We start from the raw sequence: 56,178 nt of genomic DNA, 5'->3' as shown, positions 1-56,178 counted from the left end.
TCATGCGGCGGGGCCGCGAATTCTCCATCATGCTCGGCACCAACGAGTTGATGAACAGCCGCCTCAGCGGGTCTGAAGCTGCGCTCGCCACACTGGCCGTCAGGAAAATTGAAGCGGTCGCGAAGCCGCATGTGCTGATCGGCGGATTGGGCATGGGCTTTACGCTTCGGGCAGCGCTCGCCGCATTGGGAGCTAATGCGCGGATCGTCGTGGCCGAACTTGTACCAGCCATGGTTGCCTGGGCGAGGGGACCGATGGCGGAGATCTTCGGCGACAGCCTCGGCGATCGGCGCTTGAGCATTCGGGAGACCGATGTCGCCGACGTGATCCGGTCGCATCCGCGAACCTTCGATGCGATCCTGCTTGATGTCGACAATGGCCCGGAGGGGTTAACGCGGAAGGCCAATGATGCGCTGTATAGTTCCGCCGGATTGCAAGCGGCGCATGCGTCGTTGCGGCCTCGCGGCGTGCTCGCGGTCTGGTCTTCCGGCCCCAATCCGTCCTTCACGAAACGTCTGCGCGCGGCCGGTTTCGAGGTCAACGAGGTCGCCGTGCGCGCCACCGGAAGAGGCCGCGGCGCGCGCCATGTGATCTGGGTTGCAACGAAGGTATAGGTTTTGCGTTTGTAGCCCGGATGTAGCGAAGCGAAATCCGGGGGCAGTCGATCCGCGTGTGAAACTGTCCCGGATTGCGCTGCGCTCCATCCGGGCTACGGGAGCGCCTCAAAACATGGTATTGCCGTTCGCCGGGTTTTCCGGAATCGGCTGCGCGACGTCCCAGTGCTCGACGATCTTGCCGTTCTCGAGCTTGAAGATGTCGACGATCGCGGTGCCCCTTGTGCCGGGCTCGCGCACGGCATGAACGTGCAGGATCACGTGGTCGCCGTCGACGAATGAGCGCTTGATCTCGCTATGCGAGTTCGGGAACTTGTCGCGCAGGAAGGCGATGAACTTGCGGAAGCCTTCGGAGCCGTCGGCGGCGTTGGGATTGTGCTGCACATAGCGGTCGCCGACATAGGCCAGCGCGGCGTCGGCGTCCTTCTGGTTCAGCCCTTTCTCGTAGAAGGCCAATACGGCTTTCCGGTTGGCTTCCTGCTGAGCCTCGCTCGATGCCGCACTGGCCGCAGGGGCTGCGAGCGCAAGGAGGATGGCGGCGGCAATCGCCGTCCGCGGGCGGAACAAGGCATTCATCTGAAGGCTCCCGGTAACCGATGGTGCGCGTCGCACGCAGCGCCTTGTATAAGCTCCGCGCTTCCGGCCCGGAAGAACGCACCTTGACGTCACATGGTTACCCCTCGGAAACCCCTGTCCGGAATTCACCTCCTGCGAATCGCCGTGAGGTCACGCCGCCTTCGCCGCCGCGCCATGTGCGTGCTTGTCGATCGCGTCGATGATCTGCGGCCACATCGGGATCGGCAGCGCGTGGCCCATGCCTTCGATCATCAGGAGCTTTGCGCCTGGTATCGAGGCGGCGGTGTCCTTGCCGCCTTCGGGGCGCACCAACGGATCGACGGTGCCGTGGATCACCAAAGTCGGCGCCTTAACGCTGCGCAGGCGTTCCTTGCGGCTGCCGGAGGCCAGCACCGCGCGGAGCTGGCGGCCGACGCCGGCCGGGTTGAGCCCGCGCTCATAGGTGCGCGCCGCGCGCGCCGGGTCGAGCGCTTCGTCTTCCGGGAACGAGCCAACGCGCAGGATCTTCCAGGTCTGGGCGAAGCGCGCGAAATACTCCTCCTTGGTCGCCGGCGGTGGCGCCATCAGAACAGCGGCCGCCTCGCGGGTCGGCCCCGGCACTTTTGGATTGCCAGTGGTCGACATGATCGAGGTCAGTGATCGCACGCGCTCGGGAAACGAGATCGCGATCTCCTGCGCGATCATGCCGCCCATCGAGGCGCCGATGATGTGCGCCGACTTGATACCGAGTGTATCCATCAGCCCGACCGTGTCCCTGGCCATGTCGATCAGGCGGTAGGGCGCCGCGACCGGGATCTTCAGGAAGCGCAGCTTGAGCAGTTCAAGCGCGGTCAGCCGCTTGCCACCGGTCATGTGCGAGGATTTGCCGATGTCGCGGTTGTCGAAGCGGATGACGCGGAAGCCGCGTGCGGCAAGCTGCCGGCAGAATTCGTCGTCCCAATGGATCATCTGGGCGCCGAGGCCCATGATCAGCAGCAGCGGTTCTCCGGTCGCATCACCGAAGATCTCGTAGCAGATGTCGATGCCGTTGGCCCGGGTGATTTGCGGCAACTGATGGGCGAGCGTGGTCACTGGCTGTCCCCTGATCGTATCGCGGTCAGACCTCTATGCCACGGTTTGACGCAGCGCAGAAGGCTTTCGATCGCGCTGCTAACAGCACGCAGTTGACCGATCAGCGACAACGGTGTGGTATGCGCAAAACAAAGCGGAAGCGCGACAAGCGCTCGAAAGTTGGTTTGGAGGAGCGCCGAAATGGCCGACAAGGGCAACGACCCTGCCGTGATCTGGCAGACGATGATTGGCGAGATGGAGAAGGGTTTCAACGCCTTTGCCAACAAGGCGATGGCATCGCCGGAATTCTCCAAGGCGATGAATCAGGCCGGCGGCATCGCGGCGGGCGCCCAAAGGCAGATGTCCGAGCTGATGGAGAAATATCTGCTCGCGATGAATCTGCCGAGCCGCGCGCAGCTCGTCGGCATGGCCGAGCGCCTGCAATCCATCGAGGGCCAGCTCAACGAGATCAAGGCGCTCTTGCAGCAGGTGCATCACAATTCGCTGGCGCCCGACGACAGCTACGGCGCAACGGCGCGCCCGCCGCGCACCAAGCGTCCGCCATCCGAGGGAGAGCCAAAATGAATGCTCCCACAGGGTTTGATTTCGTATCGATCTCGGAACGCGTGCAGTCCGAGGTGCAGCGCGCGATCCAGCGCAGCATCAAGGGCGTCGAGTATTTCTCGACCACCGGCCCGTCGCTCGGCTCGACGCCGAAGGACGTGCTGCATTCGCGCGGCACCATGAACCTCTATCACTACCGGCCGCTCGCGAGCGAAGTCTATCGCGTACCGGTCCTGATCGTGATGGCCACCACCAATCGCGGCTACATCCTCGACATGGTGCCGGGCCAGAGCTTCATCGAATTCCTGCTCAAGCACGGCTACGACGTCTATATGCTGGACTGGACCGCGCCGAAGCCCGAGGAGAAGTCGCTTCGCATGGAGGACTACGTCCTCGACTTCATCCCGGAGTCGGTGCGCCGGGTGCAGCAGGATTCCGGCGAGAAGGACATCTCCGTCGTCGGCTATTGCTTCGGCGGCGTATTGGCGCTGCTGTACGGCTCGATCTTCCACGATGGGCCGATGAAGAACCTGATCTGCTTTACCACGCCGATCGACTTCCGCGAGATGACGCTGTTCTCGAATTTCTCCGATCGCCGTTATTTCGACGTCGACGGCCTGATCGACAGCGTCGGCAACATGCCGCCCGAACTGATCCTGCAGTCCTTCGAGATGCTGCGTCCGGCCTCGCGCGCGGCAAGCCAGATACAGCTCTGGGACAACATCTGGAACGACGAGTTCGTGAAGTCCTACCGGATGTTCGACCGCTGGGCGACCGACACGCTGCCGCTAGCCGGCGAATACTTCCGCGCCATCACCAAGGACCTGATGTGGGACAATAAGCTCTACAACGACACCATGACGGTCGGCGGGCGCGAAGCGAAGCTTGCCAACATCAAGGTGCCGATCCTGCATGCGGTTGCCGAGCACGACCACATCGTGCCTTATGACGCGGCAAAACATCTGATCACCAAGATCGGCTCCGAGGACAAGGAGGAGGTGATGCTGAAAGGCGGTCACGTCAGCCTCGTCGCCGGCGCCAATGCCATCAAGCGGCTGTGGCCGAAACTGGACTCCTGGTTGGGCAAGAGATCGACATAAGAGATCAACATGAGTGAACAACGTTCCTATCCGCGTCACGTCAAGACCGACGCCGGCGACATCGAATTCCGTCTGATGACGCGGGCCGATGAGGCCGCGGTCCTCGACTTCGCGCAGAAGCTGCCGACGCATGACCTGCTGTTCCTGCCGCGCAACATCAGCCAGCCCAAGGTGCTGTCGGCCTGGGTCAACGAGATCGAGCGCGGCGACATCACGAGCCTGCTCGCGATCAAGGACGGCACGGTGGTCGGTTGCGGCACGCTGGTGCGCGACCCGCATTCCTGGTCACCCCATGTCGGCGAGATCCGGATGGTGGTGTCGCTTGATGTCCGTGGGCAGGGCGTCGGGCGGGCACTGTCGCAGGAGACCTTCGCCATCGCGCTCGGCGCAGGGCTCGAGAAGTTCTCGGTGCAGATGACGGTCGACCAGCGGGCGGCGATCGCGCTGTTCGAAGGCCTCGGTTTCAAGGCCGAGGCCCTGCTGCGCGACCATGTCCGGGACGCCGACGGCAAGAAGCACGATATCGTCGTGCTCGGCCATAATGTGGCGCTGGTCCGGGCACAGATGGAGGCTTATGGCCTGCCGGACGCGGTTCAGTAGTAATTAGGCACCGTTTATCGCCGGTTCCGCAGGCGACCTGCCGGACTTTTACGCTACTCACGGATTCGTGATATCGCGCTGCAGCATTGATGTTGCGGCGCACCATTAACTATGGCACAACACACCTGCCCCGGGCCAATCCGGACGGGGTGAGCCCATAGCTCAAACCTGAGGATGGAGAGACCCCAATGACCACCGAAACCAATTCCGTGCTTGATAGCGTCAAGGAAGCCTTCGCGCCCGTCACCGAGGCGTTCACCAAGCTCCAGAACCTGGAAGTTCCGGAAGCCGCCCGTGAGTTCGTGAAGAAGCAGGCCGAGACCGCCAAGACTCGCGCTGCCGATGCGTATGCCGGCTCCGAGAAGGTCACCGCCGTGATCGAATCCGCTGTCGCCGGTTCGGTTTCCGAGGCCGCCAAGATCAGCCGCAACATCCAGCAGGCGATCTACCAGGACGCTGAGGCGTTCTTCTCCGGCATCGACAAGCTCGCGTCCGCCAAGTCGCTGAGCGAAGCCGCCCAGATCCAGTCGGACCTGGTCCGTGCGCGTGGCGAAGTGCTCGTCTCGCGGGCGAAGGCCACCACCGAGTATCTCGGCAAGCTCGTCGCCGACGGTGCGAAGTCCGCGCAGGACAACTTCGCCAAGATCTACGGCAAGACCGCCTGATCGCGCTGATCCGACCAACTGCCCATTTCGAAGGCCCGCTTAGGCGGGCCTTCTTTTTGTCGGACGTTTCCATACATCGTGGTCGTCGCGCTCGCCGTCATTGCGAGGAGCGAATGCGACGAAGCAATCCATTTCTCCACGCGTTGCGGCACGGATTGCTTCGCTTCGCTCGCAATGACAGCTAACCTCCTGCCGACGCAAGAGCCCTCGCGAGCATCATGACCCTTCCCGCCGCCCTCATCGCAACTCCAGCTGACGCCGAACGCGCGGCCGAATTGCGTCGCGTGAAGTGGCTGGCGACGGGGGTGCTTGCGGCAACCTTTGCGATCTTCATCGCCTCCAAGGCCATGCTCTCGGTGCACCCCGTCTTCGGCTTCATCGCAGCCTTCGCGGAGGCCGCGACCATCGGGGGGCTTGCCGACTGGTACGCCGTCGTCGCGCTGTTCAAGCGGCCGCTCGGCCTGCCGATCCCGCACACCGCGATCATCCAGAGCAACCAGGAACGCATCGCCGAGAAGCTCGGCGAATTCATCGAGAAGAACTTCCTCGAGGCGGGGCCGGTCGAGGCCAAGCTGCGCGAGATCGATTTCGGCGCCTTCATCGCCGACTGGCTGCGCGACCGCAAGCGGGCGGAGGATCTTTCGCGCTTCGTCTTGCGCATGCTGCCGGAGGCGTTCGCGGCGACCGAGACCTCGGGCCTGATGCAGTTCATCACCCGCCGCGTCACCACCCAGATTCAGTCGATCGATGTTGCGCCGCTTGCCGCCGGCGCGCTGCGCGGTTTTGTGCAGGACGGCAAACACGAGGGCCTGCTCGACGACATCCTGCGCGTCATGCATCAGACGCTGACGCACCCGGAAACCATGGCCGTGATCCGCGACAAGGTCCGCGCCGAGATGCCGACGCTGCTCAAGCTCTATCGCGCCGACAAATTCGTGGTGAACCGCATCATCGCCTCCGCCACAAAATTCTTCGAGGAGGTGCGCAACGATCCCAAGCATCCGTTCCGCGGCGAGTTCGACCGCATGTTGCTCTCCTTCGTGGATCGGCTCGGCAGCGACCGCGCCTTTGCCGATCGCATCGAGGGCCTGAAGCGCGACCTCCTGGCGCGGCCGGAGCTCGCCAATCTCGGACGCACCATCTGGGCCAATGTGAAGGACTTCATCGAGCGCAGCGCGTCCGGCGAGTCGCAGGTGCTGCAGCATCAGCTTGCACGGATGTTCGTCGAGGCCGGCGAGGCGCTGGCGGGCGACGCCGAGCTGCGCGGCGAGATCAATCAGGGACTCGTTGCGATCCTGCGCACCGTCGTCGCCGAGCAGAAGAGCGGCGTCTCGACCTTCATCGCCGACCAGATGAAGGCATGGGACATGGAGCAACTGATCTCCCTGATCGAGGTCAATGTCGGCAAGGACCTGCAATACATCCGCTTCAATGGCTCGCTGATCGGCGGGCTTGCCGGGCTTGCGCTTTACACGCTGGAATACGCATTGCGGCTGTTGTGACCAATTAGGCACGTCGGCGTTTTTAGTTGTGGCAAGTGTGATGTGGGCCGCTTGCAAGAAAGTAATCGCTTCCCTAGCTTTTCACGACAGATTGTTGCGTTGCCGAACGATTCCGTCAGGTTTTGCGTCAACCCACTGACCCATGGCCGGCTGCCGAGACGTAAGGGGCCGACTGAAACAGGAGCTTGAATGTCCGTTGCTGCGCAGACGCTTCGCCCGCCGTCCAGGACGCTGATGTTTCTGGAAGGCCGCGCCATCCACGAACTCGGTGCCTTCCTCGGCGCACTGCCACTGCTGAGCCTCGCGCCACGCGGCGATGGGCATCCGGTGCTGGTGCTGCCTGGGCTCGTGGCTTCCGACATGTCCACGCGCCCGCTGCGCAGCTTCCTCAAGACCAAGGGCTACGCCGTCAGCGGCTGGCGTCAGGGCCGCAATCTCGGTCTGCGCCCCGGCGTGCAGCATGCGATGGTCGACCTGTTGCAGGAGATGAGCGACACGCACGGCCGCAAGGTCTCGCTCGTCGGCTGGAGCCTCGGCGGTCTCTATGCGCGCCAGCTCGCCAAGATGATGCCGGAGCGCGTGCGCCAGGTGATCACGCTCGGCAGCCCGTTCGCCTCGAGCCCGAAGGCGACCAACGCCTGGCGCGTCTATGAGATGGCGAGTGGCCGCAGGGCCGAGGAAGAGGATGCGCGCTTCGGCGGTTCGCTCGCGGGTGCACCGCCGGTGCCGACCACGGCGATCTTCAGCCGCACCGACGGCATCTGCGCCTGGCAGGGTTGCCGCGAGCAGGAATCATCGATGTCCGAAAGCATCGAGGTCGAGAGCAGCCATTGCGGCATGGGCCATCATCCGGCGGTGGTCTACGCGGTCGCCGATCGCCTCGCGCAGGCGGAAGGCGAATGGGCCCCGTTCGACCGCGGCGGCTGGCGCAGCATGATCTATCCGGATCCGAATCGCTGATTACCGTCCGGTTGCGGGCCGCGCTGCTGCGGCTGCGGCCTCATGGTTCGAGATGCGCGGCGTTGCCGCGCTCCTCACCATGAGGGTTAAGACCTCATCCTGAGGAGCGGCGCTTGCGCCGCGTCTCGAAGGATGCAGCCCGCTGTCGCCCACGCGTCCGCATTGTCGTGAATCGGAAAAACGCGGTATGCCTTGAGCATGCCGCAGCCGCTTGACCGCATCGTCGACCAGTTGAAGCGCGAGCCGTCGCGCACGGGCTCCATCGTCATCACCGTGTTCGGCGATGCCATCGTGCCGCGCGGCGGCTCGGTGTGGCTCGGCACGCTGCTCGAATTCTTCAAGTCGCTCGATATTGACGGCAGCGTGGTGCGCACCGCGATGTCGCGGCTCGCCGCCGACGGCTGGCTGGAGCGCAACAAGGTCGGCCGCAACAGTTTCTATCGGCTGAACGCGAAGGGGCGGCAGACCTTCGATACCGCAACCAAGCACATCTACGATCCGCCGCCGTCGGACTGGACCGGCCGCTTCGAGCTCCTGCTGATCGGCAATGCCGAGGACCGCGACGTCTCGCGCGACGCGCTGAAGAATGCCGGCTTCGGCAGCCCGCTGCCCGGCGTCTGGGTCGCGCCATCGGGCGTGCCGATCCCCGGTGAAGCCACGCGTGCGATCCGCCTCGAAGTCTCCGCGGAGGACGACGCCGGCAGGCGTTTGCTCAGCGAGAGCTGGCCGCTTGATCGCACCGCGGACGCCTATCTGAAATTCATGAAGACGTTCGAGCCGCTGCGCGGCTGGATCGGCCGTGGCGAGGCGCTGAGCGATGCCGACGCCTTCACCGCACGGATCCTGCTGATCCACCACTACCGCCGCGTCGTGCTGCGCGACCCGCTGCTGCCGGCGCCGCTCCTGCCGACGGATTGGCCGGGCAGGGCGGCGCGACAGCTCTGCGGCGAAATCTATCGGGGGCTACTTTCGTCGTCGGAACAATGGCTTGACCAGCACGCGACCAACGAGGACGGGCCTTTACCGAAGCCCAACGGGGCCGTCGCACGCCGGTTCGAGGGGGTGTAAATGTGTTACAGAAATATCTTGCATATGGAAATTTTTGTTATATATTGACCTCAACAACATCCGGGGAGGTCGGCCATGTACACGCAGGCGCTCAACACATCCGACGGCGATGATCGAGGGTTGGAAGATGCCGCCCGTGCCGCGCAGTTCCAGGCACGCATCGATATCGACGAGCGCATCGAGCCGAATGACTGGATGCCCGCGGCCTATCGCAAGACGCTGACCCGGCAGATTTCCCAGCACGCTCATTCCGAAATCGTCGGCATGCTGCCCGAGGGCAACTGGATCACCCGTGCCCCGTCGCTGCGCCGCAAGGCTGCACTGCTCGCCAAGGTGCAGGACGAATGTGGCCACGGCCTCTATCTCTATGCCGCCGCCGAGACGCTCGGCTCCTCACGCGAGGAGCTCGTCGACGCGATGCTGTCCGGCAAGGCAAAGTATTCCTCGATCTTCAACTATCCGACGCTGACCTGGGCCGACATCGGCACCATCGGCTGGCTGGTCGACGGCGCCGCGATCATGAATCAGATCCCGCTGTGCCGCTGCTCCTATGGCCCCTATGCGCGCGCGATGATCCGCGTCTGCAAGGAGGAATCGTTCCACCAGCGCCAGGGTTTCGAGATCATGGTGACGCTGTGCCGCGGCACCGATGAGCAGAAGGCGATGGCGCAGAACGCGCTCGATCGCTGGTGGTGGCCGGTGCTGATGATGTTCGGCCCGCCGGACAAGGTGAGCCAGCACAGCGACACCTCGACGAAGTGGAAGATCAAGCGCTTCTCCAATGACGAGCTGCGCCAGAAATTCGTCGACGCCACGGTGCCGCAGGCGCAGTTCCTGGGGCTGACCATTCCCGATCCCGGCATGAAGCAGAACGCGAGCGGCAATTGGGAATACAGCCCGATCGACTGGACGGAGTTCAACCAGGTTCTCGCCGGCAACGGCCCTTGCAACCGCGACCGTCTCGCCGCGCGCCGCAAGGCGCATGAGGAGGGCGCCTGGGTGCGCGAGGCCGCCGCGGCCTATGCCGAGAAGCGCAGGAATCGCCAGCTCGCGCAAGCCGCCGAATAGAGGAGCGCCGCCATGGCCACGCCGAACACACCGCTCTGGGAAGTCTTCATCCGCAGCCGCAACGGCCTCGCGCACAAACATGTCGGTTCGCTGCATGCGACCGACGCCACGCTGGCGCTGCAGGCCGCGCGCGACATCTACACCCGCCGTGGCGAGGGCCTGTCGATCTGGGTGGTGCCGTCGAACGCGATCACCGCGTCCGATCCGTCCGAGAAGGGCATGATGTTCGAGCCGGCAGAGTCGAAGATCTACCGGCACCCGACGTTTTACGACGTGCCTGACGAAGTCGGGCATATGTGACTTTGCCTTCGCCGCGTCATTGCGAGCGAAGCGAAGCAATCCATCGGACCGCAAAGCAAGTGTGGATTGCTTCGTCGCTCCGCTCCTCGCAATGACGGAAACTAGCGAGTTGATCAAATGGCCGCTGCCAACATCAAGGTCTCCGAAACGCCGCTGGTGCTTTACGTGCTGCGCCGCGCCGATGATGCGCTGATCCTGGGCCATCGGCTCTCCGAATGGTGCGGCCATGCGCCGGCGCTCGAAGAGGACATGGCGCTCGCCAATATGGGCCTCGACCTGCTCGGCCAGGCACGCGAGCTCTACACCTACGCCGCCAAGGTCGAAGGCAACGGCAATGACGAGGACACGTTCGCGTATTTGCGCGACGTTCGCCAGTATCGCAATCTCCTGCTGCTGGAGCAGCCGAACGGGGATTTCGCCCGCACCATGGTGCGGCAGTTCTTCTACGCGGCGTTTGCCGATCTGTACTGGCGCGCGATGATGAAGTCTTCGGATCCGACGCTGGCCGCGATCGCGGCGAAGTCGGAGAAGGAGAGCGCCTACCATTTGCGGCATTCATCCGAGTGGATCGTCCGGCTCGGTGACGGCACCGAAGAGAGCCATCGCCGCACGCAATCCGCGATCGACGATCTCTGGGCCTATACCGGCGAGATGTTCGCCGTCGACGACAGCGAGCGCGGCCTGATCGATACCGGCATCGCGATCGATCCGGCGTCGTTGCAACCGCAATGGCTCAAGACGGTCGCTGATGTCGTGAGCGAGGCGACGCTGGCGCTGCCGAACAACAACTGGATGCAGCAGGGCGGCCGCAGTGGCCGGCACAGCGAGCATCTTGGCCATCTCCTCAGCGAGCTACAGTCGCTGCAGCGGACCTTTCCGGGGGCGACATGGTGACGGCTATGATCAGCGATGCCGATTTGCGCCGGCGCGCCTGGAGCGCGGCCGCGCAGGTGGTCGATCCCGAAATCCCGGTGCTGACGATCGAAGATCTCGGCGTGCTGCGCGACGTCGCAGTGCAGGACGGCCAGGTCGAGGTCGCGATCACGCCGACCTATTCCGGCTGCCCCGCGATGAATATGATCGCGCTCGAGATCGAGCTCGCGCTGGAGCGGGAGGGGATCCAACGCCCCAAGATCCGCACCGTGCTGTCGCCGGCCTGGACCACCGACTGGATGAGCGAGGATGGCCGCCGCAAGCTGAAGGCGTACGGCATCGCGCCGCCGGAGCCGGGCTCGTCCCGCCGCGCACTGTTCGGCGCGCAGCAGGTGGCGTGTCCGCAATGCGGCTCCGCCAACACCGAGCTCCTGTCGGAATTCGGTTCGACCTCCTGCAAGGCGCTGTGGCGTTGCAAGAGCTGCCGTGAACCCTTCGATTACTTTAAGTGTCACTGACCATGTACGACGCTATCCAAACAAGCACACCGTCATTGCGAGCGAAGCGAAGCAATCCATGCCTCCGCGTGACGAGAGATGGATTGTTTCGTCGCTCCGCTCCTCGCAATGACGGCGGGAGATAGCTGATGTCCCTCACCCCGCGCTTTCACCGTCTGGCCGTTCACGATCTGCGCCGCGAGGCGCCGGATGCGGTCTCAATGACCTTTACGATCCCGAAGGATCTGGAAGACGACTACAATTTTGCGCCGGGCCAGTATCTGACGCTGCGCACGACGATGGACGGCGAGGAGATCCGCCGGTCCTATTCGATCTGCTCCGGCCCCGACGATGGCGAGCTGCGCATCGCCGTGAAGAAGGTTGACGGTGGTGCATTCTCGAGCTGGGCGGCCGACGAACTGAAGGCCGGCGACGAACTCGATGTGATGACGCCGACCGGCCGCTTCGGCATCGCGCACGCGCCCGACCAGGCGCGGGTCTATGCCGGCTTTGCCGCCGGCAGCGGCATCACGCCGATCCTCTCGATCGTCAAGGGCGTGCTGGCGCGCGAGCCGGACAGCCGCTTCTTCCTGTTCTACGGCAACCGCTCGACCGAGGGCATGCTGTTCCTTGAGGAGCTGGAGGAATTGAAAGATCGCTTCATGCAGCGGCTTTCGCTCTTTCACGTGATCTCCGGTGAGGAGCAGGACATTCCGATCCTGCACGGACGGCTCGATGGCGAGAAGGTGAGGGTGCTGCTGCGCTCGCTGGCGCCGGCCGCGAGCATCGATCATGTCTTCATCTGCGGCCCGGCCGGGATGAGCGAGACGATCGAGGCGACCTGCCGCGAGATCGGCATTGCCGAGGAGCGCATCCATGTCGAGCGCTTCGTCTCCGAATTCGGCGGCAAGCCGCGGCCGAAGGCGGTGGTGCCCGTGGGCACGCCGCCGAAGGCGCTGGCCTCCCTGATCATCGACGGCAAGCGCCGCGAGGTGCCGGTGGCGGATGGCGAGTCGATCCTCGACGCCGCGCTGCGCGCCGGCATGGACCTGCCCTTCGCCTGCAAGGGCGGCATGTGCTCAACCTGCCGCGCCAAGCTGGTCGAGGGCGATGCCGAGATGGAGCTGAACTATTCGCTGGAGCCGTGGGAGCTGAAGGCTGGGTTCATCCTCACCTGCCAGGCCAAGCCGTGCTCCGAGAAGGTCGTGGTCGACTACGACCACGTCTAGTTCACTCTATGCGTTGACACCTCTGGTGCCGCGCCCAAGACTGACATTGAAACCAAGAGGCCCCGCGCAACGGGTCCGGTGACAGGGAGTTTGATGTGAACGTCAAGGCCACGCTATCGCCCGAGGACATGGCCCGCGCCTGCGCGGACGCGATGTGGAAGGAAGACGACGCCAGTAAGGGCGTCGGCATGGAGATCGTCGAGATCAAGCCCGGGCTCGCGGTGATGGCGATGACGGTGCAGCCGCACATGGTCAACGGCCAGCGCATCTGCCACGGCGGCTATATCTTCACGCTCGCGGATTCCGCCTTCGCCTTCGCCTGCAACAGCCACAATCACCGCGCGGTCGCGGCCCAAGGCAACATCACCTTCATCCGGCCCGGCAAGCTCGGCGATCGTCTGGTCGCAACAGCGCGCGAGGTCACCCGCAATGGCCGCTCCGGCATCTACGACGTGCGCGTCACCGCAGGCGATGCCGTGATCGCCGAGTTCCGCGGTCATTCGCGGGTGATACCGGGCACCTGGCTGCCGGTGGCCGAGACCGACAACAAATAAACTGATTCAGAGGAAACGCCGCGATGGCTTCGCCCAAGCTCAACGTCAAGGACAGTGGTTACCGCGCCGAGCTCGATGACGCCGAGCGCGCCTCGCGCGACGAGATCATGCCGCTCCAGACCAGGCGGCTTGCCTGGTCGCTCAAGCACGCCTACGACAATGTCGCACACTACCGGAAGGCGTTCGATGCGGCTGGCGTGCATCCATCGGATTTCAAGCAGCTCTCCGATCTCGCCAAATTCCCCTTCACGGTGAAGACGGACCTCCGCGACAACTACCCGTTCAACATGTTCGCCGTTCCGCGCGAAAAACTGGTCCGCGTCCATGCCTCGTCGGGCACGACCGGCAAGCCGATCGTGGTCGGCTACACCAGGGGCGATATCGACGTCTGGGCGGACGTGATGGCGCGCTCGATCCGCGCGGCCGGCGGCCGCTCCGGCATGATCATGCACAATGCCTACGGCTATGGCCTGTTCACCGGCGGCCTCGGGGCGCACTACGGCGCGGAGCGGCTCGGCTGCACCGTTGTTCCCATCTCCGGCGGCATGACCGAGCGGCAGGTGCAGCTCATCAACGACTTCCGGCCCGACATCATCACGGTGACGCCGAGCTACATGCTCGCGATCCTCGACGAGTTCAAAAGGCAGGGGCTCGACCCGCGCCAATCGTCGTTGAAGTTCGGCATCTTTGGCGCCGAGCCTTGGACCAATGCGATGCGCGTCGAGATCGAGCAGGCCTTCGACATGGACGCGACCGACATCTACGGTCTGTCAGAGGTGATCGGCCCCGGCGTTGCGCAGGAATGCGTGGAGACCAAGGACGGCCTGCACATCTGGGAGGACCATTTCTATCCGGAGGTGATCGATCCGCAGACTGGCAAGGTTCTGCCGGATGGCGAGAAGGGCGAGCTGGTGTTCACCTCGCTCACCAAGGAAGCCTTTCCGATCATCCGCTATCGCACCCGCGACCTGACGCGGCTGTTGCCCGGCACCGCACGCCCCGGCATGCGTCGGATGGAGAAGGTCACCGGGCGCTCGGACGACATGATCATCCTGCGCGGGGTCAACGTGTTCCCGACCCAGATCGAGGAGGCGCTGCTCGCGACCGACTGGTGCGGCGGCCATTTCATCATCGAGCTGACCCGCGAAGGCCGCATGGACGAGATGACGGTGCTGGCCGAAGCCCGCCCCGAAAGCTGGGACGGCACCGGGCTCCTCGCGCATGCCGAGAAGGTCTCGGCCTTCATCAAGAACACGATCGGCATCACGGCCCGCGTCAAGGCCGTCGCTCCTGACACGCTTGAGCGTTCGCTCGGCAAGGCGAAACGTGTTTACGACAAGCGGCCGAAAGGGTAACTCCTGCTTTCCAAGAGAAAGCAGGACTGCCCTCGATGCCGGTTTCCCCCAAGCCTGAAGCGCGCTCGGTTGCGGTCGACGCCCGCTGCGTGCGCTTGCTGGCGAAGGCCGAGAATGCGGCGGCGGTGGCGCCGGTCGTCGAGACGCATACGCTGTCGCGCGGCGCCGATGACCTGCTCATCGAGGTCAAGGCGGCCGCGGTCAACCCATCCGATGTCAAGGCCGCGACCGGGCTGATGCCCTATGCGGTGTTTCCGCGCACCTCGGGGCGCGACTACGCCGGCGTCGTGATCGACGGTCCAACGAACTGGATCGGGCGCGAGGTGTTCGGCTCATCCGGCGATCTCGGCATTCGCCGCGACGGCAGCCACGCCACCCATCTCGTGGTCGAGCGTGACGCGGTGGTGGAGAAGCCCGGCGGCATCTCGTGGGAGGAGGCGGCTGGCATTGGCGTGCCGTTCGTCACCGCGATGGAAGGCCTGCGCCGCGCCGGACTGCCGAATCCGGGCGAGACCGTTCTGGTAATGGGCGTCAACGGCAAGGTCGGCCAGGCCGCGGTGCAGATCGCGAGCTGGCACGGCGCGCGGGTGATCGGCGTGGTGCGCAAGCGCGAGCCCTATGAGGGCGACAGCAATTCGCCGGTTGAGGTGATCGATGCGTCGACGACCGATGTCGCAACGCGCGTGCGCGAATTGACCGGCGGCAAGGGCGCCGACATCGTCTACAACACCGTCGGCGACCCCTACTTCCAGGCCGCGCACAAGTCGCTGGCATTGCGCGGCCGCCAGATTCTGATCGCGGCAGTCGAGCGCATCGTGCAGTTCAACATTCTCGAATTCTATCGCGGCCAGCACACTTATGTCGGCATCGACACGCTCGCGCTGTCGTCGATTGCGACTGGGGAGGTGCTGCGCGAATTGGGGCCGGGCTTCGCCAGCGGGCATCTCAAGCCGTTTCCGATCAGGGCCGCCGCGGTCTTTCCGCTCGAAGAGGCCAAGGCCGCCTTCGTCGCAGTCGCGGGTTCGTCGCGCGACCGCGTGATCCTGCGGCCGTGACTATGGATGCGTCATCGCGGGTCTCGCCTCCGGCGAGCCCGATGATAAACTCCGCGACGAAGCAATCCATGTCTCCATTTGTGGCGCGATGGATTGCTTCATGGAGCCTGTCATCCGGCGGCGCTTCGCGCCGACCGGTTGGCTTGCAATGACGAGAACCCTTAAGGACTTTTCATGGATACCGCCACCATCGTCATCCTCGCCGCCTTTGTGATCGGCCTGATCTATGGTTCGGTCGGGCTACTCAGCGGCTTTTGCATGATGAGCAGCCTGCGCGGCTGGTGGACGCAGGGCGACGGGCGGCTGGTGCGCACCTATGCGCTCGCCATGGGGGTTGCGATCGCGGCCTCGCAGCTGCTCACGGCGGCGGGGCTCGTCGATCTCGGCAAGTCGATCTATCTGCAGCCGTCGTTCTCGGCGCCGGTCATGTTCCTCGGCGGCCTCCTGTTCGGCTACGGCATGGTGCTGTCGAACGGCTGCGGCTCGCGCGCGCTGGTGCTGCTCGGGCGCGGCAATCTCCGCTCCTTCGTGGTCGTGATCGTGCTCGGCATCGTCGCGGAGATGGCGCTGAGGGGCCTGATCGCGCCGGTCAGGATCGCGATGGTGCAAGCCTCGCAAGCGACGGCCGCGACCAACTCCCTGCCGGCATTGCTCGCCGGCATCGGCCTCGGCGCCGCGTCGGCGCGGATGGTTGCGGCCTCGGTGCTCTCTGCCGCGCTGATCATCTTCGCCTTTGCGCACGCGCCGTTCCGGAAATCGTTCGGCCAGATCGTGGCCGGCCTGGTCGTCGGCCTGCTCGTGGCCGGCGGCTGGTATGCGACCGGCTACCTCGGCGCCGACGATTTCAATCCGATCCCGGTGACCTCGCTCACCTTCATCGCGCCGATCGCGGACGCGCTGCAATATGTGATGCTGTCGACCGGATCGACGTTGAACTTCGGCATCGTCACCGTGTTCGGCGTGTTCGCCGGCAGCCTCGTCACGGCGCTCGCCACCGGCCGCTTCCAGCTCGAAGGCTATCAATCGCCGCGCCACATGCTGCGCTCCGCCGGCGGCGCCGCACTGATGGGCGCCGGCGGTGTGATGGCGTTTGGCTGCTCGGTCGGGCAAGGCTTGACCGGATTGTCGACGCTGTCGCTGTCATCGTTCGTCGCGGTCGCCGGCATCCTGCTCGGCACCGCCGCCGGCCTTCGCGGTGCGCTCCGCGTCCGGCCGCTGGCTGCTACATAGCTCTTTGTCTTGACGCGTTTTCTTCACGCGAACCGGAATCCACTTCGCTCGAAAACGCTATGGCCTCACGCGCGCGACGGCGCGTCCGCGAGCGTGCTCAGCGCAATCCCGCCGACGATCAAGGCCGCGGCGAGCGCCAGCGACAGATCGACCGGCTCGCCGAGCAGCAGCGCCGCACAGAGGATGCCGACGACCGGCGTCGCGGTTGTGCCGAGCGAGGTCGTCAAAGCTGGCAGGCTCTTGTTGACCATCGACATCGCCCAATAGGCCAGCGTCGTTCCGATGCAGCCGGCGTAGAGGAACAGCAGCGCGAGCTGCGGCGACCACGCCACGTCGGGCACGCCCTCCGAGATCAGCGCCATCGACGTCAGCACGATCGTGGCGACGAGTACCTGCCACAGCAGGAGCTGCAACGGGGTCGCGATCCAGCGGTGCGAGCGGATGTAGATGATGTTGGCCGCCCAGCAAATCGCGGCGAGGATGATCATGCCGGCGCCAATGATAGCGTCGAGATTGCTCCAGTCGAGCGACGCCGGGTTGAGGATCACGCAGAGGCCGAGCAGCCCGGTCGCGACGCCCGTGAGCTTCAGCCGGCCGAGCCGCTCCGTCCGCGCGGCGCTCGCGCCCAGCGCGACCCAGAGCGGCGTGGTGTAGCCGAGCACGATGCCCTTGCTTGCCGGGAGATAGCGCAATCCCGCGGCGGCCAGCGTCGAGAACAGCGTCATGTGCAACAGCGCCACGCTGAGCACGACCGGGACGTCGGCGAGCCGGGGGACGATCAGGTTGCCGCTCGAGCGCAGGATCACCAGCAGGGCGGCCAGCGCGACCCAGCTTCGGATTGTCGCCGTCCATAGCGGCGGCACGGCCTGCACCAGCGTTTTGGTCACCGGCCAATTGGTGCCCCACGCCAGCACCACGATGATGAACAGGATGGCGGCTTTGGCGGGCGACAGGCGGTCGTTCACGGCAATGTCCTTGAAGGCGGCAGGACCTGTGAATAAGATCAATCTGGCTCTATCAAAAGAGCCAGATTAATTAGATCAAGGGTACCAGATTGATCCTCGCAGAACTGGTCGCATTGAACCGATGGGATGAAGCGGGGCTGGCCGCGCAACTGACGCACCAGCTCCGCGAGCTGATCGCGAGCGGCCGCATCAAGCGCGGCGCGGTGCTACCGTCGAGCCGCCATCTCGCGGTCGAGCTCGACGTGTCACGCAACACGGTCACGCACGCCTACGAGCAGCTCGCGGCCGAAGGCTATCTGCGCGTCGCCGCGCGGCGGCGTCCGGTCGTCATTGACGATATCGAGGAGCGGCTTGCCGGAGCCACGCCCGTGCCGCGGCGCGAGGCCACCCGCAAGCCGCAGCTTGCGCCCTGGGCGCTGCGGCTTGAGGACGTCGGTTGGCCGATGTCATATCAGGCGGAATTCCGTCCGCTCCGTGCCGGGCTTGCGGACGCACGCGAATTTCCGCACGAGATCTGGGCGCGCTGCCTGCGGCGCAGCGCGCTGCGCCGCCGCTTCAATGACCAGACGCTCGTCAACCGGCCGAGCCTGCGCCAGGCCCTGTGCGACTACCTCGAGACGGGCCGCGGCGTGCGCGCGGAAGCGAACCAGATATTGATCCTGCCGACCGCGCAGGCGGCGTTGACGCTCGTCACAGCGACCACGATCACGCCCGGTGATACGGTCTGGACCGAGGACCCCGGATATCCCGGCGCCGCCGCGGCCTTTCGCGCCGCCGGTGCCAAGGTCGTCGGTATCAGGCTCGATCAATGGGGGATGACGCGCGCGCGCCAGACACGGGCGCCCAAGCTGATTTTCGCGACGCCCTCGCACCAGCATCCGACCGGCCGCGTGATGCCGGTGGCGCGCCGCACCGAGCTGCTGGCCGCCGCCGAGCCGGGCAAGACCTGGATCGTCGAGGACGATTATGACGGCGAGTTTCATTATGACAGCCGGCCGATGCCGGCGCTGCAGGGGCTCGATCGCGAGGGCCGCGTGCTCTATGTCGGCACCTTTGCCAAGGCGATGACCGCGGATATCCGCATCGGTTATCTGGTGGTGCCGCCATCGCTCGCCCGCACGATGGAGGTCGCGCAACGCCATCTCGGGCTGATCGCATCGGTGCACGTCCAGGAGGCGCTGTCCGACTTCATGTCCGACGGGCACTTCCTAGCGCATGTCAGGCGCGTCAGGCGCATCTACCGGGCGCGCCGCGATCATCTCGCCACGCTGCTGGAGCGGCATCTGGGCAAGGTGCTTGACGCCGAAGTCCCGCACGGCGGGATGCAGCTGATTGCCCGGTTCAGGAATGGCGGTGCCGACAGGGAGGTCGTGGACCGGCTGGTTGCGGCCGGCGTCGAGGTGCGCGCGCTGTCGAGCCTCGCGGTGGAGCGGCCGCGCGATTCCGGCCTGCTGCTCGGCTTCGCCGCGTGGCGCGAGAGCGAAATCAGCCGCGCGGTCCGGATCATGGCGGATTGCCTCGCCGGAAAGCGGGCGCAGGTTCTCGGCCGCGCCGTTTGACGCGTGCTTGCATGCTCAGTCCGCGGCCTTGGTCACGATCCGGATCTCCGACGTCAGCGTGCGGTGGACCGGGCATTTGTCGGCGATCTCCATCAGCCGCTTGCGCTGGTCGGCGTCGAGCGCGCCTTCGATCTTGATGACGCGGTCGATCTGATCGAGCATGCCCTCGCGCGTCTCGCACTCCTCGCAATCCTTGGCGTAGATCTTGCTGTGCTGAAGCGTCACGGTGACGCGATCGAGCGGCAGCGACTTGCGGTCGGCATAGAGCCGCATTGTCATCGACGTGCAGGCGCCGAGCCCGGCGAGCAGGAAGTCGTAAGGGCCGGGGCCGGTATCCTCGCCGCCGGCAGCAACCGGCTCATCGGCCAGCATCCGGTGTGGGCCGGTGGTGATGGTTTGCTGGAACTTGCTGGCGCGCGTCTCCCGCACCACGACATTGCGCGGCGCGTTGGCGGTGTCAGCCGCCGGCTGCGGCGCGGCGAGATCGACATAGCGCTCGGCCCAGGCGCCGATGACGTCGGCGACATAGGCCGCGTCCTCTTTGCCGCTCAGGAGATGATCGGCCCCTGCCAGCGACACGAAGCTCTTGGGGTGCTTGGCCGCAACGAAGATATGCGTGGCGTTGTCGATGCCGACCGTGTCGTCGGTCGGCGAATGCATGATCAGAAGCGCCTTGTGCAGCTTCGTCACGTCGGCCATCAGATTTTGCTCCGCGACGTCGTCGAGGAATTCGCGCTTGATGCGGAACGGCCGGCCCGCCAGCGACACCTCCACCTCGCCCTGTGCGCGAATATCCTCGATCTTGTCCTTGAACAGATGCGTGACATGGGCGGGATCGGACGGCGCGGCGATGGTGACGACCGCTTTCGCCTCCGGGATCCGTCCAGCGGCGGCGAGGATCGCCGCGCCACCGAGGCTGTGGCCGATCAGGATCGCGGGTGCCTGCCGCGTCTCGCGCAGATGGTCGGCGGCGCGGACGAGGTCGGCGACGTTCGAGGAGAAGGTCGAGTTGGCGAAATCGCCCTCGCTGGAGCCGAGCCCGGTGAAATCGAAGCGCAGCGTCGCGATACCCTTGGCAGCGAGCGCGACCGCGATGCGTTTTGCCGCCAGCGTGTCCTTGCCGCAGGTGAAGCAGTGCGCGAACAGGGCGTAGGCCTTGATCGGCCCATCCGGCGTATCAAGCGCTGCGGCGAGCGCGTGGCCCTCCCAGCCGGTGAATTGGAAACGTTCGTGCGGCACGGGTGGGCTCCATCATCATGGTTGCTGTTCAGTCGCCAGAATAGCGCTGTTCCGCCCAGGGATCACCGCGGTTGTGATAGCCGCGAACCTCCCAGTAGCCGGGCACATCTTCGGCCAGGAACTCGATGCTCTGCAGCCATTTCGCGCTCTTCCAGAAATAGAGATGCGGCACCACGAGCCGCACCGGGCCGCCATGCTCCTGCTCCAGCGGCTTGCCGGACCAACTATGGGCAAGCAGGGCGTCTTCGGCCGCGAAATCTTCCAGCGGAAGGTTCGTCGTGTAGCCGTCATGGGAATGCAGCACGACGAAGCGCGCCTCCTCGCGCGGCCGGCAGGCGGCGAGCAGGTCGCGCGTGGCAAGCCCGTCCCATTGATTGTCGTAGCGCGACCACGTCGTGACGCAGTGGATGTCGGAGACGAATTGCGTCTGCCTCTCGGCCAGGAATTGCTCCCAAGTCCAGTAGATCGGGTGCGCGACCGCGCCGTAGACGTCGAGCCGCCAGCGCGCTTGCGAGATGTTCGGCATCAGCCCGAGATCGAGCACCGGCCAATCCCGTGTCAGATGTTGGCCCGGCGGCAGGCGCTCGTCCTCGGGCCGGACGATCTTGCCGGTGAGGAACTTGCCCTCTCGCGCCCAGCGCTGCTTGCTGCGCGTCAGCTTGCTTTCGGCGGGCGGCTCGTTGTCGTCGGTCATGGGCGCTCGCTACTCGTGGCGATGCATCGCCGAGTCGTGCTTGGTGTCGCGCATCGTCGAGTAGATGATCAGCGACAGGAAGATCATGCCGCTGAGGTAATAGTAGAACCAGTCCTCGTGCCCGATGCTCTTGAAGTAGAGCGCGACCGCGGGCGCGGTGCCGCCGAATACCGACACCGTGATGGCGTAGGGCAGGCCGACGCCGAGCGCGCGGACATTGGTCGGGAACAGCTCGGCCTTCACGATCGCATTGATCGAGGTGTAGCCGGCGACGAAGATCCAGGCGGCGCAAATCAGCAGGAACGCGATGAAGGGCGACTTGGTGTCCTTCAGCGCGGTCAGGATCGGGATCGTCCCCAGCGTACCGACGATGCCGAAGAAGATCAAAAGCGGCTTGCGGCCGATGCGATCGGATAGCCCGCCATAGATCGGCTGCAGGATGGTTGCGAAGATCAGCGAGCCGAAGATCACGAAGGTGGTCTGATCCTCGGTCAGGCCGACCGAAAGCTTCACGAAGGTCTGCATATAGGTGGTGAAGGTGTAGAACGCCGCGGTGCCGCCGGCGGTGAGGCCGACCACCAGCAGCAATTCGCGGGGATAGTTCAACAGGCCGCGGATCGAGCCGGTCGGCTTGGTGACCTTCTTGGCTTCCTCGAAGGCCTCGGTCTCATGCAGGCTGCGCCGCATCACCGCGGCGACGATCGCAAGCCCGGCGCCGATCACGAACGGGATCCGCCAGCCCCAAGCCTTCAGCTCGTCAGGTGTCAGGAACACCTTCTGCAGCAGCAACAGCACGATGATCGCGGTGAGCTGGCCACCGATCAGCGTGACGTACTGGAAGCTGGAATAGAAGCCGCGGTGCTTCGGGTCGGCGACCTCGCTGAGATAGGTGGCGCTCGCACCGTACTCGCCGCCGAGGCTCAGGCCCTCGATGATTCGCGCCAGCGCCAGGATGGCCGGTGCGGCAAAGCCGATGGTGGCGTAAGTCGGCGTCACCGCGATGATCAGTGAGCCGAAGCACATGCAGACGACCGAGAGCGTCAGCGACAGCCGTCTTCCATAGCGGTCGGCGATGTAGCCGAACAGCCAGCCGCCGAGCGGACGCATCAGGAAGGTCGCGGCGAACAGCACGGCCGCGTTGAACTGCTGCACCACCGGATCGGCGTTCGGAAAGAACGCCGGCGCGAAATAGAGCGCAAACGCCGTATAGGCGTAGAAATCATACCACTCGACGAGGTTGCCGACCGAGCCGATGAAGATCGCCTTCACCCGCCGCTCGACGTCGTGGATGTCGAGACGATCGCTCGACTGAGCGGTTTGATCGGTCATAGCCTGGCCTCCCCGGACGTTTCTTGACGATTCCGCGGGCCAAGCTACCTCATTTGGACGGCGCGATGTAACCGCCTCGGGGCGCGTCAGGCGTTCTTGCCGAACAGGATTGGCAGTTGACGCGGGCCGCGCACCGTGCCTTCCGACCACGTGACTCGGCCGGCCGGGTCAAGCCGGAAGTCCGGGATCCGCTTCAGCCATTCCTCGACCGCCACTGTCATCTCCATTCGCGCCAGGTTGGAACCGACGCAGCGATGGATGCCGAGGCCGAAGGCGGCGTGGCGGTTCTCCTTGCGGTCGATCACCACCTTGTCGGCGTCCGGGAACATCGCCGGATCGCGGTTGGCGGCCGGGAACGACAGCAGCACCATGTTGCCCGGCTTCACCGGGCAGCCGGAGATCGTGGTTTCCTTCATCACCTCGCGCGCCATCGTCACCGGCGAATAGGCGCGCAGGAATTCCTCGATCGCGGTCGGGATGAGCGCCGGATCGGCGGCCAGGCGCTCGCGGTCGGCGGGTGTCCTGGCGAGGTGCCAGAGCGAGGAGCCGATCGCGCTCCAGGTGGTGTCGATGCCGGCGATCAAGAGCAGCCGCAGCGAGCCCAGCACATGCTCGTCGGCGAGCGGCTGGCCGTTCGGGCCCCTGGCCTGCATCAGCGCCGAGATCAGGTCGTCGCCCGGCTGCTGCTTGCGCTGCTCGAGATGGGCCATGAAGTAGCCGGTCATCTCCCGCACGGCGCTCATCAGCTCGTTGTCGTCCTTGATGCCGAGCTCGAGGATCTGATGGATCCACTTGATGAAGAGATCGCCGTCCTTCTCTGGAATGCCCAGCATATGGGCGATGGCGCGCACCGGGATGTGCTTGGTGTAGCGCGCGGCCGCATCGCATTTGCCGTCGGCGATGAACTCGTCGATCAGCTCGTTGCAGATCGCGCGAACCCGCGGCTCGAGCTTCTTCATCGCGTCCGGGGTGAACGGCGGCAGCAGTAGCTGCTTGGCCGGCTTGTGCTCCGGCGGATCGGAGGTGATCGGCGGCGCCCTGGCGGTGATGTCGGGACGGACGTCGCGCACGATCACGCGGCGCGAGGAGAAATGCTCGGTATCGTAGGCGATCTCCTTCACCGCCTGATAGGTGGTCGGCATGTAGCAGCCGAGGAAGCGCTCGGTGTGCACGACGGGCGAGGCCTCGCGCAGCGTCTCCCAGATCGGAAACGGATTCTCCGTCCAGGTCGGATCGGTATGGTCGAAATCATTGACCCAGTCGGTGACCGGGGGGTGTTCGGGCAGAAAGCTGGCGGACGGGGAATCGGACATCGGGTCGTTTCCTTCTCGTTCGTTCAAAATTGAATCACTCAATGAGACGACGCGCCGCGGTTACTCCTCGGTGACCTCGATCGCGATTTCCGGGCAGTTGGTCTGGGCAAGCCACGCCTTGTCCTCGAGCCCGGCCGGCACGGTTCCGTCGCCCACTTCATGGGCGTTGCCGTATTCGTCGAGCTCGAACAGTTCGGGGGCGAGTGATTTACAGCGGGCGTGACCCTGGCACTTGTCCTGGTCGACGCGGATCTTCAGCTTGGACATGCAAGCACCCTCCCTCGGCTCGCGCGCCACACGGGCACGCTGGGTTCCTCAACTTTTCTTGCCGCAAGTTTTGTCTTGCTTGGGCAGCCGGCATCTTAACCGGTCTGCTAAGTTATAGCATATTACATTATCGTTGTGCTTGCGCGTCAAGCGAAAATTCAGTGATGTTTCCGCCGATGCGTCAATTGGCCCGTAAACCGTTCAAAACCTATCACCATGGCGACCTCCGCGACGCCATGATCCAGGCTGCCTTGCAGGAGGTCGAACTCGGCGGGCCCGAGGCGATCAGCATCAAGGCGTTGGCGAAGAAGCTCGGCGTCTCGCAGCCGGCGCCATACCGGCATTTCGCCGACCGCGACGCGCTGCTGCAGGCGGTGACCGCGGAAGCGTTCCGGCAGTTCAATGTGATCATGCGCGAGGCCATCGACAAGCCGTCGTCGCAATCGAAACTGTCGCGCTTTGCGCAGGCTGCGCTCGCCTTCGGCCTGCAGCGCCACGGCATCTACCGGCTGATGTTCGCATCGCGAACCATGGCCTGCGCGCCAAGGGGGAGCGAGCTGCATACCGCGGCGATGGAAACGCTGGCGCTGTTGATCGAGGCGTTCGAGGCGCCGGCGGTCGGGCTGCTGCGGGAACGGCAGGCGTTGAAGATCTGGGCCGGGCTGCACGGCATCGTCATGCTGGCGGAGCAGGGGCTGCTCACCGGCGAGGTCGCCCAGATCAGTCGCGAGGAGCTGATGGACGAAATCGTCGAGCAGACCAAGCTTGCGCTCAGCGTCGCGCTGACGGCGGCCGAAGAGAACGCCTGAGCTTACCAACCCCTCATCCTGAGGAGCCCGCGAGAAGCGGGCGTCTCAAAGGATTTAGGCCACCAGCCCGGCCTCATGGTTCGCCCGGCGATGCGAAGCTTCGTCCGGAGACGCGCGTTCCGTGCCTCCTCACCATGAGGGTTAGGCCCTCTCTACCTCGGCGCCCGCGGGTCGATCGGGGTGGTGCCGCGCAGTCCCAGAATGTCTTCCAGCACCTTTGCGCCGGCCAGCAGCTGCGCTTCCGCGCGCGGCTTTGCCACCATCTGCAAACCGACCGGCAGGCCCGATGCGGTGAAGCCGCAGGGCAGCGACAGCGCCGGGCAGCAGGCCAGCGTGATCGCATAGACGATGCCGAGCCATTCGACGTAATTGTCGAACTTCTTGCCGTCGCATTCGGCGACGTAGCGGTTCTCGACCGGGAAGGGTGGCACGATCGTCGCCGGCGCCAGCAACAGGTCATATTTGCCGAAGAACGCGATCGCCCGCTCGGTCATGGCAACGCGCTGCGCCTCGGCGCGTTCGAGCTTCTCGACCGAGAGCTTCAGCCCTTCCTCGATGTTCCAGATCACTTCGGGCTTGAGCAGGTCACGCTTGGTGCGCAGCAGCTCGGCCTTGCTGATGGCGAAGTCGAAGGCGCGCAGCACATGGAAGCATTCATGGGCCTCGCTGAGGTCGGGATGCGCCTCCTCGACGATCGCGCCGGCCTCGGCAAAACGCTCCGCCGCCTTGCGCGTGATCGCCTTCACCTCGGGATCAACAGGCGTGATACCGAGATCGGGCGAGTAGGCGACGCGCTTCGGCTTTCCGCCCGAACGCGCCGCCGACAGGAACGACGTCGGCGGCACCGGCAGCGAGAGCGGATCGGCGGGATATTCGCCGCTCATCGCATCGAGCAGCAGCGCGAGGTCCTCGACGTTGCGCGCCATCGGCCCCTGCAAGCCGAGTGTACGATCGATGCCGAATTTCGGCGTGTGCGCGACGCGGCCGATGCTCGGCCGCAGTCCCACGATGCCGCAGAAGCTTGCCGGGTTGCGCAGTGAGCCGCCCATGTCGGAGCCGTGCGCGAGCCACGCCGTGCCGCTGGCCAGCGCCGCCGCGGCGCCGCCCGAGGAGCCGGCGGCCGAGCGCGACGTGTCCCAGGGATTGCGCGTCGGGCCGAACACTTCGTTGAAGGTGTTGGCGCCGGCGCCGAATTCGGGGGTGTTCGACTTGGCGTAGATCACCGCGCCGTTGTTTTCGAGGTTCTCGACCAGGACATCCGACTTCGCCGGAACATTGTCCTTGAAGATCGGCGAGCCCAGTGTCGTCAGTACGCCTGCGACGTCGGTCAGGTCCTTGATCGGAACCGGCAGGCCCGCGAGCATGCCGCGCGCGGCGGCCGGCTTCTGCATCAGCGCCTTGGCGTGGCTACGGGCGCGATCGAAGCACAGCGTCGGCAGCGCGTTGACCTTGCCGTCGACCTCGGCGATGCGTTTCTCCAGGACGTCGAGCAGGTCGAGCGGGGTGACGTCGCCCGCCCTGAGTTTGTCGACTACCGCACATGCCGTTTCCCGTACCAAGCCCTGATCAGCCATGCGCGTCTCCCTCTGTTCCGCGTCGTCAGTTCTTGCTGCTGTAAAGCATTTTGCAGGAAAGTGAAAATCGCGGAGGTTGTGATGGACGGTCTCAGTCCACGTCTTCCCCGCGCAATGGCTTCGCCATTGTCGCTGGAGGTGCGAGCCTCTTCGGCGAGCCTCGAAGGACGACGTGGCCCGTGGCCCATCCTTCGAGACGCCGCTTCGCGGCTCCTCCAGCGACAATGGCGAAGCCATTGCGCGGGGATGACGCGGAGCAAGCGGCGATGTCGATAAGTTAACCCCATCCCGCCGTAAACCCGCCGTCCACCGTGTAGATCACGCCCGAAGTATAGCCTGCGCGGTCGGAGGCGAGGAACGCCATCAGGTCGCCGATCTCGCGCGCATGCGCAGGCCGCCCGAGCGGCATGCCTTTCTGGAATTCCCTGTAGCGGCTTTCATCGCCGAACTGGTGTTTGGCACGGGTCTTGAGCAGGGTGACGTGACGGTCGGTGCCGACCGGACCCGGGTTGATGCCGACCACGCGGATGTTGTCGGCGAGGCTCTTGCCGCCGAGCGCGCGTGTGAACGCCATCAGCGCGGCGTTGCCGGCACTGCCGCAGATGTAATTGGCGTCGAACTTCTCGCCGGCCGCGCCGATATCGTTGACGATGACGCCGCCGCCGCGCGCCTTCATCTGGGCGTAGATCGCGCGGGTCAGGTTGATGTAGCCGAACACCTTGAGTTCCCAGGCATGCCGCCAGGTTGCCTCGTCGATCTTGTCGATCGAGCCGCCGGGGATGTCGCCGGCATTGTTGACGACGATGTCGATATCGGCGGCCTCCTTCGCGAGCCGCGCCAGGTCCTCCGGCTTGCGCAGGTCGACCACGCTGGTGGCGGCATCGATCTGGTGCGCGCTGCGCAGGCGGTCGGACAGCGCCTTCAATTGTTCGCCGTTGCGGGCGGCGAGCAGCAGATGGGCGCCTTCCTCGGCAAAGGCTTCGGCGGCGGCCGCGCCAATGCCCTTCGAGGCGCCGGTGATCAGGACGCGCTTGCCGCGCAAATGCAGATCCATGGGAATGCTCGCTTGTTGGATGCCAGGAACGGGACGTCGGCGAATTCGTAGGGGCAGGGTCGCGCGGCGGTCAACACTGCACTGCAGCGTTGCGCTGGCGCGAAGTTTGGTTCATTGCAGGGTGATCAGAATAGGCGGCATTGCCAGGTGGGCAAATCACAAGGGTGTTCTCGATGAGCGGCGCGAAGAAGCAGTATCGGATTGCGGTCATTCCCGGCGACGGCATCGGCAAGGAAGTGATGCCGGAGGGCCTGCGCGTCATCGAGGCGGCGGCGAAGAAGCACGGGGTATCCGTGCAATTCGATCATTTCGACTTCGCCTCCTACGACTATTACGAGAAGCACGGCGAGATGATGCCGGAAGACTGGAAGGCGAAGATCGGCAAGCACGACGCGATCTATTTCGGTGCGGTCGGCTGGCCCGCCAAGATTCCGGACCACATCTCGCTGTGGGGCTCGCTGATCAAGTTTCGCCGCGAGTTCGACCAGTACGTCAATCTGCGCCCGGTGCGGCTGATGCCCGGCGTGCCGTCGCCGCTCGCGGGTCGCAAGCCCGGCGACATCGATTTCTGGGTGGTGCGCGAGAACACCGAGGGTGAATATTCCTCGGTCGGCGGCCGCATGTTCCCGGATACCGACCGCGAATTCGTCACGCAACAGACAGTGATGACGCGCACCGGCGTCGACCGCATCCTGAAATTCGCCTTCGATCTCGCGCAGTCGCGGCCGAAGAAGCACCTGACCTCGGCGACGAAGTCGAACGGCATCTCCATCACCATGCCCTATTGGGACGAGCGCGTGGAGGCGATGGCCAAGAAGTATCCGGGCGTGAAGTGGGACAAGTACCACATCGACATCCTGACCGCGAACTTCGTGCTGCATCCGGACTGGTTTGACGTGGTGGTCGGCTCCAATTTGTTCGGGGACATCCTCTCCGACCTCGGCCCGGCCTGCACCGGCACAATCGGGATTGCGCCATCCGGCAACATCAATCCGGAAGGCGATTTCCCGTCAGTGTTCGAGCCGGTGCACGGCTCGGCGCCGGATATCGCCGGGCAAGGCATCGCCAACCCGATCGGCATGATCTGGTCGGGCGCGATGATGCTGGAGCACCTCGGCGAGAAGCAGGCTGCGGATGCGATCGTCGGCGCCATCGAACGCACGCTCGGCGAACGCACGCTGCGGACGCGGGACCTCGGCGGCAACGCCGACACCACCGCTTGCGGCAAGGCGGTCGCGGAGATGGTGGATTAGGTTTCTATCCGTCTCCCGCCAGGCAAGTGGCTATCATGGCATTGACTTCGTCGGGCCTCTCCAGATGAAGGAAATGCCCGACGCCTCGCACCAGCCGGTGGCCGAAGCCGTTCGGAAACAGTTCCTGCATGTCCGACGCCACCGAATGGCCGATACACCCGTCCTGATCGCCGTGAAGGTAAAAACAGGGCACGCGAATCGGCTCGATGCCAATGCGGCGCTGAAGTTCTGCGTGCTTGCCGAGGCTGACCGTCGTTCCGAGCGCGTGCCGATAGTAGGATAGCGCCGCGCTCGCGACGCCCGGCAAGGCAAATGTTGCGCGAATCGCCGCCATTTCGCTCGGCGGGGGCGTCCATCCCGGTGACCAGTCACTCCACAGCTGCTCTACCAGCGCATAGTCGTCGTAGGCGAGGGCAGTCTCCGCGAACCGCGTCAGGAAAAAGAAAAGGTACCAGGAGCGCTTCTGCTGCTCGGAGGACGTCACCAGCGCCTTCCGCAATCCGGGTCCATAGGGAACGGCCAGCGTCACAATGCGGTCGAACATTTCTGGAGCCAACACTGCCGCGCCGTAGGCGGCATGCGCGCCCCAGTCATGACCCAACAGGGTAGCTCGGGTCGCGCCAAATGATCTCAACAGTTCGACAACGTCGTGTGCCAGGTCGGCGGTGTAGAACGTGGCATCCTCAGCCAACTGCGTCGGCGCATAGCCCCGCATGAACGGTGCGACGACCCGGTAGCCGAGCGCCGAGAAAAATCTCAACTGATGACGAAATGAAAGGGCATGATCCGGAAAGCCGTGAAGGCACAGAAGCAACCGGCCCCTACCCATGGCGATATAGTGAAAGAGAACGTCGTTGGCGCGAACCGATCCGACCTCCATCTCGTATTGCGTAGTTTGCATTGGTGTCCCTTGTGCTGGTGGCGGAAGGGGCGAACTAATTAAACGTCACGATCACCTTGCCGTCGATCCCGGTCTGCGAGGCTCTGCGGACGGCGCCCTTGATGTCGTCGGCACGAAAAATCGAATCGATCTTGGTGGTCATCTGGCCGCTGATCGAGACCCCATCCAATCGGCGATAGAGCGCTTCGATCGCCTCGCGAGGGGCGTCCATGAGGTATTTGGACAACCACAGGCCGCGAATCCGGAGGTCGTTGAAAACGATCGTCCCGGGAGCGACATTGGCGCGCTCCCCGCTTATCGCGCCGTAGATCGCAAGCGTGGCGCCCGGACCAAGGCATGAAGCGATCCGGTCGGTGGCGTTCCCGCTGACACAATCGATGCCGAGCGGGATCGTCGCGTTCTCGGTCGCGGCTCCGACGCGTTGGGGCAGGTCGTCGCCGTCGAGCAGCACCACGTCGGCACCCAATGCCCTCAATTCATCAAGGACGTCGGACCGCCTCACGATGTTGACGGTCTTGATGCCCAAGATACGCGCGAGCTGGATCGCCGCGCGGCCGACGGCTGAATTCGCCGCATTCTGGATGATCCAGTCTCCGGCCTTGAGCTCCACGAACTGGTGAAGCAACAGGTTCGCGGTGGCGGGGTTCACCTTCAAGCCGGCTTGCTGCACGACATCGCCGTGTGTCGATACTTTGACGACCTCGCTCGCCTTGAGCAGCCGAAATTCCCGCCAATTGTTTAGCGAAAGCAGGATCACGCGATCCCCGGGCACGAGATTCCCGACGTTCGCGCCAACGGCCGCTATCTCGCCGACGGCCTCGTTGCCGATCGCTGAGGTGGTGGTGTCGAGCCTCGGATAAATCCCCTGCATCGTCAGTAGATCAGCGGGATTGATCGGGAAGGCCAAGACCTTGACCAATACCTCGTCGGGACCAGTTCCCGACGGCGCCTCGGCATCGGCGTACACAACGACCTCTTCCGGCTTTCCGGCGGCAGCAAACTCGATCTGCTTCATGACGCTTTGCTTCCGCTGTCGAAAAAGCCCGTGATGTTCTGCAAGCGGCCGTTGCCAGCCACCGTCGCAAAGCTCCTCCCGGTCTGAAGGATGGAGCCGTCGGCACTTACCAGCTTCCATTCAGCGAGCATGCGGTCGTGATGATGAATCACCGAACGGATCTCGAACCTTCCACCTTTCACGCTCTGCTGAAACCCGCCCATATAGTCCGACAGCGCCTCGCGGCCTTCGATCAATCCATTCACGTCGCAATAGCTGCATCTGTCGGCAAGGCACGCCGCCAGCTCTGTCGTGCGGACGGTGGGTTCGGATGACCAGATGCGCGCGTATCGCTGCCACAAGAGATCAGGCGTCATTGGAATTTTCCTCCAGAACGTCGAATTCAAGATTGATGGCGCGGCGGATCGCTTTCAGGTCGTAGCCGCTGCGAATGAGAACCAGCACGCCCTGATAAAGCGCCAGCAACTTCACGGCCCCGGCCCGCGGGTCTATCCCGTTCCGGAGCGCTCCGGACGATTTCGCAGTCGACAGCCGATCCACAAAGAGGCGTTCCAGAATCCCGAAGCCCTTGTGGACGGAATGCTCGAGGATGCTGCGGTCGGAGCCGAATTCGATTGCCGAATTCGTGATCAGACACCCGAACGTCCCGCCATCGGGCTCGCGCAGCAACGACAGGAATAGCTGGCGGAGGCCCGACAGACCGCGCTCGGGCCTGGCGAACTCGGAGATGCGCCGGTCGAGCACGGCCTGCAGATAGTGCTCGAAAGCCGCGAGGAAGATTCCGCGTTTGTCGCCGAAGCTGTTGTAGATGCTTCCTGAGCTCAGCCCCGTCGCCGCCTCAAGCTCCGGGATCGAGACACCTGAATAGCCGTTACGCCGAAAAACATGCATGGCGCCCGCCAGCACTTCAGCTTCGTCATATGAACGGGACCTGACCATCGGAAGCATCTCTTAAATAAAATGACCATTATAGAATGACCGTTCTATTTTGAGCTGTCAAGATGGTCTGCGCCGGGCGCGCGCTCGAAACACTGTGCGATTGATGAAATCAGGTTCGCAGAGTCAGCGACAGCGGAGGAGGCTTTACCCCCTCACAATCCGCCGACAATGCTCCCATGCCGCGTGGATCAAGTTTTCGCTCGCCTCAGGCGTGCGGAACGCGGAGTGCGCCGAGAGCGTGACGTTTTGGATCTTCGTCAGCGGATGATCCTTCGGCAGCGGCTCGGTGTTGAAGACGTCGAGTCCGGCGTGGCGGATATGGCCTGACGTCAGCGCATCGATCATCGCCGGCTCGTCCACGATCGCGGCGCGCGCGGTGTTGACCAGGATCACGCCCTTTTTCATCTTCGCGATCTTGTCGCGGGTGATCATGCCGCGGGTCTCGTCATTGAGTAGCAGGTGGATCGAGACCACGTCGCTTCTCGCCAGCACCGTGTCGAGGTCGACGAATTCGACGCCGGGATAGCTCTTCGCCGATCGGTTCCAGGCGATCACCTTCATGCCGCTGCCAAGCGCGATGCGGGCGACCTCGGCGGCGATACCGCCGAAGCCGACCAGCCCGAGCGTCTTGCCGGTGAGCTGCATGCCGTCCTCGCGCAGCCAATTGCCGGCGCGCATCTCGCGATCCATCATCGCGATCACGCGCGCCGACGACCACATCAGCGCGATCGCGGATTCCGCCACCGCGGTGTCGCCATAGCCCTTGATCAGATGCACAGAGATTCCGAGCTCGGCGAGCTGTTCCGGGTTCATGTAGCTGCGGGCGCCGGTGCCGAGGAACACGACGTGCTTCAGCCCGGTGCACGTCTTCGCAACATCGGTCGGCAGCGCGGTGTGGTCCACGACGGCAATCTCGGCGCCGTCGAGCACCTCCGGATAGTGCTCAGGCTTGATGTCGGGATTGCGGTTGATCCGCATCTTGGGATCGCCGGGTTTCTCCAGCCGCTCCATGATGACAGCGAGCGATTCATTGGCGTCGACAAATACTCCACGCACGAAAACCTCCGCTTGATGGGGTGTTCCGGGATTGGGTTGATCAGGATGCGACGCCAGCGAGCGACAGCACGGTGTGCAGCAACACGTTGGCGCCGGCGGCGCAATCGGTCTGCGTCGCGTCCTCCAGCTCGTTGTGGCTGATGCCGTCCTTGCAGGGCACGAACACCATCGCGGTCGGGATCACGGTGTTGAGGTTGCAGGCATCGTGGCCGGCGCCGGAGGTGATGCGGCGGTGGGAATAGCCGAGCTGCTGGGCGGCATTCTCGACCGCGTCGACCAGCTTTGGGTCGAAATGCGTCGGCGCCTTGCGCCAGACCAGATCGAGCTTGACGTCGACCTTGCGCCGCGCGGCGATCTCGGCGACCGAGGCGCGCAAGTCCCGGTCCAGCGCGTCCATGATGCCTGCGTCCGCGCTGCGGCAGTCGACGGTGAAGGCGATCTCGCCCGGAATGACGTTGCGCGACGGCTTTGCGATCACGGCCTCGCCGATCGTGCCGACCGCCTTGGGCCCGTGCTTCCTGGCGATGCTCTCCAACGCCAGCACGATCTCCGACAGCGTCGCCAGCGCGTCGCGCCGCAGCGGCATCGGCGTCGATCCGGCATGGCTTTCGAAGCCGGTGATCTTGCCGTCGTACCACAACACGCCCTGGCCGGAATCGACCACGCCGATGGTCTTGTTCTCGGCCTCTAGGATCGGCCCCTGCTCGATGTGCAGCTCGACGAAGCTCGAGAATTTCTGGCGGCCGACCTGGGCAGCGCCGCGATAGCCGATGCTGTCGAGCGCCTCCGCCACCGTGACGCCCTCGGCGTCCTTGCGCGACAGGATGTCGTCGGTGGTGAAGTCGCCGACGTAAGCCGCGGAAGCCATCATCGCCGGCGCAAAGCGCGAGCCTTCCTCATTGGTCCAGTTGCAGATGCAGATCGGCAATTCGGTTTCGATGCCGGCGCCGTTGAGCGTGCGCACCACCTCGAGGGCGGCGAGCGTGCCGAGGATGCCGTCATACTTTCCGCCGGTCGGCTGGGTGTCGAGATGCGAACCGAGCCCGACCGGCGGCTTCGACATGTCGCGGCCCTTGCGCAGGCCGAACATCGAGCCGAGCGCATCGACCTGAACCTCGAGGCCGGCGTCCTCGCAGGCCTTGCGGAACCAGTCGCGCACCTGCTTGTCCTCGGCGCTCAAGGTCAGCCGCCGCACGCCGCCCTTTGGCGTTGCACCGAACTGCGCGGTTTCGTGGATGGTGCCCCAGAGGCGGGCGGAATCGATTTGCAGGTTGGTTGCGGCTCGGCTCATGCGGCTCTTCCCCTTCACGCGACCGTTTTTTCATGGCGCGTCGCCGCCGTGACGTCAACCGCTACGCTGCCTTGCGCGATCTGCCCGGCGAGATTGGCGACGCGTTCGATCGCGACCGCGTCGGGGGAGGCAAGCCAGCTTGCCGTGAAGGTGAGGGGCGGAAGCTTGAGGTCGGTATCCAAGAGTTGCAGCCGCCCATCGGCGAGCTCGTTCGCGACGATCGCCGACGGGATCACCGCGATACCGAGGCCTTCATTGGCCATGTGGATCACGGTTGCGAGCGACGCGCTGGCGTGGAGGCGGATCGGCGGCAGGTCGGGCCGGTTGAACAGCGCCCGTACGGTCTCGTAAGGCTGCGTCTTGCGCGGGAAGGTGATGATCGGAAACCGCGCCAGATCCTGCCGCGCCACCGGACCATTGCCGAGGCCGAGCGCCGGGCTCGCCAGAAAGCCGATCGGGTAGTCGCACAGCACACGATTGTGCACGCCCGACGCCGAGACCGGTCCAAGCACGAAGGCAAGCTCGATCTCCTGCGCGAGAAGGCGCGCGTTCAGGTTCGGTGTGATATCGACCTCGATCTCCAGCGACAGATTCGGATAGATCTCGTTGACGCTCTTGACGAGCCGCGGCAGCCAGGTGTGCACGATCGTCTCGGCGACGCCAAGCCGCAGCGCGCCGCGCATCGCCGAGCGGTCACCGATTTCCGCAATCATCTCCGCGCGCAGCCCGATCAGCTTCTCGGCATAGACCATCATCTGCCGTCCACTCGGCGTCGGCGATGCGACGCGATGGTCGCGGTTCAACAGCCTAACGCCCATCTCGCGCTCAAGCTGGGCAATGCGCTGGGAGATCGCAGGCTGGGTGGTGTTGAGCCGCTGGGCGGCGCCGCGGAAGCTGCCGAGCTTGACGACCCAGAGGAACGTTTCGAGCGAGCGGAAGTCCGTCATTGGAAGCGCTTTTCCGTTCGATAAATCAAGTTTATCGATTTTGATTAGAAAGGACGATTAGACATTATAGCACGCTTGGTGTTGGCTTGTCCTTGTCGAGATTATGGGCAGGAGGTCCCAATGACTGTTTTTGCGGCAGTGCAGCGATCTTCCGACGAAGCGGTGCTTCCGAGCCGGGAAGCCCGTTTGGCGTATCGCGGCGGCAAGGACGGCAGCACGGCTGGCGTCGCCAACGGCTTCGTCCAGGGCAATCTCGCGATCCTGCCGGAGAAGCTTGCCGGCGCTTTCCACCGATTCTGCCAGCTCAACCCGAAACCCTGCCCGATCATCGGCATGTCCGACGTCGGCGATCCCAGAATTCCGGCGCTCGGCCTCGACCTCGATATCCGCACCGACGTGCCGCGCTATCGCGTCTGGCGCGACGGCGAGGTCGCCGACGAGCCGACCGACATCATGAATTACTGGCGCGACGATCTCGTCGCCTTCGTGCTCGGCTGCTCGTTCTCGTTTGAGGAAGCGCTGATGGAGGAGGGGCTGCCGATCCGTCACATCGAGCAGGACGTGCGCGTGCCGATGTTCCGCACCAATATCGCCTGCAAGCCGTCAGGCCCGTTCGCTGGCCCCATGGTGGTGTCGATGCGGCCGTTCAAGCCGGCGGATGCGATCCGCGCGGTGCAGGTCACCTCGCGCTTTCCCTCGGTGCACGGCGCGCCGGTGCATCTCGGTCATCCGCATCTGATCGGCATCAAGGACATTGCAAAGCCCGACTACGGCGATCCGGTGCCGGTCGCAGACGACGAGATCCCGGTGTTCTGGGCCTGCGGCGTGACGCCGCAAGCGGTGATCGCAAATGCGAAGCTGCCGTTTGCGATCACGCATGCGCCGGGGTTGATGCTCATCACCGATCTCAGGAACAAGCAGCTCGCTGTGCTCTGAATAGGCAGTTCGTGCAATTCATTGAGGCTTTACCACGCGCTACAAGCGTCGCATCGATAAAAACAAGCTGACCAAAGGGGTTTTGGAATGACGATCTCCCGCCGTAACGTATTGCTTGGTGCCACTGCCGCCGCTGCGCTCGGTCCGATGGCTGCGCGCGCGCAAACCAATGAAGTGGTGATCGGCGTGATCTATCCGCTGTCGGGCGCCAGCGCCCAGATCGGCGTCGATGCGCAAAAGGCGTTCGAGACCGCCGCCGACATCATCAACAAGGACTACGATTTCAAGCTGCCGCTCGCCAAGGGCGAGGGGCTGCCCGGCCTCGGCGGCGCCAAGGTCCGTCTCGTGTTCGCCGACCACCAGGCCGATCCGCAGAAGGGCCGCGCGGAAGCCGAGCGGCTGATCACCCAGGAAAAGGTCTGCGCGGTCGTCGGGACCTACCAGAGCGCGGTCGCGGTCACGGTCAGCCAGATCTGCGAGCGCTACCAGGTTCCGTTCCTTTCGGCCGACAACTCCTCGCCGAGCCTGCACCGCCGCGGCTTGAAGTTCTATTTCCGTGCCGCGCCCCACGACGAGATGTTCTCGAAGGCGATGTTCGATTTCTTCGACGATCAGAAGAAGAAGGGCCAGAAGATCGAGACGCTGGCGCTGTTCCACGAAGACACCATCTTCGGCACCGACTCCTCGAATGCCCAGCTGAAGCTGGCGGCCGAGCGTGGCTACAAGGTGGTCGCCGACATCAAGTACCGCGCCAACTCGCCGTCTTTGACGGCGGAGGTGCAGCAGCTCAAGGCCGCCGATGCCGACGTGCTGATGCCGTCGAGCTACACCACCGACGGCATCCTGCTGGTGAAGACGATGGGCGAGCTCGGCTACAAGCCGAAGAACATCGTCGCGCAGGACGCCGGCTTCTCCGAGAAGGCGCTCTACGACGCCGTCGGCGACAAGATTCCGGGCGTGATCTCGCGTGGCAGCTTCTCGCTCGACCTTGCCGAGAAGCGGCCGATGGTCGGACTGATCAATGACAAGTTCAAGGACCGCTCCGGCAAGGATTTCAACGACTATTCGTCGCGCCAGTTCATGGGCCTGATCGTGATGGCCGACGCCATCAACCGCGCCAAGTCGACCGACGGCGAGAAGATCCGCGAGGCGCTGGTCGCGACCGATATGCCGGGCGACGTCACCATCATGCCGTGGAAGCGCGTCAAGTTCGACGAGTCGGGCCAAAACAACGACGCCGATCCGGTGCTGTTGCAGTATATCGGCGGCAAATTCGTCACGATCTTCCCGTCGCAGGCGGCGGTTTCCGAAGCCGCCTGGCCGATGAAGTAAGCGGCCCCGATATTTCCCTACGTCGTCCCGGGCAAGCCAAGCGCGACCCGGGACCCATAACCCCAGGCAGGCGTTTTTGCGATGATTGGCTCTTGTCCCTCCGACCGATGCATTTGTGGTTATGGGTCCTGGCTTTCGCCAGGACGACATCGGGGTAATGCTTTGACAGGAGCGCAACGCCCGTGACAGCGGAGACGATTATCCAGAGTCTGGCGAGCGGCCTGCTGATGGGGCTGCTCTACGGACTGATCGCCGTCGGGCTCGCATTGATCTTCGGATTGATGGACGTCGTGAATTTCGCGCACGGCGAGTTTCTGATGATCGCGATGTACGCGACCTTCTTCCTGTTCGCGTTCTTCGCGATCGATCCCTTGCTGTCTGCGCCGTTGGTCGCAGCCGCCTTGTTCGTGTTCGGCGCGGTGGTCTATCTATTGATAGTCCGCTTCGCCGTGCGCGCCAAAGCCAATGCCGGCATGGTGCAGATCTTCTCGACCTTCGGCCTTGCGATCGTGATGCGGGGGCTGGCGCAGTTCTTCTTCACGCCGGACTACCGCAGCGTCACGCATTCCTGGCTCGGCGGCAAGACGATCTCGGTTGCCGGCATCTATTTGCCGGAGCCGCAGCTCGTCGGCGCGCTGGTCTCGATCGCGGCCTTCGTCGCGCTCTACTTCTTCATCAACCGCACCGATTTCGGTCGCGCGCTCGAGGCGACGCGTGAGGACGCCGGCGCGGTGGCCTTGGTCGGCATCGACAAGAACCGCGTCTTCGCGCTCGGTTGGGGCCTCGGCGCGGCACTGGTCGGGCTTGCCGGCGCGATCATGGCGATCTTCTTCTATGTCTATCCTGATGTCGGCGCCTCCTTCGCGCTGATCGCCTACGTCACGGTGGCGCTTGGCGGCTTTGGCAGCGTGTTCGGTGCCTTCGCCGGCGGCATCATCGTCGGCCTGGTGGAGGCGACCACCGCGCTGATCCTGCCGCCGTCGCTGAAGTCGGTCGGCATCTACGCCGTCTACCTCCTGGTCGTCTTCATCCGCCCGCGCGGCCTGTTCGGATCGATGTGATGGATAAGCACTTCGCTCAACGCCGCCGTCGCGACCTGGTGGTCGCCGCCTGCCTCGCGGCTATTGCCGCGCTGGTGCCGCTGTTCGTTAAGGACGTCTACGTCCAGAACATCATGGTGCTGACCCTGATGTATGCGGCGCTGTCGCAGAGCTGGAACATTCTGTCCGGCTATTGCGGGCAGATCTCGCTCGGACACGCGCTCTATTTCGGGCTCGGCGCCTACACCACCGCGATTCTGTTCACCAAGTTCGGCGTGCTGCCGTGGTTCGGCATGCTGGCCGGCGGCGCGATTTCCGCCCTGATCGCGATGGCGCTCGGCTATCCCTGCTTCCGCCTGCGCGGGCATTACTTCGTGATCGCGACCATCGTGATCGCGGAGATCGCGCTGCTCCTGATCCAGAACTGGGACTGGGCAGGGGCTGCGCTCGGTATCGACATTCCCGTGCGCGGCGACAGCTGGCTGAAATTCCAGTTCACTCGCTCCAAGCTGCCGTACTTCTATTTCGCGCTGGCGCTTGCCTGCGTCGCCTGGTTCGTCACCTGGTGGCTCGAAGACTCCAAATGGGGCTATTGGTGGCGCGCGGTGAAGGACAATCCGGACGCGGCCGAGAGCCTCGGCGTGGTTGTGTTCAATTCCAAGATGGGCGCGGCCGCCGTCTCCGCCTTCCTGGTCGCCGTCGGCGGCAGCTTCTATGCGCAGTTCGTCTCCTACATCGACCCCGAGAGCGTGATGGGCTTCCAGTTCTCGCTGCTGATGGCCTTGCCCGCGGTGCTTGGCGGTATCGGCACGCTGTGGGGGCCGATGCTGGGCGCCGTGATCCTGATCCCGCTCACGGAGCTGACGCGCTCCTTCGTCGGCGGTTCGGGACGCGGCGTCGACCTGATCGTCTATGGCGCGCTGATCGTGTTGATCTCGCTGGCGCTGCCGCGCGGACTCGTGAGCGTGTTCTCCTTGCGCAAGGAGGCCGCGCGATGACCGCACTGCTTGAGACCCGCGGCGTCTGGCAGCGCTTCGGCGGCCTCGTCGCCAACAGCGATGTCTCGATCTCGGTCGGGCGCGGCGAGATCGTCGGCCTGATCGGCCCGAACGGCGCCGGCAAGTCGACGCTGTTCAACCTGATCGCCGGCGTTTTGCCGCCGACCCAAGGCTCGATCATCTTCGATGGCGAGGATGTCACCAAACTGCCGGCGGCCGAGCGCTGCCAGCGCGGCATCGGGCGCACGTTCCAGGTGGTCAAGAGCTTCGAGACCATGACGGTCATCGACAACGTCATCGTCGGCGCGCTGATCCGCAACACCGTGATGCGGGTGGCGCGCAAGAAGGCCTACGAGGTGCTCGAATTCTGCGGCCTTGCCGCGCGCGCCAATGTGCTCGCGAGCGACCTGGTGCCGTCGGAGAAGCGAAGGCTGGAGGTTGCCCGCGCGCTCGCGACCGAGCCGAAGCTCTTGCTGCTCGACGAAGTCCTCACCGGATTGACGCCGGTCGAGGCGCAGACCGGCGTCGAGCTGGTGCGCAAGGTGCGCGCCACCGGGGTCACCGCGCTGATGGTCGAGCACGTCATGGAGATCGTGATGCCGCTGGTCGACCGCGCCATCGTGCTCGATCTCGGCAAGGTGCTGGTCGAGGGCAAGCCCGCCGAGGTCGTCCGCAATCCCAAAGTCATCACTGCCTATCTCGGGGATCGTCATGCTGTCGGTGCGTGAAGTCACCACCGCCTATCAGGGCCTGGTCGCGATATCCGCGGTTTCGATCGACGTTTCGAAGGGCGAGATCGTCTGCGTCGCCGGCGCCAATGGCGCGGGCAAGTCGACGCTGCTCAAATCGATCGCCGGCGCCGAGCGGCCGCGCTCGGGCAGCGTGACCTTCGACGGCAACCGCATCGACGGCAAACCGCAACACGTCATCACCGCCGGCGGCATTGCCTTCGTGCCGGAGAACCGCCGGCTGTTTCCGCGGCTGTCGGTGCGCGACAATCTCCGGCTCGGCAGCTACATGTACCGCCGCGAGGCCAACCGCGACGCGCCGCTCGATCTCGTGTTCAACCTGTTCCCGCGGCTCGGCGAGCGGCTGGAGCAGCGTGCCGAGACGCTGTCCGGCGGCGAGCAGCAGATGCTCGCGATCGGCCGCGCGCTGATGACGCGGCCCAGGCTTCTGATGCTCGACGAGCCGTCGCAGGGCATCATGCCGAAACTGGTCGACGAGATCTTCCAGGCGGTGAAGCGCATCCGCGACGCCGGCATGACGGTCTTGATCGTCGAGCAGCGCATGGCGGAGTGCCTGGAGATCGCCGACCGCGCCTACATCCTGCAAACCGGCCGCGTGCTGATGCAGGGTACGGCGACCGAGATCAGCACCAATCCGGACGTGCGCAAGGCGTATCTGGGGCTGTAGCGGCTGACACCGTCATTGCGAGGAGCGTAGCGACGAAGCAATCCATCTATCCCCGCGTGGCGAGGTGGATTGCTTCGCTTCGCTCGCAATGACGGGGAGGGGCTAGTGCCCGTGTTCCGGCAATGTCAGCCCGAACACTTTGGTCAGGTCCGTCACCTGCTCCGGCGACAGGTACCGTGGGTTCAGCCCGCGCAGCAGCAGATAGAGCTTTGCGGTCTCTTCCAGTTCCTCGGTCGCGAACACCGCGGCCTCGAGCGTGTCGCCCGACACGACGGGCCCGTGATTGGCGAGCAGCACGGATGAGTACTTCCCGGCGAGCCCCTTGATCGCGTCAGCGACCGCGGGGTCACCGGGGCGATAGTAAGGCACCAGCGCGGTCTGGCCGCATTTCATCACGTAATAGGCCGTCATCGGCGGCAATGCGGCACGCGGGTCGATCTCGGGCAGCATCGAGAGCGCGACCGAATGGGTCGAGTGCAGGTGCACCACCGCGCGGGCGGCCGCGCGCGTCTGGTAGAGCGCGGTGTGCAGCGGCACTTCCTTGGTCGGGGCGTCGCCGGAGATCAGCCGGCCATTGGCGTCGAGCCGCGACATTTTCGCCGGATCGAGGAAGCCGAGCGAGTCGTTGGTCGGCGTCACCAGCCAGCCGCCGTCGTCGAGCCGGACGCTGATATTGCCGGAGGAGCCGGGCGTCAGGCCGCGCTCGAACAGCGAGCGGCCGAAGCGGCAGATGTCCTCACGAATTTTGGTTTCGATCATTTTGCGTCGCGCCTGGCCCGTTCCGGCGGCATCCCGTGTCTCGCCTTGTCTCATGCTTTGGCAGCGCGGCCAAGCCGTGATAGGCAGGCGGTAAAGCTGCCAGAACGTTTCGAGGAATCGCCGCATGTCCAGTTCCGCCAAATCGCGTGTTGCCGTCATCGGGCTCGGATCGATGGGGTTCGGCATGGCGACCTCGCTCAAGCGTGCCGGCTTCGAGGTGACCGGTTGCGACATCTCGGCCGATACCGTTGGGCGGTTCGTGTCCGAAGGCGGTAAGGGCGCGACGTCGCCCGCCGAGGCGGCCAAGGACGCCGATATCGTCGTCAGCGTCGTCGTCAACGCGGCGCAGACCGAGACCATCCTGTTCGGCGCCGATGGCGTGGCGGCAACGATGCCGAAAGATTCGGTGTTCATCTCTTCCGCCACCATGGACCCGGACATTGCGCGGCGCCTGGCAAGAGAGCTCGAGGCGACCGGCCGGCACTATCTCGATGCGCCGATCTCGGGCGGCGCGCAGCGCGCCGCCGAGGGCGAGCTCACCATCCTCGCGTCGGGCAGCGCGGCCGCCTTTGTCAGGGCGCGGCCGGCGCTCGATGCGATGGCCGCAAAACTCTACGAGCTCGGCGATGCCGCAGGCCAGGGCGCCGCGTTCAAGATGATCAACCAACTGCTCGCCGGCGTGCACATCGCCGCAGCGTCCGAGGCGATCGCCTTTGCCGCCAAGCAGGGCCTCGATATCCGCAAGGTCTATGAGGTGATCACGGCGTCCGCCGGCAATTCCTGGATGTTCGAGAACCGCATGCCGCACGTGCTCGACGGCGACTACGCCCCGCGCAGCGCGGTCGAGATTTTCGTCAAGGACCTCGGCATCATCCAGGACATGGCGCGCAACGCGCGCTTCCCGGTGCCGGTCTCGGCCGCCGCCTTGCAGATGTTCCTGATGACGTCAGCCGCCGGCATGGGCCGCGACGACGACGCCTCGGTGGCCAGGATGTATGCCCGCGTCACCGGGACAAAGCTGCCCGGCGAGAAATAACAAGAGGATCGCCAATGCCCCGCTTTGCCGCCAATCTCTCCATGATGTTCAACGAGGTCCCGTTCCTCGACCGCTTCGAGGCGGCGGCGAAAGCGGGCTTCACCGCGGTCGAATTCCTGTTTCCCTACGACCATCCGGCGGAGGAGGTCGGCAAGCGGCTCAACGCGGCAGGGCTGACGCAGGCCCTGTTCAACCTGCCGCCGGGCGACTGGGCCGCCGGCGAGAAGGGCTTTGCGGCGCTGCCGGACCGCTTCGATGATCTGCAGCAGAGCCTGACGACCGCGCTGCCCTATGCGCAGGCGACCGGCGTGAAGCGGCTGCATCTGATGGCAGGGATCGCCGACCGCAGCGACCGGCGGGCGGTCGAAGCCTTCTACAAATCCGTGGCATGGGCTGCCGAATTCTTCGCGCCGCACGGGCTCGATGTCGTGATCGAGCCGATCAATCCGCGCAATGTACCCGGCTATTTCCTCAACGACTTCACCTTCGCGAGCGACCTGATCAACGAGCTGAAGATCCCGAACCTGAAGCTGCAGTTCGACATCTATCACTGCCAGATCATCCATGGTGACGTGACGATGCGGCTGCGCGAGATGATGCCGATCATCGGCCACGTCCAGATCGCCTCGATTCCCTCGCGCAACGAGCCCGACGGGGAGGAGCTCAACTATCCGTTCCTGTTCGATGAGCTCGACCGGCTCGGCTATCGCGGCTTCGTCGGCTGCGAATACAATCCGCGCGGCAAGACCACGGACGGGCTCGCCTGGTTCAAGCCCTATGCGGGAGTGAAGCCGTGACGCTGGCCCTTGGCTGCATCGCCGACGACTATACCGGCGCCTCCGACCTCGCCAACACGCTGACGCGCGCCGGACTGCGCACCGTGCAGACGATCGGCGTACCATCAGACGATCTGGCGCTACCCGAGGTCGACGCGGTGGTCGTGTCGCTGAAGAGCCGCTCGATCGAAGCCGGCCTCGCCGTGACCCGCTCGCGCGCGGCCGAGAAATGGCTGCGCGGTCGCGGCGCTCAGCACATCCTGTTCAAAATCTGCTCGACCTTCGATTCCACCGACGCCGGTAATATCGGGCCGGTGATGGATGCGTTACGCGCCGATAGCGGAGACGCGATCGTGCTGGTGACGCCGGCCTTCCCGGAAACCGGCCGCACCGTCTACCAGGGCAATTTGTTCGTCGGCTCGGTGCCGCTCAACGAAAGCCCGCTGAAGGATCACCCGCTCAACCCGATGCACGATTCCAATCTGGTGCGGGTGCTGGTGCGCCAGAGCGAGACCAAGGTCGGGCTGGTCGATCTGGCGACGCTGACCCGCGGCGCCGACGCGGTCCGTGCCAGGCTCGCCGAACTCGCCATGGGCGGCATCGGCGCCGCGATTGCCGACGCCGTGTTCGACCGCGACCTCGAAACCATCGGACAGGTGGCGCTGGATCACCCTCTTTCGGTCGGCGCCTCCGGCATCGGGCTTGGGCTCGCCCGCACGCTGGTCGCCTCAGGCAAGGTCAGACCGGACGCCGTGACGGCGATGCCGGACACTGCGGTCGGCGGTCCGGCCGCCTGCCTCGCCGGCAGCTGCTCGCAGGCAACCCTGCAGCAGATCGCGAGCGCGGAGAGGGTGATGCCGGTGCTGCATCTCGTTCCCGAGCGAATCGTCGCCGGCAAGGAGGAGGCGCAGCGCGCGCTCGCCTGGGCGCGCGAGCATCTCGGGAACGGACCGGTGCTGATTGCGAGCAGTTCCAGCCCCGAAGAGGTTGCAGCCCTGCAATCGCGTCATGGCCGCGATACAGCCGGACATGCCATCGAGCAGGCGATGGCCGACATCGCCGAAGGATTGGTCGGGGCCGGCGTGCGCCGACTGGTGGTCGCCGGTGGTGAAACATCAGGCGCCGTGGTCGACCGCCTGCAGATCCCGGGATTCCTTGTTAGCGCGGAAATCGCTGCAGGCGTGCCGGTTTTGCGCGCGGTCGGAGTCAAGACTGGCGAGATGCTGCTCGCCCTGAAGTCCGGCAATTTCGGCGCGCGCGAATTCTTCTCCGATGCGCTCAAGTTGATGCGTTGACGAGCAATTGGGCTCCTCGTTTCGGTGCGCGATTTTGACTCCGTAGTTAAACGGGGTTCCAAATTAACCTAACCCTTAAGTGGCGCGGGCTTTGATGCCGGCGGCGTCCCGTCGCGCCGTTGAACTTCAGCCCGTCACGCCCAGGCGCCACGCGCGCCCAATCAAGAGATCCCCCCGCAATGCTCGCCAAAATTTCAATTCGCGCCAAGATCATCTCTGTGGTTGCGTTCCTCCTGGTCGCGATGATGGGCGTGGGCGTGCTCGCGGTTCAGAGCATGCGGGCGATCAATGCCAACACCGTCGACATCACGACCAACTGGCTGCCCAGCGTTCGCGTGCTCGGTGAACTGCGCGCCGGCGTCATCACCTATCGCAACGTGATCCGCGAGCACATGCTCTCCGAAACGCTGGAGGAGAAGCTGACGGCGGAAAAGACCCTGGCGACCGTGGTCGAATCCAACACCAAGATCCGCGCGGCCTATGAGCCCATGATCACCTCTCCAGAGGAGCGCGCTCTGTACAATCAGTGGGTCGACACCTGGAACAGGTACAAGAAGGGCACTGAGGAGGTGATGGCGCTGTCGCGCAAGGAAGCCGGCAAGATTCCGCACGAGGCGCATGAGCTGAACGCCAAGACCGTGAACAAGATCAGTATCGAGGCGGATGAGATTCTGCGCAAGGACATCGACCTCAACAACACCGGCGCGGACAAGGCCGCGAAGGGTGCGGCCGACAATTTCAGCTCGGCACTCATGCTGGTCTGCCTGATGATCGGGGCTGCGGTTGTCATCGGTGTCGGCGTCAGCTTCCTGATGGTTCGCGACGTCTCGGCCGGCATTGCCTCGATCATCACGCCGATGCAGGCGCTGGGCCGCGGCGACCTCTCGGCCAACGTCCCGCACCAGGGCGAAAAGACCGAGATCGGCGCGATGGCCGACACGCTGCAGGTCTTCAAGGAGGCGCTGATCGCCAAGAAAGCCGCCGACGAAGCCGCGGTCGCGGATGCCGAAGCCAAGATCGAGCGCGGCCGCCGCGTCGACGATATCACCCGCAATTTCGAGAACATGATCGGCGAGATCGTGCAGACGGTGTCGTCGGCCTCGACCCAGCTCGAGGCCTCAGCCGGCACGCTGTCCTCGACCGCCAAGCGTTCAGAGGAACTCACCACTGCGGTCGCGGCGGCCTCGGAGGAAGCCTCCACCAACGTGCAGTCGGTGGCGTCCGCGACCGAGGAGCTGTCGTCGTCGGTGACCGAGATCAGCCGCCAAGTGCAGGAATCGGCGCGGATGGCGGGCGATGCCGTCGGCCAGGCCCGCACCACCAACGAGCGCGTCAGCGAATTGTCGAAGGCGGCCGCCCGCATCGGCGACGTCGTCGAGCTGATCAACACCATCGCCGGCCAGACCAACCTGCTGGCGCTGAACGCCACCATCGAGGCGGCGCGCGCCGGCGAGGCCGGTCGCGGCTTTGCGGTCGTGGCGTCGGAGGTGAAGGCGCTGGCCGAGCAGACCGCGAAGGCGACCGGCGAGATCGGCCAGCAGATCTCCGGCATCCAGGCGGCGACGCAGGAGTCGGTCGGCGCGATCAAGGAAATCTCTACGACCATCGAACGCCTGTCGGAGATTTCCTCCACTATCGCTGCTGCGGTCGAGGAGCAGGGCGCGGCGACGCAGGAGATTTCCCGCAACGTGCAGCAGGCCGCGCAGGGCACCCAGCAGGTCTCCGCCAACATCACCGACGTGCAGCGCGGCGCGACCGAGACCGGCTCCGCCTCGACGCAGGTGCTCTCGGCGGCGCAGTCGCTCTCGGGCGACAGCAACCGCCTCAAGCTCGAGGTCAGCAAGTTCCTCGGCGCGGTGCGCGCGGCCTGACGAGATCGTCGTCCCCCGCGGCATCAGGGGCGGCTTGAAGACCTGAAATCGAACGTGGTGAGCCAGCCGGCTCGCCACGTTTTGCATTTTCGCAGACCTGATACGCCGGTTCTGCGTGGACGTGAATAATGTGCTGCCTCCGCCGATCTCCGGAGCAGGTCCGTCTCCTTCCGGCCGATAGTTTGGCGGTGGGCGAACTGCGTTGTGGCCACCAGGAGCGGTAGCACCCGCGGCCTCACGAGCTATGCCAAGGAAGTGAAGGCCAACCGCGTTCCCCGGGGTTGGCCTTTTTGCGCGCCTTGGGTAAATCGGCCTGAGCGGAACGGCCTTTTTGGGAACGCCGTTTGCTTTTGCCTGGGCGGGCTTTTTCGGGAACACGTCTTCAATGATCGCACTGGTCCGTATCGCGCTGAGCCGGCCATATACTTTCGTCGTGCTCGCGCTGCTGCTGCTGATCATCGGACCGCTGGCCGCGCTGCGCACCCCGACCGATATCTTCCCGGATATTCGCATTCCCGTGATCGGCGTGGTCTGGCAGTACACCGGCCTGCCGCCGGACCAGATGTCGGGGCGTATCACCACACCGTTCCAGCGCGCCTTGACCACGACGGTCAACGACATCGAGCACATCGTCGCCAACTCCTATAATGGCGTCGGTGTCATCAAGATCTTCTTCCAGCCCAACGTCGATATCCGCACCGCCAACGCGCAGGTCACCGCGATCTCGCAAACGCTGCTCAAGCAGATGCCGCCGGGCGCGACGCCGCCGCTGATCCTGAACTACAGCGCTTCGACGGTTCCGATCATCCAGGTCGCGCTGTCCGGCGACGGCCTGACCGAGCAGAACCTCGCCGATATCGGCATCAATCAGCTCCGCACACCGCTCGTCACGGTGCCGGGCGCCGCGATCCCGTATCCGTTCGGAGGCAAGCAGCGTCAGGTCCAGATCGATCTCAATTCGACCGCGCTGCAGGCGCGTGGCCTGTCCGGGCAGGACGTCGCCAATGCGCTCGCCGCGCAGAACCTGATCACGCCGGTCGGCACGCAGAAGATCGGCAGTTTTGAATACACGATCCAGCTCAACAACTCGCCGCTCAGGCTGGAAGAACTCGGCGACCTGCCGATCAAGCAGGTCAACGGCGCGATGGTTTATGTGCGCGACGTCGCCAGCGTGCGCGACGGCAACCCGCCGCAGACCAACATCGTGCATGTCGACGGCAACCGCTCGGTCTTGATGATGGTACTGAAGGCCGGCGCGACCTCGACGCTCGATATCATCGCCGGCATCAAGCAGAAGGTGGTCGAGGTCCGCGACCAGATGCCGGATGCGCTGAAGATCGGGTTCATCGGCGACCAGTCGCTGTTCGTGCGCGGCGCGATCACCGGCGTCGCCTTCGAAGGCGTGATCGCGGCGCTTCTGACCAGCATGATGATCCTGCTGTTCCTCGGCAGCTGGCGCTCCACCGTCATCATCGCGGTGTCGATTCCGCTGTCGGTGCTCGGCGCCATCATCATGCTGTCTTTGATCGGTGAAACGCTGAACATCATGACGCTCGGCGGGCTTGCGCTCGCGGTCGGCATCCTGGTCGACGACGCCACTGTGACGATCGAGAACATCAACTACCATCTTGAGCAGGGCAAGCCGGTCGAGCAGGCGATCCTCGACGGCGCCAACCAGATCGTGACGCCGGCCTTCGTCTCGCTGCTCTGCATCTGCATCGTGTTCGTGCCGATGTTCTTCCTGACCGGCGTGGCGCGCTTTCTGTTCGTGCCGATGGCAGAAGCGGTGATGTTCGCGATGATCTGGTCGTTCATCCTGTCGCGCACGCTGGTGCCGACCATGGCGAACTACCTGCTCAAGCCGCATGTCCATCACGACGGCGAGCCGCCGGCCTCGCGCAATCCTTTGGTCTGGTTCCAGCGCGGCTTCGAGGCGCGGTTCGAGCGCATCCGCGGCTTCTATCGCGGCCTGCTCGCGATGGCGCTCGGCCACCGTAAGGTGTTCGTGACCACCTTCCTCGCGATCGTCGCCGCGTCGTTCCTGCTGGTGCCGTTGCTCGGGCGCAACTTCTTCCCGTCGGTCGACGCCGGCAACATCCTGATGCATGTCCGCACCCAGGTCGGCACCCGCGTCGAGGAGACCGCCAACCAGCTCGCCGACGTGCAGAAGGCGATCCGCAAGCTGATCCCCGGCGAGATCGAAACACTGACCGACAACATCGGCATGCCGATCTCCGGCATCAACATGACCTACAACAACACCGGCGTGATCGGCCCGCAGGACGGCGACATCCAGATCAAGCTGAAGGAAGGCCACAAGCCGACCGAGGAGCATGTACGCACGCTGCGTGAGCAGTTGCCGCGGCTGTTCCCGGGCGCGAGCTTCTCGTTCCTGCCGGCCGACATCGTCAGCCAGATCCTGAACTTCGGCGCGCCGGCGCCGATCGACCTGCAGATCCGCGGCGCCAATCTCGACGCCAACTTCGCCTATGCCAACAAGCTGCTGAGCAGGATCCGCAAGATTCCCGGCATCGCCGATGCGCGGATCCAGCAATCGCCGAACAGCCCGACCTTCAATATCGATGTCGACCGCACGCGGGCGCAATATGTCGGACTGACCGAACGCGACGTCACAAACAGCCTCGTGGTCAATCTCGCCGGCTCGTCGCAGGTCGCGCCGACCTACTACCTCAACCCCGACAACGGCGTGTCCTACTCGATCGTGATGCAGACGCCGCAATACCAGATCGACTCCCTGAGCGCGCTGCAGACGCTGCCGATCACCGCAACCGGCGCCACGCAATCGCCGATCCTCGGCGGCATCGCCGACATCAAGCGCGCGACCTCGAGCGCGGTGGTGTCGCAATACGATATCCAGTCGCTGGTGCAGATCTACGCTACGACGCAAGGCCGCGATCTCGGCGCGGTCGCCTCCGACGTGCGGGCGCTGATCGCGGAGACCGCCAAGGAGGTGCCGAAGGGCTCGTCGGTGGCGCTGCTCGGCCAGGTGCAGACCATGAACAGCGCCTTCACCGGATTGCTGTTCGGCCTGCTCGGCGCGGTGGTGCTGATCTACTTCCTGATCGTGGTGAACTTCCAGTCCTGGTCGGACCCGTTCGTGATCATCACGGCGCTGCCCGCAGCCCTCGCCGGCATCGTCTGGATGCTGTTCACGACAGAGACGACGCTGTCGGTGCCGGCGCTCACCGGCGCGATCATGTGCATGGGCGTCGCCACCGCCAACAGCGTGCTCGTGATCAGCTTCGCGCGCGAGCGCTATGAGGAGCTCGGCGATCCCGTCGCGGCCGCGCTCGAAGCCGGCTTCGTCCGCTTCCGCCCGGTGCTGATGACGGCGCTCGCCATGATCATCGGCATGGCGCCGATGGCGCTGGGGCTCGGCGAGGGCGGCGAGCAGAACGCGCCGTTGGGGCGGGCCGTGATCGGCGGCCTGATCTTTGCAACCTTCGCGACGCTGATGTTCGTTCCCGTGGTATTCAGTATGGTACACAAGAAACAAGGCGCCAAAGCCGCCGCCTCATCGGAGATCCCGCATGCCGCCCACTGAACCGCGCCCACCGGTGTCGCACCGGAAGCTGGGCATCTTCGGCGTGGTGGCCGTGATCGCCGCAGGCCTCATCGTCGGCACCGGCATCCGCGCCCGCGAGGAGCAGGGCACGCGGCTGAAGGAATGGACCGACGACCAGGCCGTTCCGAGCGTTGCTGTGGCCCTGCCGAACGCGCGCGCACTCAGCCCCACCATCGACCTGCCAGGTCGGCTCGAGGCCTATTACCGCGCGCCGATCTTCGCGCGCGTGTCGGGCTATCTGAAGAGCTGGAGCGCCGACATCGGGGCACGGGTCAAGGCCGGCCAGGTGATCGCCGAGATCGAGGCGCCCGACCTCGACCAGCAATTGCTGCAGGCGCGCGCCGACCTCGCCAGCGCCCAGGCCAGCGCGCGGCTGTCGGAGGCAACGCTGAACCGGCGCAAGACGCTGGTGGCCTCGAACTTCGTCTCGGCGCAGGAGATCGACGAGCGCACCGCCGACCTCTCCAACAAGAAGGCCGCGGTCAATTCCGGCCAGGCCAACGTCGAGCGGCTGGAAGCGCTCGCCGGCTACAAGAAGATCACGGCGCCGTTCGACGGCGTTGTGACGGCGCGCGATACCGATGTTGGCGCGCTGATCAATGCCGGCGGCGGCTCGGGCCCTGCGATGTTCGTGATCTCCGATATCACCAAGCTGCGCGTTTACGTCAACGTGCCGCAGAACTATGTGCCGGCGATCAAGATCGGCGCCAGGGCCACGCTCACGATGCCGGAATATCCGAACCGGGCGTTCCAGGCGACGGTCGAGGCCTCCTCGCAGGCGGTCGACGTCTCCTCCGGCACCACGCGGATGCAGCTAGCGCTCGACAATTCCTCCGGCGAATTGATGCCCGGCGGCTATGCCAGCGTGAAGCTCAATTTGCAGCGCGACTCCACGCCGCTCAGCATTCCCGCGAGCGCGCTGATCTTCAACGCCAACGGCCTGCGCGTTGCGACGGTGGGCGCGGACGACAAGGTGCTGTTCAAGACCGTGACCATCGGCCGCGACCTCGGCAAGGAGATCGAACTGGCGTCCGGGCTTTCGCCCGACGACCGCGTCATCACCGCGCCGCCGGACGGCCTCGCCGACGGCGACAAGGTGCGCGTGGTCGGCGGCGGTGCCGCAAAGGGCAAGCCGACCACGGCGTCCGAAAAGCAGGACGTGAAGGGGTAGGGGCGGCCCCGACGCGTAGGGTGGGCAAAGCGAAGCGTGCCCACCTTCACGAGCGGAATGGTCGATGGTGGGCACGGCGCAAGCGCGCCTTTGCCCACCCTACAAAACCGCCTGCGCCACCCGCCATTCCAGCATGCCGTCACCGCCGGTGACGATCTCGCCCAGCGTGCCCACCGGCGTGCGGTCCATGTTCTGCAGATAGGCCAGCGTCTTGGTATCGGCTGCCGGGATGCGGCCGAGCGTGCGCCTGTCGTCCTCGGTGCGCAGCATGGTGACGCCGTGCTCGACCTCGCCATTGCCGCGATAGATCACGGTGAACGCCTCGACCTTGCCCTTGCCGCGCGCTTCGGTGGTGAACTCCGGTACCTTGCGGCGATTGCGGTCGGCTTCCGCCTGGACGCTGGTGTCCTGCCTCACGGCCGCTTTCGGCGCCTCGCGCGACAGCACGAGGCCGTGATGCTTGGTGACGAAGCCGCCCTGGCCGTAGAGCAGGCCGAGCTTGCCGCCGCTACGGAGCTTGCGCACCATCGCGCAGGCGGCGTGCGTCATGTAGGTGTTGAGCGGCGCGCCGAAGAAGGTGAGGCCGCCCGTCACCGTCGGCTGCACATCGGGCCCGAGGCCGAGCGTGCGCCGCGCCATCTTGGGCACGCAGGGGAAGCAGCTATAGAGCTCGATCGCATCGAACTTCCGGCCGTCACCCTCGACGAGATCCATCACCGCCTTCAGCACCGCGGTCTGCGAATGGCTTTCGACGAACTGGTCGCGGATCAGATAGTCACGCGGCTCTTCGGCCGAGGCGCCGCCGAGCGGATAGATTAGGCGGTCCTCAGGCACGCCGGCCGCGCGCGCCTTCGCAAGGCTCGTGAGGATCAGCGCGCCGCCCATGTTCACGGTCGGGTTCGCCACCATCAACTTTGTATAGGGCCAGGCGATCAGCCGGTTGTCCGGCGTCGGCGTCGTGATCTCCTCTCCGGTGAAACGCTTCTTCAGCCAGGAGTTCGGATTGTCGGCCGCAACCCGCGCATAGGTCGACCACAAGTCGCCCGATTCCTTCAGCGCCTCGCGCGGTGTCTGGCCCCAATGCGCTGATGTCGCGGACTCGTAGAGCGGATAGACCGTGATCGGCCGAAAGACGCCGAGCGTCACGGCAAGCGGCTTCTGGAACGCCGCGCCGCGTTTCGGCTCCTCGACGTCATGGGCGAACGGCGTCCAGGGCAATTCGACGCCGGCGCGCTGCGCTTTCGTCGCGGTCGACTGCGCCTCGGCGCCGCAGACCGCGGCGACGCTGCATTCGCCGCGCGCGATGCGCTGCGCCGCCTCGTGCAGATAGCGGATCGGGCTCTCGCCGCCGACCGGGCCGTAATAGAGATGTGCCGGCGCAATGCCGAGGCGCGCGGCGAGCTGCTTCTCGGGGTCGCGGTAGCGCCAGCTCAGGAAGTTGACGATGTCGAGCGACTGGATCTCGCCGAGCAGCTTCGCGCCGCTATCGGCCTCCGCGCGCTTCAGCGCCTCTTCGAGCAACGTCAGCGGCTCGAGGCCGGCGGCGATGTCCTTCGGGCGATCGACGATCTCGCCGACGCCGACGATGACGGGGATGCGGTCTGCGGGGAGGCTGTTCGACATTCTTGTTGTTTCACTCTGAGATGTTGGACTCGATGCATAGTAGTTCGTCATTGCGAGCGAAGCGAAGCAATCCATGCCTCGGCTCGGGGATAGATGGATTGCTTCGTCGCTTCGCTCCTCGCAATGACGGGGAAAGACCTACTCCGTCACCAGCGCGTTCATGTGTTCGACGGCTTCGATGAAATCTTCCTTGAATTCCTGCACCACGGCGCCGGCCGATTTCACGCTGTCGATAAGGCCGACGCCCTGGCCCACGAAATAGCTGACGAGGTCGCGCGCCTTGGTGTTGCCGGCATCCGCCGCACGGTCGATCGCGTTGAAGGCGTCGCCGCTGATGATGCTCTGCAGCGGCATCGGCAGCGCGCCGGGGCTGTCGGGCGAGCGGTCCCAGGCATCGGTCCACACCGAGCGGAGTTGTCGCGCCGGCTTGCCGGTGCGGCCCCTGGAGCGGATCGCGTCGCGCGAGGACGCCGCGATCATCTTCTCGCGGAAAATCTCCGAGGTCTCCGATTCCACGGTCGCGAGCCACACCGAGCCGGTCCAGGCGCCGGCGGCGCCCATCGCCATGCAGGCCGCCATCTGCTTGCCCGTCATGATGCCGCCGGCGGCGAGCACCGGCACGTCGCGGATCTTCTTGACCGCCTTGATCACCTCGGGGACCAGCACCATGGTCGAGACCTCGCCGCAATGGCCGCCGGCCTCGGTGCCCTGCACGACCAGGATGTCGACGCCGGCTGCGACCTGGCGCAGCGCATGCTCCTTGGCGCCGACGAGGGCCGCGACCGGCACGCCGTGCTTCTTGCCACGATCGATCATCGCCTTCGGCGGCACGCCGAGCGCGTTGGCGATCAGCCGGATCGGGTGGCGGAACGAGACGTCCAGCAGTTCGAGCGCGGTCTCGGCATCGAACGGCTGCGGCTGATTGTCGGCGACGTTTCTCGCCGTGAGCTCGATGTCGTATTTTTTCAGGAGATTGCGGGTGAAGTCGCGATGCTCCTGCGAGACGCGCTTCTCCAGGCTCTTCCAGGTGACGTTCTTCTCGCCGGCGGTTGCGATATTCTCGGGGATCAGCACGTCGATGCCGTAGGGCTTGCCGTCGACATGGTCATCGATCCATTTCAGCTCCTGCTCCAGCGTCTCCGGCGAGTGCCGGGTCGCGCCCAATACGCCGAAGCCGCCGGCGCGGCTGACGGCGGCCACCACGTCGCGGCAATGGCTGAAGGCGAGCAGCGGGAATTCAATTCCCAGCATGTCGCAGATCGGTGATTTCATGGACCCTGTCCTCTCCCGGCGACAGCTTCGAAGGCTGTCTTGTTGTTGTGGACGGCAAACACCTGTCGCGACGCTAGCCCATCAGGAACGGTCAAGCCAAGCGGGTTCAGTCGCGGCCATCTTGCGTGCAGGCGCTGCGGAGAGCGCCCGTCGCGTAGCGTATTCCGCAACACAAAATATACGCAGGCTGACGCCTGTGCATTGGCCTCTTGCGCTTTCGCGCGTCGCAGAGAATGCTGATCGGCAAATCGACAAGAATCTTTTGGGAGCTTCGATCCATGTCCGCTCAACCATCCGCCAGCAGCGCTGGGTCCGCGCATTACGATGTCGTTGTGGTCGGTGCCGGCTTTGCCGGTATGTACATGCTGCACCGGCTGCGCGGCCTCGGTTTCTCCGCGCGCGTCTTTGAGCAGGGCAGCGGCGTCGGCGGCACCTGGTACTGGAACCGCTATCCCGGCGCGCGCTGCGACGTCGAGAGCATGCAGTATTCCTATTCTTTTTCCGACGAGCTGCAGCAGGAGTGGAATTGGAGCGAGCGCTATGCGCCGCAGCCCGAGATCCTCAGCTACGCCAACCATGTTGCCGACCGTTTTGATCTGCGGCGCGATATCCAGTTCGATACACGCGTGGAGGGCGCCACATTTGATGAGCGCAACAACACCTGGTCGGTGACGACGTCGGACGGCAAGACGGTGACGGCACGCTTCGTCGTGCTCGCGACCGGCTGCCTGTCGAACGCGCGCAAGCCCGATATCAGGGGCCTCGATCGCTTCAAGGGTAAGGTCTATCACACCGGCCACTGGCCGCATGAGGCGGTGGACTTCACAGGCCTGCGCGTCGGCGTGATCGGCACCGGATCGTCAGGCATCCAGTCGGTGCCCATGATCGCCGAGCAGGCGAAGCACGTCACCGTATTCCAGCGCACCGCGCAGTTCTCGATCCCCGCGCGCAACGCCCAACTGACGGATGAGGAGCGCAACTGGTTCCGCGCCAACTATCCCGAGATCAGGCGCTTCGCCCGCGAGCAGGCGAAGAACGGCATCTACACCGATTTGCCCGATCGCGGCGCACTCGACGACGGCGACAACGAGCGCCGATCGAAATACGAGGCGCGCTGGCAGCGCGGCGGGCTGACCTTTATGACCGTCTACAACAACCTCGCGCTCGATGTCGCCGCCAACGACACCGCGGCCGACTTCGTGCGCGGCAAGATCGCCGAGATTGTCAAGGATCCCGCCACCGCAAGGCTGCTGCAGCCGAACAATCACCCGATCGGCTCCAAGCGCATCTGCATCGACACCGACTATTTCGCGACCTTCAACCGGCCGAACGTGACGCTGGTCGACATCAAGACCAATCCGATCGAGGAGATCACCGAAAGCGCCGTGCGCACCGGCGGCAGGGACGTCGAGCTCGATGCGCTGGTGCTGGCGACCGGCTTCGACGCGATGACCGGCTCGGTCGCGAAGATCGACATCAGCGGCCGCGGCGGCCAGACGCTGAACCGGAAATGGGCGGAAGGGCCACGCACCTATCTCGGCCTGATGAGCGCGGGCTTTCCCAACCTCTTCGTCATCACTGGCCCCGGCAGCCCGTCGGTGCTGTCGAACATGATCGTGTCGATCGAGCAGCATGTCGACTGGATCGGCGATTGCCTGAGCTTCATGCGCGACAACGGCCTCGAGGCGATGGAGGCGGAGCGCGACGCCGAGGACAAATGGGTCGCCCATGTCAACGAGGTGGCCGCCTCGACGCTCTATCCGCAGGCCGATTCCTGGTACATGGGTGCCAACATCCCCGGCAAGCCGCGCATCTTCATGCCCTATATCGGCGGCGTCGGCCCCTACCGGCAGATCTGCAATGACGTCGCGGCGAGGGGGTATGAGGGGTTCGCGATGACAGGGGCGGAAGAGCAGCGAAAAGTAGCGAGATCCTGAACCCCTGTAGATACCATGAGGCGGTGAGCATGTCCTTTCCGATAGGTTTGGGTTTCCAACACTCG

Annotated in this window: 53 protein-coding genes (1 of these 53 only partly in view); 33 read left to right on the top strand and 20 right to left on the bottom strand. The window is 64.8% G+C overall.

The features are described from left to right. On the top strand, positions 1-614 hold the 3' portion of the coding sequence (locus tag ACFFWD_RS02775; protein ID WP_376961218.1) for a polyamine aminopropyltransferase. It extends 61 nt beyond the left edge of the window; the window shows 614 of its 675 coding nt (coding positions 62-675); the start codon falls outside the window, past its left edge; its stop codon occupies positions 612-614. Positions 615-722: 108 nt separating this feature from the next. Here ACFFWD_RS02775 and ACFFWD_RS02770 read toward each other — a convergent pair whose 3' ends face one another. Beyond that, the gene (locus ACFFWD_RS02770; RefSeq protein ID WP_376961216.1) at positions 723-1,190 is read right to left on the bottom strand and encodes a nuclear transport factor 2 family protein; all 468 of its coding nucleotides are present in this window, start codon (positions 1,188-1,190) and stop codon (positions 723-725) included. A gap of 150 nt (positions 1,191-1,340) precedes the next feature. After that, positions 1,341-2,261 (bottom strand): alpha/beta fold hydrolase, encoded by a 921-nt coding sequence (locus tag ACFFWD_RS02765; protein ID WP_376961214.1) that lies wholly within the window; start codon positions 2,259-2,261, stop codon positions 1,341-1,343. A gap of 180 nt (positions 2,262-2,441) precedes the next feature. Here ACFFWD_RS02765 and ACFFWD_RS02760 point away from each other — a divergent pair, with 180 nt between their 5' ends. The 16 genes from ACFFWD_RS02760 (at position 2,442) to ACFFWD_RS02685 (ending at position 16,860) form a co-directional block, all read left to right on the top strand. Beyond that, the gene (locus ACFFWD_RS02760; protein WP_376961212.1) at positions 2,442-2,825 is read left to right on the top strand and encodes a hypothetical protein; all 384 of its coding nucleotides are present in this window, start codon (positions 2,442-2,444) and stop codon (positions 2,823-2,825) included. Beyond that, positions 2,822-3,904, top strand: a complete 1,083-nt coding sequence (locus tag ACFFWD_RS02755) for an alpha/beta fold hydrolase (protein WP_376961210.1) — start codon at positions 2,822-2,824, stop codon at positions 3,902-3,904. The genes ACFFWD_RS02760 and ACFFWD_RS02755 overlap by 4 nt, the downstream gene beginning before the upstream one ends. Positions 3,905-3,913: 9 nt before the next feature. Further along, entirely contained in the window at positions 3,914-4,504 is a 591-nt protein-coding gene (locus ACFFWD_RS02750; protein ID WP_376961208.1) for a GNAT family N-acetyltransferase, read from the top strand. 188 nt (positions 4,505-4,692) lie between these two features. Beyond that, positions 4,693-5,169, top strand: a complete 477-nt coding sequence (locus tag ACFFWD_RS02745) for a phasin (RefSeq protein WP_376961206.1) — start codon at positions 4,693-4,695, stop codon at positions 5,167-5,169. A 218-nt stretch (positions 5,170-5,387) separates the two neighbouring features. Beyond that, positions 5,388-6,671 (top strand): DUF445 domain-containing protein, encoded by a 1,284-nt coding sequence (locus tag ACFFWD_RS02740; RefSeq protein WP_376961204.1) that lies wholly within the window; start codon positions 5,388-5,390, stop codon positions 6,669-6,671. A gap of 189 nt (positions 6,672-6,860) precedes the next feature. Further along, positions 6,861-7,631, top strand: coding sequence for an esterase/lipase family protein (locus ACFFWD_RS02735; RefSeq protein WP_376961202.1), 771 nt, complete (start codon positions 6,861-6,863; stop codon positions 7,629-7,631). A 198-nt stretch (positions 7,632-7,829) separates the two neighbouring features. Next, positions 7,830-8,699, top strand: coding sequence for a phenylacetic acid degradation operon negative regulatory protein PaaX (paaX, locus tag ACFFWD_RS02730; protein ID WP_376961200.1), 870 nt, complete (start codon positions 7,830-7,832; stop codon positions 8,697-8,699). A 75-nt stretch (positions 8,700-8,774) separates the two neighbouring features. Then, positions 8,775-9,767 (top strand): 1,2-phenylacetyl-CoA epoxidase subunit PaaA, encoded by a 993-nt coding sequence (gene paaA, locus ACFFWD_RS02725; RefSeq protein ID WP_376961198.1) that lies wholly within the window; start codon positions 8,775-8,777, stop codon positions 9,765-9,767. A gap of 12 nt (positions 9,768-9,779) precedes the next feature. Then, positions 9,780-10,067, top strand: coding sequence for a 1,2-phenylacetyl-CoA epoxidase subunit PaaB (gene paaB, locus ACFFWD_RS02720; protein ID WP_066504298.1), 288 nt, complete (start codon positions 9,780-9,782; stop codon positions 10,065-10,067). A 117-nt stretch (positions 10,068-10,184) separates the two neighbouring features. Further along, positions 10,185-10,961, top strand: a complete 777-nt coding sequence (gene paaC / locus ACFFWD_RS02715; protein WP_376961195.1) for a 1,2-phenylacetyl-CoA epoxidase subunit PaaC — start codon at positions 10,185-10,187, stop codon at positions 10,959-10,961. Further along, entirely contained in the window at positions 10,955-11,458 is a 504-nt protein-coding gene (gene paaD / locus ACFFWD_RS02710; protein ID WP_376961193.1) for a 1,2-phenylacetyl-CoA epoxidase subunit PaaD, read from the top strand. The genes paaC and paaD overlap by 7 nt, the downstream gene beginning before the upstream one ends. 128 nt (positions 11,459-11,586) lie before the next feature. Next, entirely contained in the window at positions 11,587-12,666 is a 1,080-nt protein-coding gene (gene paaE / locus ACFFWD_RS02705) for a 1,2-phenylacetyl-CoA epoxidase subunit PaaE (RefSeq protein WP_376961188.1), read from the top strand. A gap of 95 nt (positions 12,667-12,761) precedes the next feature. After that, the gene (paaI, locus tag ACFFWD_RS02700; RefSeq protein WP_376961186.1) at positions 12,762-13,220 is read left to right on the top strand and encodes a hydroxyphenylacetyl-CoA thioesterase PaaI; all 459 of its coding nucleotides are present in this window, start codon (positions 12,762-12,764) and stop codon (positions 13,218-13,220) included. Positions 13,221-13,243: 23 nt separating this feature from the next. Further along, a complete protein-coding gene (gene paaK / locus ACFFWD_RS02695) occupies positions 13,244-14,575 on the top strand; it encodes a phenylacetate--CoA ligase PaaK (RefSeq protein ID WP_376961184.1) in 1,332 nt (443 codons plus the stop codon). Between the two features lie 35 nt (positions 14,576-14,610). Continuing rightward, complete coding sequence (locus ACFFWD_RS02690; protein WP_376961182.1) at positions 14,611-15,630, top strand: quinone oxidoreductase family protein; 1,020 nt, start codon at positions 14,611-14,613, stop codon at positions 15,628-15,630. Between the two features lie 174 nt (positions 15,631-15,804). Beyond that, the gene (locus ACFFWD_RS02685; RefSeq protein WP_376961180.1) at positions 15,805-16,860 is read left to right on the top strand and encodes a YeeE/YedE family protein; all 1,056 of its coding nucleotides are present in this window, start codon (positions 15,805-15,807) and stop codon (positions 16,858-16,860) included. A 65-nt stretch (positions 16,861-16,925) separates the two neighbouring features. Here the strand turns inward: ACFFWD_RS02685 and ACFFWD_RS02680 are convergent, their stop codons facing one another. Next, positions 16,926-17,825 (bottom strand): DMT family transporter, encoded by a 900-nt coding sequence (locus ACFFWD_RS02680; RefSeq protein ID WP_376961178.1) that lies wholly within the window; start codon positions 17,823-17,825, stop codon positions 16,926-16,928. A 92-nt stretch (positions 17,826-17,917) separates the two neighbouring features. On the opposite strand from ACFFWD_RS02680, the gene pdxR reads away from it, so the two are divergent. Then, positions 17,918-19,384 (top strand): MocR-like pyridoxine biosynthesis transcription factor PdxR, encoded by a 1,467-nt coding sequence (pdxR, locus tag ACFFWD_RS02675; protein ID WP_376961253.1) that lies wholly within the window; start codon positions 17,918-17,920, stop codon positions 19,382-19,384. Between the two features lie 15 nt (positions 19,385-19,399). Here pdxR and ACFFWD_RS02670 read toward each other — a convergent pair whose 3' ends face one another. From ACFFWD_RS02670 to ACFFWD_RS02650, 5 genes are all read right to left on the bottom strand, one after another. Next, a complete protein-coding gene (locus ACFFWD_RS02670; protein ID WP_376961176.1) occupies positions 19,400-20,623 on the bottom strand; it encodes a bifunctional alpha/beta hydrolase/OsmC family protein in 1,224 nt (407 codons plus the stop codon). Positions 20,624-20,651: 28 nt separating this feature from the next. Next, the gene (locus ACFFWD_RS02665; RefSeq protein ID WP_376961174.1) at positions 20,652-21,317 is read right to left on the bottom strand and encodes a sulfite oxidase-like oxidoreductase; all 666 of its coding nucleotides are present in this window, start codon (positions 21,315-21,317) and stop codon (positions 20,652-20,654) included. Positions 21,318-21,326: 9 nt separating this feature from the next. Further along, on the bottom strand, positions 21,327-22,646 hold the full coding sequence (locus ACFFWD_RS02660; RefSeq protein WP_376961172.1) for an MFS transporter: 1,320 nt from the start codon (positions 22,644-22,646) through the stop codon (positions 21,327-21,329). 86 nt (positions 22,647-22,732) lie between these two features. Then, positions 22,733-23,959, bottom strand: coding sequence for a cytochrome P450 (locus ACFFWD_RS02655; protein WP_376961170.1), 1,227 nt, complete (start codon positions 23,957-23,959; stop codon positions 22,733-22,735). 60 nt (positions 23,960-24,019) lie between these two features. Further along, entirely contained in the window at positions 24,020-24,226 is a 207-nt protein-coding gene (locus tag ACFFWD_RS02650) for a ferredoxin (protein ID WP_038387982.1), read from the bottom strand. A gap of 176 nt (positions 24,227-24,402) precedes the next feature. Here ACFFWD_RS02650 and ACFFWD_RS02645 point away from each other — a divergent pair, with 176 nt between their 5' ends. Further along, entirely contained in the window at positions 24,403-25,035 is a 633-nt protein-coding gene (locus ACFFWD_RS02645) for a TetR/AcrR family transcriptional regulator (protein ID WP_376961167.1), read from the top strand. Between the two features lie 152 nt (positions 25,036-25,187). Here ACFFWD_RS02645 and ACFFWD_RS02640 read toward each other — a convergent pair whose 3' ends face one another. Together ACFFWD_RS02640 and ACFFWD_RS02635 are read right to left on the bottom strand one after the other, a co-directional pair. Further along, complete coding sequence (locus tag ACFFWD_RS02640) at positions 25,188-26,609, bottom strand: amidase (RefSeq protein WP_376961165.1); 1,422 nt, start codon at positions 26,607-26,609, stop codon at positions 25,188-25,190. Between the two features lie 277 nt (positions 26,610-26,886). Next, a complete protein-coding gene (locus tag ACFFWD_RS02635) occupies positions 26,887-27,663 on the bottom strand; it encodes an SDR family oxidoreductase (RefSeq protein ID WP_376961163.1) in 777 nt (258 codons plus the stop codon). A 173-nt stretch (positions 27,664-27,836) separates the two neighbouring features. Between ACFFWD_RS02635 and ACFFWD_RS02630 the strand changes: the two genes are divergently transcribed. Then, complete coding sequence (locus ACFFWD_RS02630; RefSeq protein ID WP_376961161.1) at positions 27,837-28,916, top strand: tartrate dehydrogenase; 1,080 nt, start codon at positions 27,837-27,839, stop codon at positions 28,914-28,916. Positions 28,917-28,920: 4 nt separating this feature from the next. Here the strand turns inward: ACFFWD_RS02630 and ACFFWD_RS02625 are convergent, their stop codons facing one another. The 7 genes from ACFFWD_RS02625 to ACFFWD_RS02595 all read right to left on the bottom strand — a co-directional run bounded on the left by ACFFWD_RS02625 (position 28,921) and on the right by ACFFWD_RS02595 (position 35,065). Continuing rightward, positions 28,921-29,817, bottom strand: a complete 897-nt coding sequence (locus ACFFWD_RS02625; RefSeq protein ID WP_376961159.1) for an alpha/beta fold hydrolase — start codon at positions 29,815-29,817, stop codon at positions 28,921-28,923. Positions 29,818-29,851: 34 nt separating this feature from the next. Next, complete coding sequence (locus ACFFWD_RS02620; protein WP_376961157.1) at positions 29,852-30,832, bottom strand: MDR family NADPH-dependent oxidoreductase; 981 nt, start codon at positions 30,830-30,832, stop codon at positions 29,852-29,854. Further along, entirely contained in the window at positions 30,829-31,188 is a 360-nt protein-coding gene (locus tag ACFFWD_RS02615; protein ID WP_376961155.1) for a nuclear transport factor 2 family protein, read from the bottom strand. Before ACFFWD_RS02615 ends, ACFFWD_RS02620 begins: the two co-directional genes overlap by 4 nt. After that, positions 31,178-31,771 (bottom strand): TetR/AcrR family transcriptional regulator, encoded by a 594-nt coding sequence (locus ACFFWD_RS02610; RefSeq protein WP_376961153.1) that lies wholly within the window; start codon positions 31,769-31,771, stop codon positions 31,178-31,180. The genes ACFFWD_RS02615 and ACFFWD_RS02610 overlap by 11 nt, the downstream gene beginning before the upstream one ends. A 144-nt stretch (positions 31,772-31,915) precedes the next feature. Next, positions 31,916-32,827 carry an NAD(P)-dependent oxidoreductase gene (locus ACFFWD_RS02605; RefSeq protein WP_376961151.1) on the bottom strand — a complete coding sequence of 304 codons (912 nt, stop codon included), beginning with the start codon at positions 32,825-32,827 and terminating at the stop codon, positions 31,916-31,918. A 40-nt stretch (positions 32,828-32,867) separates the two neighbouring features. After that, on the bottom strand, positions 32,868-34,118 hold the full coding sequence (locus ACFFWD_RS02600) for a Zn-dependent hydrolase (protein WP_376961149.1): 1,251 nt from the start codon (positions 34,116-34,118) through the stop codon (positions 32,868-32,870). 14 nt (positions 34,119-34,132) lie between these two features. Next, the gene (locus ACFFWD_RS02595; RefSeq protein ID WP_376961147.1) at positions 34,133-35,065 is read right to left on the bottom strand and encodes a LysR family transcriptional regulator; all 933 of its coding nucleotides are present in this window, start codon (positions 35,063-35,065) and stop codon (positions 34,133-34,135) included. 120 nt (positions 35,066-35,185) lie between these two features. Here ACFFWD_RS02595 and ACFFWD_RS02590 point away from each other — a divergent pair, with 120 nt between their 5' ends. From ACFFWD_RS02590 to ACFFWD_RS02565, 6 genes are all read left to right on the top strand, one after another. Next, on the top strand, positions 35,186-36,001 hold the full coding sequence (locus ACFFWD_RS02590) for a putative hydro-lyase (RefSeq protein ID WP_376961145.1): 816 nt from the start codon (positions 35,186-35,188) through the stop codon (positions 35,999-36,001). A gap of 87 nt (positions 36,002-36,088) precedes the next feature. Then, positions 36,089-37,333: an ABC transporter substrate-binding protein gene (locus tag ACFFWD_RS02585; protein WP_376961143.1), complete on the top strand. Its 1,245-nt coding sequence runs from the start codon at positions 36,089-36,091 to the stop codon at positions 37,331-37,333. A 182-nt stretch (positions 37,334-37,515) separates the two neighbouring features. Beyond that, positions 37,516-38,394: a branched-chain amino acid ABC transporter permease gene (locus ACFFWD_RS02580; protein WP_376961141.1), complete on the top strand. Its 879-nt coding sequence runs from the start codon at positions 37,516-37,518 to the stop codon at positions 38,392-38,394. Then, positions 38,394-39,371 carry a branched-chain amino acid ABC transporter permease gene (locus tag ACFFWD_RS02575; protein ID WP_376961139.1) on the top strand — a complete coding sequence of 326 codons (978 nt, stop codon included), beginning with the start codon at positions 38,394-38,396 and terminating at the stop codon, positions 39,369-39,371. Before ACFFWD_RS02580 ends, ACFFWD_RS02575 begins: the two co-directional genes overlap by 1 nt. Then, complete coding sequence (locus ACFFWD_RS02570; protein ID WP_376961137.1) at positions 39,368-40,099, top strand: ABC transporter ATP-binding protein; 732 nt, start codon at positions 39,368-39,370, stop codon at positions 40,097-40,099. The genes ACFFWD_RS02575 and ACFFWD_RS02570 overlap by 4 nt, the downstream gene beginning before the upstream one ends. Then, positions 40,083-40,787 carry an ABC transporter ATP-binding protein gene (locus tag ACFFWD_RS02565; protein WP_376961135.1) on the top strand — a complete coding sequence of 235 codons (705 nt, stop codon included), beginning with the start codon at positions 40,083-40,085 and terminating at the stop codon, positions 40,785-40,787. The genes ACFFWD_RS02570 and ACFFWD_RS02565 overlap by 17 nt, the downstream gene beginning before the upstream one ends. 102 nt (positions 40,788-40,889) lie before the next feature. Here the strand turns inward: ACFFWD_RS02565 and otnC are convergent, their stop codons facing one another. Next, the gene (otnC, locus tag ACFFWD_RS02560) at positions 40,890-41,546 is read right to left on the bottom strand and encodes a 3-oxo-tetronate 4-phosphate decarboxylase (protein WP_376961133.1); all 657 of its coding nucleotides are present in this window, start codon (positions 41,544-41,546) and stop codon (positions 40,890-40,892) included. Positions 41,547-41,670: 124 nt separating this feature from the next. Here otnC and ltnD point away from each other — a divergent pair, with 124 nt between their 5' ends. The 6 genes from ltnD to ACFFWD_RS02530 all read left to right on the top strand — a co-directional run bounded on the left by ltnD (position 41,671) and on the right by ACFFWD_RS02530 (position 51,281). Next, positions 41,671-42,582 carry an L-threonate dehydrogenase gene (gene ltnD / locus ACFFWD_RS02555; protein ID WP_376961131.1) on the top strand — a complete coding sequence of 304 codons (912 nt, stop codon included), beginning with the start codon at positions 41,671-41,673 and terminating at the stop codon, positions 42,580-42,582. Positions 42,583-42,596: 14 nt separating this feature from the next. Continuing rightward, a complete protein-coding gene (gene otnI, locus ACFFWD_RS02550; RefSeq protein WP_376961129.1) occupies positions 42,597-43,379 on the top strand; it encodes a 2-oxo-tetronate isomerase in 783 nt (260 codons plus the stop codon). Then, positions 43,376-44,653, top strand: a complete 1,278-nt coding sequence (gene otnK, locus ACFFWD_RS02545) for a 3-oxo-tetronate kinase (protein WP_376961127.1) — start codon at positions 43,376-43,378, stop codon at positions 44,651-44,653. Before otnI ends, otnK begins: the two co-directional genes overlap by 4 nt. Positions 44,654-44,832: 179 nt before the next feature. Next, the gene (locus ACFFWD_RS02540) at positions 44,833-46,524 is read left to right on the top strand and encodes a methyl-accepting chemotaxis protein (RefSeq protein ID WP_376961125.1); all 1,692 of its coding nucleotides are present in this window, start codon (positions 44,833-44,835) and stop codon (positions 46,522-46,524) included. Positions 46,525-46,909: 385 nt separating this feature from the next. Beyond that, positions 46,910-50,089, top strand: coding sequence for an efflux RND transporter permease subunit (locus ACFFWD_RS02535; RefSeq protein WP_376961123.1), 3,180 nt, complete (start codon positions 46,910-46,912; stop codon positions 50,087-50,089). Then, on the top strand, positions 50,076-51,281 hold the full coding sequence (locus ACFFWD_RS02530; RefSeq protein WP_376961121.1) for an efflux RND transporter periplasmic adaptor subunit: 1,206 nt from the start codon (positions 50,076-50,078) through the stop codon (positions 51,279-51,281). Before ACFFWD_RS02535 ends, ACFFWD_RS02530 begins: the two co-directional genes overlap by 14 nt. Positions 51,282-51,380: 99 nt before the next feature. On the opposite strand, the gene ACFFWD_RS02525 is transcribed toward ACFFWD_RS02530, so the two are convergent. Both ACFFWD_RS02525 and ACFFWD_RS02520 read right to left on the bottom strand, forming a co-directional pair. Beyond that, positions 51,381-52,904, bottom strand: a complete 1,524-nt coding sequence (locus ACFFWD_RS02525; RefSeq protein ID WP_376961119.1) for an acetyl-CoA acetyltransferase — start codon at positions 52,902-52,904, stop codon at positions 51,381-51,383. Positions 52,905-53,042: 138 nt separating this feature from the next. Then, positions 53,043-54,176: a nitronate monooxygenase gene (locus ACFFWD_RS02520; RefSeq protein WP_376961117.1), complete on the bottom strand. Its 1,134-nt coding sequence runs from the start codon at positions 54,174-54,176 to the stop codon at positions 53,043-53,045. Between the two features lie 278 nt (positions 54,177-54,454). Between ACFFWD_RS02520 and ACFFWD_RS02515 the strand changes: the two genes are divergently transcribed. Beyond that, positions 54,455-56,113 (top strand): flavin-containing monooxygenase, encoded by a 1,659-nt coding sequence (locus ACFFWD_RS02515; RefSeq protein ID WP_376961115.1) that lies wholly within the window; start codon positions 54,455-54,457, stop codon positions 56,111-56,113. The last annotated feature ends 65 nt before the right edge of the window (positions 56,114-56,178 follow it).

It is taken from the genome of Bradyrhizobium erythrophlei (assembly GCF_042430365.1).
Taxonomy (GTDB): domain Bacteria; phylum Pseudomonadota; class Alphaproteobacteria; order Rhizobiales; family Xanthobacteraceae; genus Bradyrhizobium; species Bradyrhizobium erythrophlei.
The sequence above is the reverse complement of the archived record's forward strand: the minus strand, read 5'-3'. Positions and strand labels throughout refer to the sequence as shown.

Excerpts from the sequence above, each read along its gene's own strand:
- paaE (WP_376961188.1), top strand. The coding sequence starts at position 11,587 with ATGTCCCTCACCCCGCGCTTTCACCGTCTGGCCGTTCACGATCTGCGC.
- ACFFWD_RS02735 (WP_376961202.1), top strand. The coding sequence starts at position 6,861 with ATGTCCGTTGCTGCGCAGACGCTTCGCCCGCCGTCCAGGACGCTGATG.
- ACFFWD_RS02625 (WP_376961159.1), bottom strand. The coding sequence starts at position 29,817 with ATGCAAACTACGCAATACGAGATGGAGGTCGGATCGGTTCGCGCCAAC.
- paaA (WP_376961198.1), top strand. The coding sequence starts at position 8,775 with ATGTACACGCAGGCGCTCAACACATCCGACGGCGATGATCGAGGGTTG.
- ACFFWD_RS02745 (WP_376961206.1), top strand. The coding sequence starts at position 4,693 with ATGACCACCGAAACCAATTCCGTGCTTGATAGCGTCAAGGAAGCCTTC.
- ACFFWD_RS02595 (WP_376961147.1), bottom strand. The coding sequence starts at position 35,065 with ATGACGGACTTCCGCTCGCTCGAAACGTTCCTCTGGGTCGTCAAGCTC.
- ACFFWD_RS02655 (WP_376961170.1), bottom strand. The coding sequence starts at position 23,959 with ATGTCCGATTCCCCGTCCGCCAGCTTTCTGCCCGAACACCCCCCGGTC.
- paaX (WP_376961200.1), top strand. The coding sequence starts at position 7,830 with ATGCCGCAGCCGCTTGACCGCATCGTCGACCAGTTGAAGCGCGAGCCG.
- ACFFWD_RS02760 (WP_376961212.1), top strand. The coding sequence starts at position 2,442 with ATGGCCGACAAGGGCAACGACCCTGCCGTGATCTGGCAGACGATGATT.
- paaB (WP_066504298.1), top strand. The coding sequence starts at position 9,780 with ATGGCCACGCCGAACACACCGCTCTGGGAAGTCTTCATCCGCAGCCGC.
- ltnD (WP_376961131.1), top strand. The coding sequence starts at position 41,671 with ATGTCCAGTTCCGCCAAATCGCGTGTTGCCGTCATCGGGCTCGGATCG.
- ACFFWD_RS02690 (WP_376961182.1), top strand. The coding sequence starts at position 14,611 with ATGCCGGTTTCCCCCAAGCCTGAAGCGCGCTCGGTTGCGGTCGACGCC.
- ACFFWD_RS02645 (WP_376961167.1), top strand. The coding sequence starts at position 24,403 with ATGCGTCAATTGGCCCGTAAACCGTTCAAAACCTATCACCATGGCGAC.
- ACFFWD_RS02585 (WP_376961143.1), top strand. The coding sequence starts at position 36,089 with ATGACGATCTCCCGCCGTAACGTATTGCTTGGTGCCACTGCCGCCGCT.
- otnI (WP_376961129.1), top strand. The coding sequence starts at position 42,597 with ATGCCCCGCTTTGCCGCCAATCTCTCCATGATGTTCAACGAGGTCCCG.
- ACFFWD_RS02635 (WP_376961163.1), bottom strand. The coding sequence starts at position 27,663 with ATGGATCTGCATTTGCGCGGCAAGCGCGTCCTGATCACCGGCGCCTCG.
- paaD (WP_376961193.1), top strand. The coding sequence starts at position 10,955 with ATGGTGACGGCTATGATCAGCGATGCCGATTTGCGCCGGCGCGCCTGG.
- ACFFWD_RS02530 (WP_376961121.1), top strand. The coding sequence starts at position 50,076 with ATGCCGCCCACTGAACCGCGCCCACCGGTGTCGCACCGGAAGCTGGGC.
- ACFFWD_RS02650 (WP_038387982.1), bottom strand. The coding sequence starts at position 24,226 with ATGTCCAAGCTGAAGATCCGCGTCGACCAGGACAAGTGCCAGGGTCAC.
- ACFFWD_RS02520 (WP_376961117.1), bottom strand. The coding sequence starts at position 54,176 with ATGAAATCACCGATCTGCGACATGCTGGGAATTGAATTCCCGCTGCTC.
- ACFFWD_RS02750 (WP_376961208.1), top strand. The coding sequence starts at position 3,914 with ATGAGTGAACAACGTTCCTATCCGCGTCACGTCAAGACCGACGCCGGC.
- ACFFWD_RS02755 (WP_376961210.1), top strand. The coding sequence starts at position 2,822 with ATGAATGCTCCCACAGGGTTTGATTTCGTATCGATCTCGGAACGCGTG.
- ACFFWD_RS02685 (WP_376961180.1), top strand. The coding sequence starts at position 15,805 with ATGGATACCGCCACCATCGTCATCCTCGCCGCCTTTGTGATCGGCCTG.
- ACFFWD_RS02660 (WP_376961172.1), bottom strand. The coding sequence starts at position 22,646 with ATGACCGATCAAACCGCTCAGTCGAGCGATCGTCTCGACATCCACGAC.
- ACFFWD_RS02620 (WP_376961157.1), bottom strand. The coding sequence starts at position 30,832 with ATGAAGCAGATCGAGTTTGCTGCCGCCGGAAAGCCGGAAGAGGTCGTT.
- paaC (WP_376961195.1), top strand. The coding sequence starts at position 10,185 with ATGGCCGCTGCCAACATCAAGGTCTCCGAAACGCCGCTGGTGCTTTAC.
- ACFFWD_RS02540 (WP_376961125.1), top strand. The coding sequence starts at position 44,833 with ATGCTCGCCAAAATTTCAATTCGCGCCAAGATCATCTCTGTGGTTGCG.
- paaK (WP_376961184.1), top strand. The coding sequence starts at position 13,244 with ATGGCTTCGCCCAAGCTCAACGTCAAGGACAGTGGTTACCGCGCCGAG.
- ACFFWD_RS02515 (WP_376961115.1), top strand. The coding sequence starts at position 54,455 with ATGTCCGCTCAACCATCCGCCAGCAGCGCTGGGTCCGCGCATTACGAT.
- ACFFWD_RS02575 (WP_376961139.1), top strand. The coding sequence starts at position 38,394 with ATGGATAAGCACTTCGCTCAACGCCGCCGTCGCGACCTGGTGGTCGCC.
- ACFFWD_RS02640 (WP_376961165.1), bottom strand. The coding sequence starts at position 26,609 with ATGGCTGATCAGGGCTTGGTACGGGAAACGGCATGTGCGGTAGTCGAC.
- ACFFWD_RS02535 (WP_376961123.1), top strand. The coding sequence starts at position 46,910 with ATGATCGCACTGGTCCGTATCGCGCTGAGCCGGCCATATACTTTCGTC.
- ACFFWD_RS02610 (WP_376961153.1), bottom strand. The coding sequence starts at position 31,771 with ATGGTCAGGTCCCGTTCATATGACGAAGCTGAAGTGCTGGCGGGCGCC.
- otnC (WP_376961133.1), bottom strand. The coding sequence starts at position 41,546 with ATGATCGAAACCAAAATTCGTGAGGACATCTGCCGCTTCGGCCGCTCG.
- ACFFWD_RS02600 (WP_376961149.1), bottom strand. The coding sequence starts at position 34,118 with ATGAGCCGAGCCGCAACCAACCTGCAAATCGATTCCGCCCGCCTCTGG.
- ACFFWD_RS02590 (WP_376961145.1), top strand. The coding sequence starts at position 35,186 with ATGACTGTTTTTGCGGCAGTGCAGCGATCTTCCGACGAAGCGGTGCTT.
- ACFFWD_RS02740 (WP_376961204.1), top strand. The coding sequence starts at position 5,388 with ATGACCCTTCCCGCCGCCCTCATCGCAACTCCAGCTGACGCCGAACGC.
- ACFFWD_RS02665 (WP_376961174.1), bottom strand. The coding sequence starts at position 21,317 with ATGACCGACGACAACGAGCCGCCCGCCGAAAGCAAGCTGACGCGCAGC.
- ACFFWD_RS02615 (WP_376961155.1), bottom strand. The coding sequence starts at position 31,188 with ATGACGCCTGATCTCTTGTGGCAGCGATACGCGCGCATCTGGTCATCC.
- ACFFWD_RS02565 (WP_376961135.1), top strand. The coding sequence starts at position 40,083 with ATGCTGTCGGTGCGTGAAGTCACCACCGCCTATCAGGGCCTGGTCGCG.
- ACFFWD_RS02570 (WP_376961137.1), top strand. The coding sequence starts at position 39,368 with ATGACCGCACTGCTTGAGACCCGCGGCGTCTGGCAGCGCTTCGGCGGC.
- ACFFWD_RS02525 (WP_376961119.1), bottom strand. The coding sequence starts at position 52,904 with ATGTCGAACAGCCTCCCCGCAGACCGCATCCCCGTCATCGTCGGCGTC.
- ACFFWD_RS02630 (WP_376961161.1), top strand. The coding sequence starts at position 27,837 with ATGAGCGGCGCGAAGAAGCAGTATCGGATTGCGGTCATTCCCGGCGAC.
- ACFFWD_RS02770 (WP_376961216.1), bottom strand. The coding sequence starts at position 1,190 with ATGAATGCCTTGTTCCGCCCGCGGACGGCGATTGCCGCCGCCATCCTC.